Below are 57,671 nucleotides of genomic sequence, written 5' to 3'. Positions count from 1 at the left end.
GCGACCGGAATCCTTGGGCTGCTCCGGCGAGCCGGCCATAACGCTCTTCAGGAGGTCTTTGCGAGCCATCAAGCCATCTCCCTTTCGTCCGTTTCCAACCGACGCGCAGCGCACATTTCGACAGTTGCACGGCTGTCAAAACTGGCGTTCTGCACGGCTGTCAAAACCACATTCATTCTCGCCCCCAAGCCTTGTGGATCAGTTCAGCGATTTCGTCGTTCACATCATTCAAAGACGTAACTGCGCGGTCGTAAGTAGTCCGCACGAACTGAGACCGTTCAACTTCGTAAAGCGTCTGCTTGGTGATCCCAGCGTCGGAGATCGCCGTAGATTTCAGCACAGGAGCCGACAGCATCTGATTTGGGAACATCGCCTGGAGGAACCCAACCATCTGCTTTTGGGGACCGTCCGTTGGTTCAAACCGCGTTACGAGGTAACGGAACCACTTCAGGCGCATGTTCGCTCCAGCGTCACGGATCGTCTTCATGATCCCGCCCAGCATCAGGAGAAACTGGCTCATCGACATGACGTCCAGCATCTGAGGATGGACTGTCACAATTACCGAAGATGAAGCCGTCAGAGCAGTGAGCGTGAGGTAGCCCAGCTGAGGAGGGCAATCGATTACGACCACGTCATAGCGGTCATCAACCTCGCTAAGCGCCTTCGATATACGAGTGAAAAAGGTACGGCCCTCATGGGGATCGCTGCTCGTCAAAGCAACCGGGGTATCGTATTCGTACTCTTGAAGCTCGAGACTTGCCGGAACGATATCTAGGTTGGGGAAGTTCGTTGGCCGGATCACCTCTGAGATCGGCTTGCGCTCGTCATCATACCGAAGTGTCTCGTAGAGCGAAGGCACGTCGTCGAGTTCAGGCTGAATGCCGTGCAAAGCTGTGAGCGAAGCTTGAGGGTCCAAGTCGATCGCAAGAACTCGATGCCCTTTCAACGCCAAGTGCTGCGCGAGGTGGGCGGCGGTAGTGGTCTTTCCAGAACCCCCTTTGAAGTTCACGACAGACACAACGTGCAGTTCTTCGTCAGGTTGGCGATAGGGGACATAACGGCGCTTGCCGGGGCGACCATGCTTGTCGAGATAGGCTCTCAGTTCCAACATTTGCTCAGCAGAGTAGCTACGCCTGCCGGAAGACGATGTTTCAGGTTCAGGACCTTTGCCTTCGAGATGAAGCTTCTTAATGGTCGACTGGGTCACGCCGAGATAGTAGGCAACCTCGGCCAATGAAAACTGACGTAGACCTTTTTGGGCGTCCGGAGGATACTGTTCCTGCCGCAACATATTGAGGCGGTCGGAAATCAGCTCTCCTTGCTGTAGGATGATCTCGTCGAAGGGTTGATCCTTCGTATCAGCCGCAAAAGACCGTTCTCGCATCCGCCTGTCCTCTAAATATCGCTTTTTCAGCGATTTCGCTCATTAAAGTGTCATCTACACGGAAAAACGAGTCTTAACAACGATTTTCGCCCGGCGGCTAGATCTTACCCAATCCACCAGAGTGGCTAGATGTCTCGACAAAGTGTAGCGATTGAGGAATGTAGCCACCCAATATCTAGGGGGAACTGTCATTAGCTCGGATGTGCAGTCAACTTTAACTTCGCGCCCGTTACACCTCAACTATCTGTTATTATTTTATTTTTCCGCACTGCACGGCTGTCAAAATGCAAAGTGCTCGAAGCTTCAGAACGCTAGGGGGACCACGAATCCGTCTCCTCCAAAACGGATTGCGTCATCATCACCTTGCGCCAATTCAGTGATCAGTTGCTTCCACCAAGCGCACCAACCACTGGCTGCAAAATGCGGGGAATGCGTGTCAGCGCGAAGGGAAACAGAAGAAATCGGCTGGGTTGCCCCAGCCGATTCTTTACGTCACGCGGCGTCTTTCGGCCCCCAGGGAATGACCGCCTGCAGGGACAGATCGTCCTGGTTCGCGGCCTTGCCGAGGTTAGCGTTGAAGCCGTGGTCGCGGATGGTCAGCGTGAAATAGTCGGCGCCGGTCTCTTTGTTCTGCTTCTTCCAGATGCCGCCGCACTCGACCAGCTTGCCGCGCGGGGAGCGGCCGAGCACACGGTGCGTGGGGGCCATCGGGTTCGTGCTTGCGACAGGTTCGACCGTGATGTCGAGATCAAAAGTCAGGGTCGAGATGGAGCCGACGCCCTTGGCGGTTTCGATGTCGGCACTGGTGAATTTGATGCAGTTCGTGGTTATTGCTCTTCTCCTTGTTTGCGTTGCAATGATGGTCACCTTGCAGCTGGCTAAGGCCCGGCCACACCGAAGGCGAAGCGAAGCGGAGAGGGGCAGGCGCCGGTCTTTTTGGTGCGCGAGGAATGACCCGCAGGGGCAGGGGAAAAAGAACGGTGACAACCTTTGTGGACGGGACGAAAGCTGCGACCAGCATGTCATGCAACTCAGACATCGGGAGAAGTGCAGTTGCCGCAAAGGAAACTGGGTGAACAGACGATGGAGATGCCGCGAGGGCCCTGGCTCCCTTCGAACTCACCGGAGATAAGACACAGTGCAGATGTCAAAACCGCATCCCCCAGGATCACTACCGCACCGATTGTCTTTGCTGAAGCGCCCACGATGCGGAGGAGTGCTCCAGGCGAACAGAGCGTGGAACGAAAGGCCGGGTCGTCACGAGACACCGCAACCATCTAATAGCCCTAAATGACAGCCCGGCTGATTGGTTCGGTCAGAAAATGCGACAAGATATTTCGTCAAGGGCCGCCGCTACCAACGGACAGAGCATACTGCTGCCTAGCTCTAGCATCAGTTGCCAACTTGCCCTTCCAGTCCGCATACTATACGTCATTGACACATACGCCGCGAAAACCTATATGGAACTGACGATGACGCGATTGCAGACAGTGGTCGAATTGCCCGAATTCCAGAGGCGCGCCAAGGCAATCATGTCGGACCAGGAGCGAGAGGCCGCGATCGACTTCATCGCCGCCAATCCGGAAGCTGGCGTCTCTCTTGGCGGCGGACTTCGGAAGGTCCGCATCCCGAGAGAGGGAGGCGGAAAGAGCGGCGGCTTCAGGACGGTGTATGTCTTTGGCGGGACCCATATGCCGATTTTCCTGATCACGGTCTTCGCGAAGAATGAGAAAGCCAACCTGTCAAAGACCGAACAGGCCGCGGCAGTAGAGATGAGCAAGGCGCTTGTCGCGAAATATGGAGACACAACATGAGTGCATTTGAATCCGTGTCCAAGGGACTGGGAGAGGCGCTGGCCTTCGCAGATGGCGATTTGGCCGGCGCGAAGGTGCATGAGTTTTCCGTTGCTGAGGTCGATGTCGCCCAAGTTCGGCAACGGACTGGCCTGTCCCAGGCAGAGTTCGCCAAGAGCATTGGCGTCGCGAAAGGCACGCTGCTGAACTGGGAACATGGACGTCGGCAACCGACAGGCCCGGCACAGGTTCTACTCGCATTGATCGCAAAGAAGCCTTCTGTCGTGCAGGACCTTTTGCGCGGGGCGTGAACCGGGGCCTAAGCCCCGATCCTCTTGATGCGGATCCCGAGCTTGCGGGCTTTGTCGACGATGTTCTCGGTGATGCCCGAACCGGGGGTGGCAATCAGACCCTGCGGCATGGTCTCGAGCATCTTGTCGTTGCGCTTGAAGGGGGCGGCCTTGCCGTGGCTCTTCCAGTCGGGTTTGAAGACTACCTGGGTGACGCCTCGGGCATCTGCCCAGCGGGCCGCGATCATTTCTGCGCCCTTGGGCGTGCCACCGTGCAAGAGCACCATGTCGGGGTATTTGGCGTGGGTGGCATCGAGGACAGACCAGATCAGATCGTAGGCCTGATAGTCCCCGCCCGAGAAGGCGATCCGCGTGCCTTCGGGGCAATGCACTTCGGTCTCCTTGCGGCGCTTGGCCGAGAGATAAGCCCGGCTGTCCACCACGGCGGAGGTGAGACCGCGATGCGAGACCTTGGATCCGGTGCGGGGCAGCCAGGGTGAACCGGTGGCGGCCGAGAAGTGGTCCACGGCCAGATCGCGCATCCGCTCGAAGGCGTCGCGATGGTCCCAGAGCTTGAAACCGATCGTCTGGAGGCGTTCCAGCTCAACCGAGGCAACTTCGGAGCCGTCCTGGACGGCCAGACTTTCCCGGACCTCGAATTCGTTGTCATCGAGAAGCTTCTGGATATGGGTGAGCCGGCGATGGAAGATCGAGGTCAGGGACCAGAGCATCTCTTCGAGATTGTCTTCCAACTGGCTGCCGGTGAGAAGGCCGATGGTGGTGTCAAAGAGCGTCGCCATAGCGAGCTCGACCTCGTTGGGCTGGGGCAGGGGGCGGTGATCGGTCTCGCCTGGTCCCGGCGTTGCACCATGAAGTGCGAGGTGGTCGAGGATGGCGGCGGTCACGCCGGTCTCCTCGGGGATGTCTGTCTGATGGGGCATTGTCTGGTTCCTCTGATTGATCTGACCCGATTTGGATGGGGCGATACCAGGACCGGCGGCGACCGGGCCGCATCCGCTAGGATCGGAGCGCAGCGGAGAATGCGCCGCGGGCCGGAAAATTGTCTCCGCGAGGAATGAGCCGCAGGCTCAGGGGAATTTTCTGGCTCGGGGCGCATTGCTGCCCGGGCGAGGAGCACTCTGCTCCGACCCGCCGGTCCATCGCTCCCCTTGTCCAAACGGGATCAGATCGAACCGGCGGAACCTTTGCCCCGTCGGGCATCCCCGGGGAGGCTGGCGGTCACCCGTCCTCGATCTCCAAACCTTGTGCTTTCATGGCCCCTAACAGGGACCGGCGCAGCGCATCCTTGCCGAAAGCCCGCAGATCGTCGTTGAAATCGCCCATGTTTGGCACGAGCTCAATACAGGCAATTCCTCGTGATGCCAGTTGGTTACGCAATCTCATTGATGCGTTATGGCCAGCTTCGTCATTGTCCCGCGCGATCCAGATGCGCTTGATCCCCGATGGCGGAATGAAGAGGCCGAGATGGGTGGTGGTGAGACAGGAGGCGAGGTCGAACTCCGGGAGAGCCGTGCCGACCGAGAGGGTGTTCTCGAGCCCTTCGCCGACGATGAGATCGCCACGAGAGGTCCCGGACCAGAAGCGGATGGCATGGCCGTGCAGCTGCCCGAGGATCCGTTTGGGGCTCTCGATCGCAGCCAAACCGCCAGTGGACGGATCGAGATAGAGCCGCGCGCAGCCGGTGATCTGGCCCCGATTGTCGGTGATCTTTGCGAGCAGGGCAGGGGCCCTTTGCGGCGGATCGGGATCGTCCTCACCTTGCCGCAGGAAGACCCGCGGGTGATAGCGGAGGGCAGGTCCAAGCCGTGTGATCCCGCGCCCTTGCAAATAGGTGGCAGCCAAGGTGCCAAGAACCGGCTTGCCTGCGGCGAAGAGTTTGCGTGCCCGCGCAATGCGTTTGCTGGAGGCTGCATCGGGACGCTCTGCGTTTCGGGATTTACGAGGTACGGCAGGGCAGAGGGCAACGCCAAGAAAGGACCGGGCCTCCCTCAACGTTTCCTTGAGCGTGACCGACCCAAGCCGTTCCTGCAGGAGATCGATCAGGTCGCCGTATTCACCCGTCGCGAAATCTTGCCAGGACCCGGCCTTGCGCCTGCCTTCCGCCTGAAGTCGGATGGCTAGGCTCTGACCCTTCGCACCCGAAGTGTTGCCGACCTGCCAATAGTTGCCTTGCTTGCGTCCTTCGGGGAAATACAGGCGGCAGAAACTCTCGGCACGGTCCGCAAGATCGGCCGAGAGGTCTGCGATGCTGCGCCGCGCGCTCATGCGGCGACATCCGCTGCGCTGGCGCCAACCGGATGTTCGGCGAGCACCTGCGCCAGAACCTCGGTGCAGTCCACCGGGATGAATACCCGCGTCTTCCATTGGATGACCTCGGTGAAACAGCCCATCGCTTTCAAACCGGGCAGCGCCGCGCCCGACGCGCCGGTCAACTCGAGTCTCGGCTGTCCCATGACCAGCGACCGGCGCAACTGGTAACCGCCGAGCAGGTTCAGGCTCGTCCTCGCGTCCATGACCGCTGCGAGGACCTCCTGCGGCGTCATCTCGATCTGACAATCTAGCCCGAGCCGCGCATAGACATTGAGAAGCTGCTCCTGGCTGACCAAGCGACCGATGGCGCGCTCGCCTTCCTCGGTCTGCAGACGATAGATGCGCATGTTATCAGCGGGCAGCCGGTCCCAGATCGGCAGGAGCAACCCGCAGATCAGCGTGATCTTCGAGGTGGTGAACTCCGGCACCGCCTCGACTTCAGCCTGCCAGAGTTGTTCGAACATCGCATCATCGATCTCTTCCCAATGCGATTTCGAGAACTCGGAAAGCGCGAGGATCTCTGTCGCCATGGGCCGCAGGAGTTTCACCCGCAGGATCGGCACACCGTCCTCATCCATGAAGGCCGGCGCCTTCACCATCAGGGCCGCGCGTTTGGAGGAGGTGTTCCAGCACAGCATCGCGCCCTTCGTGTCGGCGCAGATCTGTTTGACCCGTGGCAGGGTCAGCGGATCGTTGCGATCGGTCCGCTCGACGGTGAGCGCAGTGGCCGTCGCCCCCGTCGCCTCATGTTGATAGATGACCTTGCGGTCGACGATCTCGAACTTCTGGGCGCGCAGGGTCTCGAGGCCGACGTCCAGCGTGCCCGCCTGACGCGCGTCCTCGATGATGGCCGTAAGAAACCCGCCGAAGGCCTCGAAGATCGCATCCTGCATGTCGATGCGGAGCGCCAGACAGCGGTTCAGGAACTGCTGGATCGGCGGCAGGTTTTCTTTCATGGTGCCATCCGCCTCATCGAGCGTCAGCCCTGTCATCTCCTGGAACTTCGCGTAAGAGCAGGCTTCGATCTTGCCCGCACGCAGCTTATAGAAGAACTGGCGCAGCGCAGCGCGTGCGTAAGGGCTTTCGAGGTTGTCCTCGGCGCGGAACATGTTCTGGCCGCCGGTCTCGCGTTGGCCCTTGGTGATGGCGCCGAGCGTGTCGAGGCGGCGCGCGATGGTGGAGAGAAACCGCTTCTCACCTTTGACATTGGTCGCCACAGGCCGAAAGAGCGGCGGCGTCGCCTGATTGGTGCGATTGGTGCGCCCGAGGCCTTGGATCGCGTTGTCGGCCTTCCAGCCGGGCTCCAGCAGGTAATGCACCCGGAGGCGCTGGTTCCTGGCTCCAAGATCGGCGTGATAGCTGCGACCGGTGCCGCCGGCATCAGAGAAGATCAAGATCCGCTTGGCGTCATCCATGAAGGCCTGCGTCTCACCAAGGTTGGAGGAAGCGGGTCGGTTCTCGACCTTGAGCCGCCCCTCTCGCGTTCTCACGATGCGCCGCTTGCGCCCTGTGACCTCAGCCACGGCATCCCCGCCGAATTGCCAGAGGATCTGGTCGAGCGCGCCCTGCACCGGGGCGAGGGCCCCAAGATGCTCGACAAGATCATCCCGCCGCCGCTCCGCCTCACGGCAGATAATCGGATTGCCATCACCATCGAGGGCAGGGCGCGACCGCAGATCGCCATTCTCGTCGGTGTAGGGCTCGAAAAGCTGCGTCGGGAAGCTGTGCATCAGATAGTCCATGATGTTCTCACGCGGTGTAAAATCGACCTGCAGGTCGTCCCATTCCGAGGGCAGGATCTCTTCGAGTCGTCGTTCCATCACCGCCTCGCTAGTCGAGACCACCTGGATCACGGCCGCATGACCCGCCGCCAGATCCGCCTCGATGGCGCGGATCAACGAGGGGCATTTCATGGCGGTGATGAGATGATTGAAGAAGCGCTGCTTGTTGCTCTCAAACGCCGAGCGCGCGGCGGATTTCGCCTGGGGGTTCAAAGTGCCGACCTCGGAGGAAATACCCGAGGCCTGAAGGGCCGCCTCCAAGTTGGTGTGGATGATCTGATAGGCGTCGGCGTAGCTGTCATAGATGGCGACCTGGGCGGGCGTCAGCTCATGCACCAGCATCTCGTATTCGACCCCGGCATAGGAGAGGGACCGCGCGAGATAGAGCCCGAGCGCCTTCAGGTCGCGCGAGATCATCTCCATGGCCGCAATGCCCCCAGCCTCCATTGCGGCGACAAATTCTGCCCGCGTCACGAAGGGGAAATCTCCGGTGCCCCAGAGACCAAGTCGGGAGGCATAGGCGAGATTGCCGACAACCGTCGCGCCGGTGGCCGAGACATAGAGTACGCGGGCGTCGGGTACGGCGTTTTGCAATGCGAGGCCAGCGAGGCCTTGTTGCGAAGCCTTCTTGTCGCCGCGGTCGGACTTTTCGCCGGCGGCATTCGCCATGGCGTGGCTTTCATCGAAAGCGATAACCCCGTCGAACCCTTCCCCGAGCCAGGACGTAACCTGGTCGAGGCGGGAGGCTTTCCCCTCGCGCTCGGCCGACCGCAGCGTCGCGTAGGTGACGAAGAGGATGCCTTCGGGCAGGCGGATGTCGCTTCCCTGGCGGAATTTCGAGAGCAGTACGATATCGCTTTCGCGCCCCCCGAGCGCCGTCCAGTCGCGGCGCGCATCCTCGATGAGCTTGTCACTTTTTGAGACCCAGACGGCGCGGCGGCGTCCCTGCAGCCAATTGTCGAGAATGATACCCGCGACCTGCCGCCCCTTGCCGCAGCCGGTGCCATCGCCGAGGAACCACCCCTTGCGCAGACGGAAGGTACCTTCGTCACCCTCCGCCGCCGCCATGAGCTGACCTTCGATCTCGCTGCGCTTGAACCAGCCTTTGAGATGCGTCTCGTGCGCATTGCCCGCGTAGATTACGCTTTCGAGTTGCGGTGCCGACAGGTGGCCGTCCGCGACGAGGCTCTTTGGCAGCAGCGGGCGATAGCTTGGCACGGGCGGCGGCACCGAGGCCATGGCCGCGGATTGGACAAGCGCGGTTGGATGTTCCGCCGCGCCGTCGATCTGGATCGCTTGCAGGTCATAGGCCTCGTAGACCGTGTCCTGCAGCGCGCCCTCGGGTTCGCTCCGGGCTTTCGGCAAGTAGTCGAGTGGGGCCGTCTCGATGTCGTCAAAGGGATGTTTCGCGCGTTCTTCGGCGAGGGCGCGGGTTTCCTTTCGGGCGGCATTCCGCAGGGCGTGGAGGATGGTGCGGGTCGGACGGGACGTGACAGACAGGGCCGACGGGGTGGGGCAGGGCGGGGGGCTGCGTCGCTCCGGGCAGTTAGTCAGAACTGACGCGAGGAGATCGGCCGTTGTTGCGCGGATCGGATGATAAGCGGCCTCTATGTCGACCGGCGCGGTCGCTTCATCGCGAGCCCCGCGCTTGTCGATCACCGTGAGCCGCGTGTCGATCGTGGTGCCATGCCGCGCGAAGACCTTGCCGTCGATCGCAGCGGAAAACACCACATCAGCGCTTTGTGCGATCCGCTGAAACGTCAACTGCAAGGACTTCGTGGAAGGGCGGAAGCTCTCGCCCGTTATGACGACGAGACGACCGCCCGGCGCGAGGCGCGCCAGGGCGGAGAGCACATGCTGACTGGTTGCCTGCCGAAACTGACCCTCGACATGGTTGGCCGCAGAAAACGGCGGGTTCATTACGATGACCGAGGGCGTGATCGACCTATCCAGCCGGTCGTCGATCGACGCGGCATCTTGATTTGAAAGGACAGCATTCGGGAACAGCTGCCCCAGAAGGACACGGCGGGTCTCTGCGAGTTCATTCAGCGTCAGGTGCGCGCCAGCGATCCAGGCGAAGATGGCCAGCATGCCGGTGCCGGCAGAGGGCTCGAGCACCAGATCTTCGGCGCGGAACCCCGCCGCCTGGGCCACGATGGCCGCAAGGGGCAGAGGGGTCGAGAATTGTTGCAGACGCACGCTGTCTTCGGAGCGCCGCGTGTGGGACGGGGCCAGCCCGGCGAGGCGCTCGATCATGGTGAGGAAGGCCTGCGGTGAGGCGGCCTGACGCTGCATCAATGCGCCGTAGCGCGAAATCATCAGGATCTGCGAGACTTCTGCCGCTTCGTACGCGTCCTTCCAGACCCAGGCACCGCTGGTGTCACTGGCACCGGAAGCATCCTCCATCGCCGCGCGAAGTCCGGCGGCGTCGATGGGTCGGCCAGCCTCGAACTGCGGGACGAGGGTTCTTGCAGCCTGGATCAGGTTGTGGGCGAAGCACGAGACTTCCGAGCGGGCAGGGGCCTCGGGCTCGGGCGCAAGCGGGGCGGAATGGGGGTGAGCCTTCATCGGCAATCTCCGGGGTTGAGGGTTGGCCCCAAGCCCCGTGCGCACTCTCTCACCCGGGAGGGGTCACCCCTCCCGCCCTGTCTTTTGCTCTTTCATGGGAGTGCTGATCTCCGCCCTTGCAGCGGAAAGTTATCCACAGAATCTGGGGATGGAGCTGTGGGAACTACTACGCAAGCCCTTGTCAGTTTGAAGGAATAGCAGCTCGCCTAAGTATTGGGCGGTTTGCGGTCGGCGCATCCGAAACGGTTCGTCGTCGACCGATCGGCGGCCGTACGTACCCGGACAACCTTCAGGAAGAGCTTTGAAAAAGAAAAAGGCGGCATCCGGGAGGAGGTGGATGCCGCCGTTTAGCTTGGATCGGCTCAGGGAGGAGGAGAGAACCGATCACATTCGAAACATAGTGGTCATGCTGCGACCGCACAATAGCCGGGCCATGATATTTCTGCATTGCAGCAATGCGAGGCGGATTGGGATTCCCGCAAGAAAGGGAGCGTATGCCACCTGTGCCGGTTCCTAAGGGTGAGCCCGCGCTTGAGCGGCAGCGGACTCGCGTGTTTGACTCGGCAACGGTGCTGGCACCGCCTCCCGCGCCTCGAGCAGCCAGTCCAGCTCATAGTCGCCGACAAACCCCCAGCAGGCGTCGATTTCCTCACCGTCCTGCTCAATGACATAGCCATAGACCCGGCCGCCAAGATAGGCGTCGTAGCTGACAATTTCTGCGCGCAGGATGTCGTCAGCCCTTTCACGCAGCGCCTTGGTGACGCGTTTTACACCGAACTCCGTCCGGACCGCCTCAAGCGTCACATAGACATAGCTGACCTGGCCGGAATCCCACGGGCAGTGGAACCCGATGGTGTTCATCGCGAGCCCGGAATGGTCGTAGAGAAACACGGGCTGGATGATTGCCTTGCGCTCCGCACGGTCGCGCAACTGTTCCATCGAGCGATTACTATGATCCGAAACCTCGGCAAGATCGCGCAGGAACGCCTCAGGGCTCTCGAACTCATGGCTGTCACCCAGCCGATAGCGTCGATGCCAGCAGATCAATGTGCCGAGGTTGGACCACTCCCTTGGGCTTTCAGCATCCGGGTCACGGTAGATCTTGATGATGTGGCCTTGATAGGCCTCCTCATAGACAGGGTCTTGCATGTCGATGTCCTTTCTTGAAACGCAATCGACCCGCCGAGCCAGTTGAGGCCGCAGGCGGGTCGATTGGGACGTGGTCAGATGGTTGGCGAGCGACCGGCGGATCAGGCGGCGGCGCGGTTCTGACGATGCTGAACGTGCTCGACAGAGACCTTGAGAAGCCAATCCTCAAACCCGAGAATGGTCTGGTGATTGGCCACCGCCTCGATCCAGGCCGCGCGCGGATCGCTGCCGATCTGCGTCGGGTCGTTGTCGATCCGGCCATTGGCCATCCACGGCTCCGGCTGGATGCGTCCAAGCCAGTCCGCCAGCGACGGGATGCGCCCCTGGCAGTCTTCGCGCACATGCTGCTCGCCGATCCAACGGACCGGGACGACCCTGCCCGCGCTGTTGGTCAGGCTATGGCCGAAGATCCGTTGGGCATCATAGATTCCGGCCGTATGATGGCGGTAGGCACGGTGGACAAAGAGGACCAGGTGCTCTTTCGACGAGTCAAACCACTCATGCACGAACTGATAGTCATCTGGAACGCCGCCGAACTTTCGGGCCGAGCTTTCAGCGTGATGGAGGGGATGTACCATGTTAGAGCCCCTCGTGTTCGGTGGTCTCAGACGCGATATAGCGGTTCGAGTGGCTGACATCGTTCTTGTCCGCCTCGAGCGACCAGGTCAGTTCGCCGTAGCCGCCCTCGTTGTTCTCGAAACCGGGGCTGAGGGCATAGGCGAAGTCCCAGCCAAAATCCTCCACCCGGCGACGCATCTCTTCTGTCAGAGTGATCGTGTCCGGCGTCACCACGACGTCCTCGACATTGCCGGAATCGCCATAGCCTTCGTATTGCACGTCGATGCCGGTCACGCCGAGGGCGCGCAGCTCGGAGAGAAGGGTCGTGCGGGTCTCGACCCGCTGTTCGGCAGCACGTCTGTGGGATTCGAGCATCTGCGCATAGAAATCATTCACTTGTGTCATGTCTTCAGTCCTTTGCAATTGAGGGAAGGGGAGGGCGACCGTTACGCGAGGCCGCCCCGGTGGATTCCTCAAGCGGGCTTCAGGCCGCCGCGGCGCCGTGGTTTTCAGCCGTCCGGTCAACCAGGTTGAAATAGAGGTTCTCGGTCGCGCGCTTGAACCCCGGCGGTTTGCGCGGCGCGAGGCAACGCACCGAGGCGCTGCAGCTCTCGCCGTGCTCCATGGCGAACTGCGTCACCTTGTCGATCAGGTCATCCATGCCCGCGGCCTGGATGCACTTTTCGGGGTAGCTCCCCATCATCTGGAACTGGGTAACAACGAAGGCGCCATCGCGATGCGCGGGATAGAGAGTGATCTTATAGTCGAGTGTCTTGGCCATCTCTGGTCTCCTGCAGCGGGCGGAACGCGATCATCGCGCCCCTTGGAACCCGCCAGCCCGAAAGGACCGCCCTTTGTGCAAGGGCGGTCCAAGGCGGCGATTGGGGGTGGAGGGCGTCAGTATTCCGACGGGAGAAGCAGTGTCAGCACGCGACGCGTCTGTTTCGGGTCGGAAGGCTCAGGTGAGCCGTACTGATAATCGACGTCGTACAAGTCGATCTTGAACCAAACCTTCGTGCCATTGAATTCGATGACCCCCATCTCGTGCCATCCCTGCGGGTCACTGTCGGCATTGAAACCGTCAAACGCGGCAACACGGCGGGTGAGATCCAGTTGGGCGTCGGGCCCAAGCGCCGCGACGCCACGCGTCATCACGAACTGGCCCTGCGGGGCATCAGCGACGGGCGTATTGCCAAATATGGAACGCCGAAAGGTGTCATTCTGGGCGGCAATGAGTGCGGCTTCCTTGACGGGATCGAGTTCGAGTGTGGTAGTCATGGGATATCTCCGGGACGGGCCAGCCGATCCGATATCGGCTGTAGGCAACCCGCCAGCCGGAAAGGGCCGCCCTCGATGTGAGGACGGCCAAGAGTTCATGTGGTAATCAGACCGATGCTTGCTTCGTCAGGCTGCATCCTCGCTGAGGAAGGCGGGCAAGGACGACGGTTCATCACTCTCCGCCTCGGCCAGAGCGTCTGCTGCGGGCACGGCGCCTTCCTCCGCCTCGGGCGTATCGCCAATCATTTTGGCGTCGACCTCCGTCGCACCGGCAAACACTATCCCGTCGGGCAGCCAGCGCGTTGTCTTTGCAACCGTCGCCGCGCCGAAACCTTCCGTCTCGCTGGCTGTTTCCGCAAAAGCCCGCTCCATCGCAGCCGCGATATCGCCCTTGCGCTCGCGGTTTCGATCCTCGGCATAGTCGTCACCGATCAGTTTGCGCGCCGTGGCAACTGCATGACCCTTGTTGACCCGACCCCAGTAATTCTGCGCCGTCGGGCGCCAGCAGGCCGCCACATCGACGTCGAGCCGCGCGCCAATTTCCTCGATGATCGGGGAGGGGCGATTGTCGGAGGAGAGCTGTGGCTTGACCGCCAAACCCGTCGCCCAGGCGAAAAGCGCCTGCTTGTCGGCAATAGGCAGCGCCGACATCGCACGGAAGTCCTCGGGTTTCTCCAGCTTCATCCAGTCGGTGGCGAGGTCCTGTTCCAGCGCCTCGAGCATCTTTTGCGCGACGGTATCGGCGTGCAACACCTCGCGGTTCTGCGCCTGGAAAGGACGGATCGAGATGTCGAGCGCCTCGTTGTTGTAGGACCGCCCCAAAGCCTGCTCGCAGAGCGCGTAGAGCGTCGCATCGAACGCCACCTCGAAATCCGCCGCCAGATGCGCCCGCAGGATGTGCTGACGGGTTGCCCGCAGATCGTCGGCGAGGCTTGCCGAAATCCCATCCGCCTTGCGCAGGGTTGCGGCAGGGTCGGAGGTCGGCACCGGCGTCGAGGAGGTCGGCGGCGTCACCTGTGGCCGGGCGGGGGAGGGGGCTCCTCCCGCATCTGCGGTGCTCTCGTCGGGTTCCGGCGCGGCAGGAATATCCTCAGGTCGCACCAGGCCCTTCTCGATGCGCAGTGCCCCGTCGTGGCTAATGGTCAGAACGACACCGGCGATGGCGCGATCTTCGTCAGCATAGGGCTGCCGTTCACGATGCAGCGCCTCGATCTCGCGCAGGCGCGGCTTGATGGCGTAGTATTCTTCCGTCTCCGCGTCGGTCCAATCCTCACCGTCATTCTGCGCCGCCAGTTCTTCCTCGCGCGTGATGAGACGCTCTTCCTCGGCAAGCAGGTCCGGATTGGGCTCAACATCCTGCGGATAGACCCGCCCGAAACTGCGAAACGCGCCGTAATCCACCGAGAGATGCACCTCGACCCATTTCCACGCCGCCTCGAAAGGTTTGGCCGCAGCTTGCAGTTTTTCGATGGCGAGACGTTCCAGGAGGTCGGGATTTTCCATATGGGCGCTGGCACGATCGTCGAAGAGATCGCGCAGCAAAATACCCCCCGCCCCCTCATAGGCCTCGATGCCGACAAAGCGCCCGAGGGCCGAATTCGCCGAATGGGCGGTCTCGGTCAGATGGCGTTTGATGCTTTGCGGATGGATGTGATAGCCGCCCTTTACCACGTCCCAGACCGCCAGCTGGCGATCATGATCGTCGGTCAGCGTGAAGGCCATCACGCATTCGAGGGTCAGATCGCCCGCGCGGAACTGCTCGATGATCTCGGGCGCGACACGGGCTAGTTTCAGGCGACGGCGCACGAGGTCGACGGAGACGCCGAATTTCAGCGCGATCTCGTCTTCACTGCGGCCTTCGGCGATCATCTTGTCGAAGGCTTCGAACTGATCGGCCGGATGCATCGCCGCGCGTTGGAGGTTTTCTGTCGCGGAAGTGAGGACAGCGTTGCTCTCGTCCTCGACGAGGCAGGGCACCGGGTGATCGCCTGGGATGACACCGTCTTCGGCGAGTTGCTTCAACGCCTTGAGGCGGCGACCGCCCGCATCGACCGCAAAACGTGTCTCAGACAGCGCATGAACCACCAGGTTCTGCTTGATGCCGGTCTCGCGGATACTGGCGAGCAGTTCGGCATCGTCGCTGGCGCTCGCGGCTACCTTTCGGACGTTGAGCGGGCTCGGCTCCAGCTGGTCGAGCGGGATCATCCGGATGTCGGTCCCGCCGTCAGGCGCAGCCGATCCGGTTGCTTCGGTCTTCTTCGCGGTGGCGGGTTTCGGGCGGGTTGCGGTCTTGGCCATGGTCAGGGTCCTTGTCACGCCGGACCCGGATGAGACTCTCTCTATCCTTTCAAGCCCGGCACCCGGGCTTCCCTTTCTCTGGCTTTTAAGGTTCGCGATCGACAAGTTCACAAAGAATAAAGGGCACAAGTATAAGCACAACTCTCTCGTTCTTTCGAAAGGCAACATGGACTTGCACCGGTTCCGTTCCGGTGTGTTGCTCATGTTAGGCGGCGATCTTTTCGAAGGCCACGGGTGATTTTCCATCCAGCGCTGAATGGCGCCTGCGCGAGTTGTAGAAGCCGTTGATGTATTCGAACACTGCGACCTCGACGTCCCGGCGCGTTTGCCAGGTGCTTCGCCAAATCAGCTCGGCCTTGAGGGATTTGAAGAAGCTCTCGACAGCGGAATTGTCATAACAATTTCCCTTGCCGCTCATTGAAGGCAGCAGTTTGTGACGTCGAAGGCGTTTCTGGTACTCGTGAGCACAATATTGGGCGCCGCGATCGGTGTGGTGAATGCAGCCGGGTGGTGGCCGGCGCAGCGCGATGGCCATGTCCAAGGACCGCAATGCCAGGTCCTGCTTCATACGATTGCTAATCGCCCAACCGATCACGCGCCTTGAGTATAAATCAATGATTACAGAGAGGTATGACCAACCTTCACGCGTCCAGATGTAGGTTATGTCCCCGGCCCATTTCTGGTCTGGCGCCGTCGCCGTGAAATCCTGGTTCAGACGGTTCGGGGCTATGTTGAAGCTGTGTGCGCTGTCGGTGGTGCGTTTGAATTTACGGCTGCGCAGAACCTGAATGCCGTTGTCGCGCATGATCCGGGCGACGCGGCGCTGACCGACCTGGATACCAAGCTCTTTCAATTCCTGCGTCATACGCGGTCGGCCGTAGCTGCCCAGGCTGAGCCGATGCTGTTCGCGGATATGAGCTAGAAGGATCATATCGCGGCGCTGACGCAGTGATGGCGGCCTGCGACGCCAAGCACGGAGCCCACGGTCCGAAACCTGCATCAGGCGGCACAGATGGGCGCGTGGAAGATCTCCGCGATACTCCGCAATGAACTGAAATCTCATTGCTTTTGGCTCGCGAAGAAGATTGCGGCCTTTTTTAACACCTCCCTCTCCTCCCGCAGGATACGGTTCTCTTTGCGCAAGCGCTCATTCTCGCGGCGCAGTTCCGCGTCCTCGGCTGCAGCCGGATCGGTCGAATAGTCCCGCATCCACTTGCCCAAGGTCGAAAATCCGACACCGAGGTCTGAGGCCACTTGCCGCCGTGTCAGGCCACTGTGCGTCGCGATCCGGACCGCTTCGCGTTTGAAATCTTCACTATGTTTGGGTGCCATATCCGGTCTCCTCTATGGCGAGCATTGCTCGCAGAAAACCGGAACGGAAGTGAAGCAAGTCCAACAGTACGCCTATAGAAAATAGCACAAGGCCTCGCATCTCCGGTAAGCAAATGATTTACAACAAAAAGATAAGCATTGATTTTCTTGATGAAACGTGAATAGCATATCCTCGCGAACTCAGCATCGAGTTCCCGATACGAGCAAAAAGGCTCCTTAGGCACCAGTGAGACTGGACGCCTAAGGAGCCTTTTTCGTTTCGGCTACGCATAACAACAGGGAAAATACAAATGCACAGACGGGATTTTCTAAAGAAGACAAGTGCGCTCGGCGCCGCTAGCCTAACCGGAGGACTTTCCGCTCCAGCGCTTCTGCTGGGCGCACGCCCGGCATCTGCCCTGGGCGATGATATTCCGGTGGGTCTGCTGTTTTCGCTTACTGGATCGGTCGCGGTGGTCGAGCACACTTTGCACGATGCCGCTCTGCTTGCCATCGAAGAGATCAACGCCCAAGGCGGAATCCATGGGCGGATGCTGAGGCCGATCATCGAAGACCCTGCATCGGACCCGGCCACCTATGCCGACCGCGCCCGGCGACTGATGATCCGCGACGAGTGCGTCAGCGTCTTCGGTTCCTACACCTCGGCAAGCCGCCAGGCGGTGCTGCCGGTGGTGGAGCAGCGCAACAACCTCTACTGGTATCCGACGCTGTACGAGGGGCGCGAGTGTTCGCGCAACATCATGTATGGCGGCGCGGTGCCCAACCAGCAGCAGGACAACGTGATCGGCTGGGCGATCGAGAATTTTGGGCCGCGTTTCTACCTGATCGGCAACAACTACGTCTATCCCAAGGAAGAGAATAACTACTGCAAGAAGCTGCTGGCTGAGCTTGGCGGAGAAGTCGTCCACGAGGAATACGTTCCGCTCGGCCATTCCGATTTCAGCTCGGTCATCAACAGGATCCGCACCGAGAAGCCGGATGTGATCTTTGCCACGGTCGTCGGCGATTCTGACGTTGCCTTCGCGCGCCAGTATCATGCGGCCGGTTTCGATCCCGAACAGATGCCCGTCATCAGCCTGACCCGGTCTGAGGTCGAAGTTCAGGCGATCGGTGGCGAGGCTGCGGCCGGACACTTCTCGTCGGCACCCTATTTCATGGGGCATGCCACCCTGGAAAACGAGCGGTTCGTCGAAGCCTACAAGAGCCGCTTCGGTGGCGACCAGGTGACCCATTTCGTCAGCGAGGCCGCCTATTTCCAAGTCTACCAGTTCAAGGTCGCCTTGGAGAAACTCGATCCGTCCGACGTCACGCCTCAGGCAATCCGCGATGCCGCCGTCGGTGTCGAATTGGCCGCACCTCAGGGCAAGGTATTGATCGACGAGAATCTGCACACGCATCTGTGGCCGAAGGTGGCACAATGGCAGGCCGACGGCCAAGCCCATGTGATCCTGGAGTCGGCCGAGCGCGTCGCCCCCAAACCCTATGCCGCCTACGACGGGCAGACCTGCACTGGCAGCGGTCTGGTCAAAGGCTGATCTAGTGCTCCCGGCAGCAATTCCGGGAGCCCACGGCCACGGCTGGTGCTGTCAAAGGGCAAGGGAAAAACTATGGACGTTATCATCAATCAACTGTTCTCGGGGCTGAGCATGGCCTCGATCCTGCTAATCATCGCATTGGGACTTGCGATCATCTACGGCTCGATGGGCGTGATCAATCTTGCCCATGGCGAGTTTGTGATGCTGGGGGCTTACACGACCTGGGCACTGCAGCATTATCTGGGCTTCGGCATCCTTTTTGCACTGCCGTTTGTATTCCTAGTCGTGGCGGCAATCGGCTGGCTTATCGAGGTGACGATCGTGCAGCGGCTCTATAGCCGGCCGCTCGACACCATCCTCGCCACCTGGGGGATCGGCATCATGCTACAACAGCTGGTGCGGATTGTGATCGGTCCGGAATCCCGTTTCGTCCAGGGGCCCGAAAGCCTGCAGGGCAATCTCGAGATCGGTAGCCTGGTCATGTCGAACTACCGCATCTTCGTCATTTTCTTTTCCATCGCCGTCCTGATCGCAACCTGGGCCCTGCTGACACGTACGGAATTCGGCACGAAGCTGCGCGCCACCATCCAGAACCGCAACATCTCCGAATGCTATGGCATCGAGACCGGGCGCATCTATTCTCTGACCTTCGCCTATGGCGCTGGTCTGGCCGGGATCGCGGGTGCGCTGATCACGCCGCTTTTCAGCACCATTCCGACGATGGGTACCAGCTTGGTGGTCGATGCGTTCCTCGTCGTGATCATCGGTGGGCTCGGCAGCATCCTCGGAGCGGCCGTCGCCGCGGTGATGATGGGCGAAGTCACCGCGATTTTCTCGATGGTGATCAATGACACGCTCGGACGGATCGCTGTGCTGGCCTGCGTCATTCTGCTGATCCGTCTTCGTCCCCGCGGACTGTTTCCCGAGAAAACTCGAGGCTGAAGCTAGACCATGAGCAAGAAACTCAAAACCGACCTCACCACCTTTGCGCTGTTTGCAGCAGTCATCCTGTTGGGCTTTCCGATGATTTTGGGCTTTGATGGCTACGAACTGAACACCTATTCGCGCTACCTGAGCCTTGGCGTCGTTTCGATGGCGCTTGCGTTGTCATGGGGGACGGCGGGTCTGCTGAACCTCGGCCAGGCGGCGACCTTTGGCATCGGCTCGTACATCATGGCGATGCACCTGAAGCTAAAGGCCAGCCAGGGCGAACTGCCTGACTTCATGGGCTGGAATAACGTCGACAGTCTGCCGTGGTTCTGGATCCCGTTCCATTCCCTGACCTTCACCCTTGTTGCGGGGCTTCTGCTGCCGGCGCTGGTCGGCGGGCTGATCGCGGTCTTCATGTTCCGGGCGCGGATCTCCGGTGTGTTCGTCGCAGTCATCACGCTGGCATTTCTGGTTGCCTTCCAGCTGCTGGTCATCGAACAGCAGGGCTATACCGGGGGCCAGAACGGACTGACCGGGCTCGCGCCGCTGACGCTTTTCGGATGGACCGTCGATACCTACAGCGCCCGGTTTTACTATTTGGTCGCCGGCTGTCTGATCACCGCCGTTCTGATCGGACTTTATCTGGTGCACAGCAAGTTTGGGCTGATCCTGCGCGCCATTCGCGAAGACGCCACCCGAACCAGGTTCTTCGGCTATAACGTTGCCTCCTACGAAACGATGGTCTTTTGCATCTCGGCGGCGCTCGCGGGGTGGGCCGGAATGCTCTACGCTCTGGTGCTCGAGTTTGCCTCGCCCACCTACATGAGCGTCTCCTTCAGCCTGGCTATCGTCATCTGGTGTGCTGTCGGCGGGCGTGAATCCGTGGTCGCCGCCGCCTTTGGCGCGATCGTCGTGAACATCCTCGAGGGGGGACTGTCCGACGTGTTCGTCGAAGGCTGGCATCTGATCCTTGGCGCGGCTTTTGTGCTGGTCGTCCTTTTCATGCCGCGTGGGTTGCACGGTTTGGCCGCAGGCGCAGGCCGCTGGATATCCCGTCAGAAGGACCAGAGCGGCTCCGCCGAGCAAAATCCCGGGAAAATGAACCATGGCCAGACGAAAGGAGCCCTTTGATGGCGCTTTTGGACATCTCCGACCTTCATGTGGAGTTTGGCGGCCTGCGTGCCGTGGACGGCTTCGACCTCTCGGTGGACAGGGGCGAGATCCTCTGCCTGCTCGGTCCCAATGGCGCGGGAAAGTCGACCACCCTCGACCTGATCTGCGGCAAGACCCAGCCAACCGGTGGCTCGATCCGGTTCGAGGGCAAAGAGATCTCGAACATGCTCGAATTCCACCGCGCGCGCCACGGCATCGGCCGCAAGTTTCAGGTTCCTTCCGTATTCAAGGAACTGACAGTTGACGAGAACCTGCAAGTTGCCCGTTCCAATCGATACGGCCTAATGCAGACGCTTTCGAGCTTCGTACGCAGCAAGAGCGCCGAGATCGAACGCATCCTCGATCTGGTCGAACTTGGGGCAAAGCGCGATCAGCTTGCCGGAAACCTGTCACATGGCGAAACTCAGTGGCTCGAAATCGCGATGCTGATCGCACAAGACAGCAAGCTGATCCTGATGGACGAACCCACCGCCGGGATGACCATCCAGGAAACCGACAAGACTGCGGAGATCTTCAAGACCCTGCGTCAGGCGCATGCGCTGATCGTCGTCGAACATGACATGTCCTTCGTTCGCCAAGTGGCTGATCGGATCACGGTAATGGCGCAGGGCAAGAAGCTGGCCGAGGGGTCGATTGCCGAGATCGAGACCAACGAGGCCGTCAAATCCGCCTATCTGGGACACTGAATCATGAGCATCCTTCAAGCCGCGAACCTCTATTCCTATTACGGCAAAAGCCCCGTCCTTCAGGATCTTTCCTTCAAGATGGCGCCGGGCGAATTCCTGTCCATCCTCGGTCGCAACGGTGTCGGAAAGACCACGCTTTTGAAGACGATCATGGGGCTGACCGACAAGGCCACGGGCGGGCTGATCTTCGATGGTCACGAAATCCTCGGCTCCAAGCCGTACGAACGCGCTCGGCTCGGCATCGGTTATATTCCGCAGGGCCGCGAGATCATCCCGCGCTTTTCGGTGCGCGAGAACATCGTGATGGGTACCTATGCACGCACGGACGGCGAGCGCACGATCCCCGACTATCTCTTCGATCTGTTCCCGATCTTGCGCGAATTTCTGAACCGGCGTGGGGGTGATCTGTCCGGCGGCCAGCAACAGCAGCTTGCCATCGCGCGGGCTTTGGCGATGGACCCCAAGATCCTGATCCTCGACGAGCCGACCGAGGGCATTCAACCGAATGTCGTGAAGCAGATCGAGGAAGCCATCGTCCACCTCAACCGCGACCGTGGCATCAGCATCGTGCTGGTCGAACAAAACATCCCCTTTGCCCGCGCAGCGTCAGATCGCTTCATCGTGATGGACAAAGGGCGCATCGCAATGACGGGCACCAAGGATGACCTGACGCACGACGTCGTGGAAAGCCACCTGACGTTCTGACCGTCCCCGCTTCTCAATATAACTCGAACCCGCATAAGACAGGAAACTGACATGCGAGATGGTGATATATCCAGAAGCGACGATACAGTCGGCATGGCCGTCGTCAATTACAAGATGTCCCGTCAGCAACCTCGGCCAAGGTGGCTGACGGGGACAATATAGCAAAGCGGAGGTACAGAAGGCGCAGGATGCATTGATTTCGTGCGCACAGCATGATGCACGGCTTCGAAAACGGAGCGGTGACATGAGCGACCTCTTCTGGCTGACCCACGCGCAGATAGCATGCTGAGCCCCTTTCTTCCCCAAGCCTCATGGTAAGGCCTCGGGTCGATGACACGCGGGTTCTGAGCGGGATAATCTTCATCAACCGCAATGGCTTGCGTTGGTGGGACGCTCCTGCTGCCTATGGTCCGCATAAGATGCTATACAGCCGGTGAAAGCGGTGGGGCGAGAGAGGCATCTTCGCCCGGATGATGGCCAGTCTGGTCGCTGAGCACTGCGAAGAGAAGACCGTGATGATCGACGCTAAATATCTCAAGGCCGATTGAAAGGGCGACCAGCATGGCTGGCCAAACGTATGGCCCGCCCCGGTTGCAAGCTGTGATTGGGTGACGACGTAATCAGTCTGCACCAACGTATCCGGCATGTCGGCATGGTTGCCGCCGCCAAGATGGAGATCCGCGCGCCCTGATCCTCATAAAGGGGCCGGCTTCGGAGAGACATTTTTGACCGGAGGTTTTCGGGGCGCCAATCGACTGTCAGGCCATCTTCCTTTCACCACTCGCAGTGCGTCGCGTCCGGAGTTGTCCGGACGCGTGTACGTCAGATCGTCGGCCGTGGCGCAGGGTTGTAGATCTGCACATGGCGCAGGAGCGCCAGACAGTGCATGCCATCTTGGCAGCCAAGGCGACGACGGCGACATTGTGGTGCGAGCGGGCGAGAAGTCCACGCAGCCATGCTCCAACTGCCGGGTCGCTCTTAGCCAGCAACGGCATGGCCGCTCGCGCACCCTGGATCAGCATCTTACGAAGATATCGGCTTCCGCGCTTCGTGATCCTCAGGAGTTTGGGTCTTCCCCAGTGCTAGCCTGGCGCCGCACGAGACCCAACCAAGCGGCGAGGTCGCGTCCCTTGTCGAAAGTCGCCCCATCCCCGACTGCGGCCACCAGCGCGGTAGCGTTCAGCGCACCGATGCCGGGAATGCTTGTCAGCCGGCGCGCCCGCTCGTCGGTTCGGGCCATGGCTGCAAACTCAGCGTCAAAGGCGGCAATCCGACGATCCAGTTCCTCACAACGTGTCCGCATGTCTCCTAGCAGGAACGCCATACGTGGACTCAACGGGCTGGCGCCACAATTCAGCAGATCACTGAGCAGAAGACGCAGCCGGGCATGACCCTGCGCCACGACGTGATCACGCTCCAACAACAGGATCCTGATCTGGTTGGTCAGGGAGGTGCGATCACCGACCAGGCGGTCACGCACCCGATGCAGGGTCTGAACGTCGAGCTTTTCCTCACTCTTGAGTTTTTAAAAGCGCATGGTCGGTCGTGTCGTAGCCTCCGCGATCGCTTCGGCATCGCGGTCATCGTTCTTCTGCCGCTTCACTTATCATCAGGTGGCCATAATGCGGAGGAACGTGCGACAGGCGCATGAATTCCCCGCATTTCTGCCGCTAATCGACGGCTTTGCTCCGCATTATTTTCGGCCGAACCTCTGCGGTTGTTTGACCAGCGGAGGAGCCAGCGACGACAAAAGCCGATCATCACGTAATCACCGAACTCGAAGCCGTACTGATCAGCCAAGAATATAGCCCGGTGGTGGTCAGGAATTACTGCGCCTATGCGCGCGGCTTCCTTGACCATCTTGCACAACGGAATATCCCGGTCGCGGATGTAACCCAAGCCCAAGTGGAGCAATACCTGCGCGAAGCGGTTGCGCTGTTCCAGCGCCGTCACGGCCGCCGTCCCGGTCCGCGCTGGCACCAGATTCCCTGCGCGGGTATTCACGCGCTGCTGCGGCTTGTGCAGGGCCGCTGGCCACCGGTTACAAATGCGGCCTGTGCGGCCGACGCGTTGCGATTTACGATCTGCAACGAGTACGAGGCCTGGCTTCTCGATGAGCGTGGCCTTGCCCGGCCCAGCATCGATGCGCTTCTGTGGGAGGCCCGGCACTTCCTAGCCTGGCAACTCGAACGATGCGGCGCCGAAGGCCTGATGGATCTGAGTGTCGGCGACACCGACCGCTACATGGACCTGCGTGCATTGAAGCTGACGCGCAGCTCGCTGAAATCTGTAGCGGAGCGGCTTCGTTCGCTGCTGCGTCATCTCTATAGGGCGTGCCACATTGCGACCGATCTGTCGCCGCACATCATCGCGCCGTTGCTCTACGCCTATGAAGGTGTGCCCTCGATCCTGGAACGGGCCCAGATGGCCGCGGTACTGGAAAGCGCGAGGGCGGACAGGACACCGGCGGGGCTGCGGGACTACGCAATCTTGCAACTCCTTGTAACCTAGGGGCTGCGGTCTGGAGAAATCCGCAATCTGCGGATCGAGGACATCGACTGGCGGAGCGAAACCATCCGTGTCCGTCACAGCAAGACGGGAGCCCGCTCGTTCCTGCCCCTGATGGTGCCTGCGGGCGAGGCCGTTCTCGCTTATCTGCGCTCCGGACGTCCAGCGACCGATGCCAGGGAAATCTTCATCCGTACGCGCGCGCCCTATCGCAAGCTCGAGAAGCTATACAGTCTGGTTCGACGGCGGCTCTGCGATGCCAGCATCAAGCCGCCAGGCAAAGGCGGGCCGCATATCTTCCGCCATGCGCGTGCGGTCGAGATGCTGCGCACGTCAGTTCCGCAAAAAGTCATCGGCGACCTTTTGGGGCACCGCTCAACCGCGTCGACGGCCCCCTACCTCAAGCTTGCCACCGAGGATCTCAGGGCCATTGCGCTTGATGTGCCGGGCGCGGAGGAGCTGGCATGACCGCTCGCTGGCCCGATCCCGACCGCACGATCATTGACCACTATCTTACCGGCCTTGGTCTGCGCAGCATGAAAAGTCGAACCTGCTACCGGCAGGTCTTGCACGGCTTCCAGGACGTCGCCGAGCATCACAGCGAACTTGGTCAGGATGTGCTGGTCGCGTGGCTGCGGGTATCGGCTGAATGCTGGGCAGCGACTACGCTGCTACACCGCACCCGCATCGTTGACCGGTTCCTCGATCACCTTCTGAATGCCGAGGCGATCGACCGTAATCCCGTCAGCACCCTACGCGAAGCATGCAGTATCAAGCAGTGCATGCCAGTCTGGCGCGCTCTGGCATCGCACGATCCGGAAAAGGCCCTTGCCGAGTTGCGTCGGCCCCGGCCGTTCGGCAGCGTGCTGGGAGAGGTTTTGGCTGAGCACGTCGCGCTGATGCGGAACCGAGGGTACAAATACACTTCGCAGTCTGCCCGGTTGTTGAGATTTGACCAGTTCCTGCAGCTGAACCCGGCGCTCCAGGAACAGCCGATCGGGGTGATGCTCACACACTGGGCGGCGGCGAAATCCACGCGCAATCACGCCGTCGAATGTGAAAATCTCAGGCGGGCCCTGACGAAAATCTTCTGTCACCGGGACCCATCGATCCCATCACGCAGGCCGGGCCCGCGACCGCAGAAGGACGTGGCCAAGCAATGGCGCAAGCCCCACATCTACTCGCCTGCCGATATACGACGGATGCTCGACGTCGCTCGCTCCTTCCCCTCACCACGGTCACCACTTCGCCCGCTGACGATCTACACCATGCTGGTGCTGGCCTATTGTGCAGGCTTGCGGCGGGGCGAACTTGCCCGTCTCGATCTTGGCGACATCGATCTCCAGAGCGGTACCATCACGGTTCGCCAAACGAAGTTCTTCAAAACCAGGATCCTGCCGCTGCCCGACAGCGTGATGGCCGAGCTTCAAGCCTATATCAAAGCCCGGCGCCGTACTGGTGCATCGCAGGATCCAGGTTCCGGTCTGTTCTGGCACGAGCAGGGTCGCACCCGCCGCTACACGCCGGAAATGATCACCTGGCTGCTCACTAACGTCATACGGCCCGCCGGGCTGAAGCCACTGCACGGGCGAACCGGGCCGCGCGTTCACGATCTGCCCCACTCGATGGTCGTGAACCGCATCTTGGAATGGTACAAAGCGGTCATCAATCCGCAGGACCGGCTGCCGTTCCTCGCGACTTACCTCGGGCATCGGGATATCAATTCCACCCTGGTCTACATCACCGTCACGCAGGATCTTCTGCATCACGCCAGCGAACGGTTCAGAGCCGTGGGGGCACCATGTCTCGACTTTGAGCGGGAGGTGAGGTCATGAACAAAGCGAACCCGTTCCCAAACCTGATGCGCGCGTTACCTTGGCCCGTTTCGGTGCCGTCGGGAAGGGGCATCCATGCCATCAACAGAATCCCGGAAAGGACTTGCGTCAAAAATAAATTGACGCGAAAATATCGGGAACAGAAATCCAGCTACAGCGAGCGTTCACGAATATGTCCTCCATGATGCCAATTGGAGCTTCGGTCGCCTTGCCCCCGTCGGTTACTTGGCTGGGCTGGCACGGGTGCGAATGACGATATCCAGTCGAGCCACATACGAAGCCCGACTGCTGATCTGTTCGACCTGTACGGGCATGCGAAACCGGCTGGCCGAAGAGCAGGCCCTGCGCTCTGCACTTCAGCAGGCCGAACTGACCCGACAGGTACGGCTAGAATTTGGCGGCTGCGTGAATGCCTGCCCCGAGCCAGTGGCCATCGGCCTACAAGGCAAAGGACGCGCAAGCTACGTCTTTTCGGGGATTGACCTGGTGCAGGATGCGGATGATATCGCGGCAACTTGCCAGGTATATATAGGTGCAGCCAAAGGATGGATCGTTGACGCTCGCGCTTGCGGTCGCCTGCGCGACTGCCTGCGGGCGCGACTACCCTCTCTCCCGTGACACTTATTGTGTGGCGGAAAGAGACACTGACGCACTGATCGCCTGGCCATTGACACTAAGCGTCCGGTGATCGTTTGAATTAAGCGTCACTTCGACTTCCGCTTCTTCGGGCAGCGAACTGATATGCATCCAGGGTCCGTAAAGGCGAGCAACTTTTTTGCCGTCGACATAAACATGCGCATGCCCTTGATTTGCAACATGTGCGCCTCCGGAATTCTCTGGCGAGAATCGAAAATTTTCGGTGATCACATGCAGGTTCCAACCCGCGACTGGGTCCTTTGTCACTTGGACGACGAGATCGGGTGCGTCAACTGCGTGGACCTCAAGTAGGGCATCGTGATGGTGCACGGGCCCCGTGACGGGAGCGGCATCATGACTATGCGCGCCATGATCGTGGCCATCGAGCGTCACGCCGTTCGCCGCGGCTACAAGGAAGCCAAATCCGCCTCCCAATCCCAGCCCAATGACGAAAATTGTAAACAAGCGGGTCATTTTCAAACTCCATAACATGGGATGACCCCCGGCCAAATCTCGGTCGGAGGCCGCTGTTTTATGTCACGCGGTTGCGCGCAGCCTGGCGCCTTCGGTGTTCCAGAAATATGCGGAGCAAGTTCCCAGAATTGCCCAAGCTGCCATGCCGACCCCCAAAGCTCGGGCGGCAAAGAGCGCTCCGATCTCCGTCGGAACCGGTCCGGTGAATGTAACGGGCTCGGGAGCGCCGATGACATGCGGCGCCAGAAGCAGCGCGGCTGCAACGACGTGGGCCGTGGCGCCGTTGCCGAAAGCGATGAGCCACATCGCGATGCCTGAAGCCAGGACGGTACCCACCCACCAGATCTGGCGCAGACCAACATCGGCCGCGGCAACGCCGGGAACCTCAGGTGCAAGTGTCACCCCGGGCGCGAGTTGGAAGGTGATGAAGCCGGCAAGACCCCAGAGCAGTCCGTTCCTTGCCGTGATCTCGTGGCCGCGTTGCTCGGCGACCGACATCAACGCGACCAAGATCATCGCATAGCCAGTATAAACGAGCGTCGTGAACAGTATACTCATCCCGTCACGCACCGCATCGAAACCCGGCAACTCGGGATGCGCCGAGATGGCTTCGCCACCGAAATGCACCAATTCGCCGGACTCGTAGAGTTCGGCATGCAGAAGAATTGGCTGCACGAACGTGAGTTGCAACAGGGCGGCAATCAGCCCTGCTGCAACGCCAGCGAATAAGGCGCTGGTAAGAATCCGGCCGTACGGCATGTCAGTGACAGGGGAAGCCGGTGGCGTGGCGCATGTCATGCGCTACATCGTGCAGCGTGGCGGCCGGGGCGAGGCCTGCTAAGAAGACGATGCCAAGTCCAAGTGCGAGGAAGAGCGCCGGGGCCAGGAGGCCATTCTGAACGGTCGTGGTCGATTTAAGCGTTTGAGTCGTCATATTTGTTTCTCCTACTCTGGCCTTGCAAGGCCGGGATTGTTGATGTTGGAGGTGCAGCCAACCTTCGCCGGAAACACCAGGTTGTATGCGAGATAGTCGCAAGGCCAGAATTCCCCCGCTCAGAATTCTGGAAGACTCCTCACTTCTGAAGACGGAAGTAACCAGCCCGGTTAGATGGCTTCATATTCGGGAAAGATCCGTCTTGTCTCCTGCACCGATCTTAGGAAACCACCCTAAATGATGGCAAGCGGGCAGGGGTGGATGCCTAGGTATCAATCCGGTGGCTTCACACCGGAGAGATCCCCCCTTCGATCTGCTGCAATCACAATCATGATACTCCGCATTTGTTTCTCCTTCTGCTAGACTAGAATGGTCGATACTCCACTTACTGAATGGGCCGACTCTATTGGTGCCGTGGATTTGAGGTCCTCGGTTCTTCCTTATTTGGCGACGGTAGACGAGCGGATTTGCAGTCCTGCCCGGGCGATCAGAAAGGTATCCGTGCTCATGCTGTTTCCAGCGACACGCTTCCCTTGTCCAAATCCTTCAACTTTTTCTTCCCGTCGTGATATGCGCCTAAATCCTCCTTCTTGAGCGATGGGAAAATAATGTTAGCGTACGCGGTGAGTTCATCGAAGAACTCGCTCCGATAGGAACTGTAATTCTCCCCTCCCTTGGACAGGAATTTCGCGGCCAGAAGGCTCCTGAGTTCGTCATCTACCAGGTCGATCCGCATATACCGGGCGCAATAGATGTGGGCGTCGACGCTTTCCGCGGAATAGCCGTCAACCAGACCTGAGTACTCCGGAACGAAACGGACCCACTGCTGTAGCACGCTGTCCCACCTGGAACGCGGCTCGCCGGGCAGAACTTGAACGCCGGGGTGGCTGAATTTAGCGACGTTGAACATCATGCACTTGCCGCCAGGATTGGCATCAAGGACACGCATTAGATGCTTTGAGCCGTCCTCGACCGCCCAGCGCATGAACGAGTCCGAGACAAAACGATTGGTGACTAGTTGCTTGAAGTGCTGTCGAACCGTCTTGAGACCGGTCGATGTGTAGGCCGTGAGACGCCTCCAGCTATGCTCCGTTGAAACCATGAAGCATCCGCCCGGGAAAGGATTGTTCTCTGTGGCCCCACCCGCAAATTGGTCGAGCTCTTCGATGGCCATTGTTTGCGCGGCGCTGTTTTCGTAATCGCCGTCACCACTGTGGCTCAGCTGCGCAACGCCAACCAGCTTGACCGAACCTCCAAGATCCATCTTATTCAGTTCGCGAGCAACGTCGAACGCGATTCCGCTGCCGGTGCCCCCCGCGAGGCTGAAGGCCACAAACACGGTCGAATCGTGTTTGCACTTCCTGACCTGCTCGGCGAAGCGCTCCAATGTGCCAGCAAGGGGCTTGGCATCGAGATAAAGACCGCAAGCTGCGGCCGCTTTCGCGACGGCACGCGGAACGTGGCCACCTCGCTTCGGCATCTTGAAGTCTTTTGGCAATTTGGAGATCAGGTTGGAACCGCCGCCAGCCTCGAAAGGCGCACGCACCGCGTCCAGCTTCTTGGAAAACTCGGCTTCATCGGGGAGTTCCAGATTAAAAGACTCGTAATGATATCTTTCGGCAGGAATGTTCCGTTCCGCCATTCGCGACTTCAGAGACCGCGCGTAGTCGTTCGGTATCTGGACGTCGTCGTCGCCGATGTCGATAAGAAGCCCGGAGAATGTCGCCCCGTCGGACGTGAGATTATCCTCGACTTCACCCGTTCGGAGAAGCGCTTCGACATAGACGCCCCCGGTTCGTCCAATTCCGATTACATGAACGCAATGATTCTTCGGTGTTTCATTAGTGGTTGACATCTTATCTCTCTCCTGAAGGTTTTTTAATTTCCGATGCGCAGCGCCTGCCAGCTCGACTGCAAGGCAGGTTGGTTGCTTCCGGGGTGCAAGCCCGGAATTTCACACGATCGGCAGGGGTTCTGTTCCGGTCTTCGGTTGAACGGGCTAGACGTCTGGAGATACTTGAAAAGGTTCTCCGCCGCTAAGATGCCCGACCAGTCCGATGGTTCGGGAATGCCCTGGTTATGTAGGTTCTTGATCATGGCGCTAGCATCCGGACCAGCGCACTTCCGGCGAAATCGGTGAACGTCGACGCGCGTTCCGAAATGAGATAGTTTCGACTTCCGAAAATCCGGCGCACGTAGTCGTCGGCGCGGCGGTCAAGTGTTAGGCAAAATGTCCTGACCTGTTTCGCCGCAGCCGTAACGACGGCATTATGCGCATCTTCGATTAGATAATCCTCGTCAACTACATCGATGTCTGAAGGCTCGCCGTCGGTCAGCAACAGTATTATCTTGTTGTCGGAAATCTCTTTCTCGAGCAACGCGCCCGCGTGACGAAGGGCGGCGCCCATCCGCGTCGAAAGCCTGCTTGTCAATCCCTCCAAACGCTTGTGCCGGGCGTCATCGAACGGCTCGTTGAACCCTTTGACACAGTAATAATTAACCTCGTGTCGGCCGTTGGAGGCAAAGCCGTGTACGGCAACGCGGTTGTGTTCGGAATCGAGGGCTTCGGTCACTGCAACGGCAGCCTGCTTTTCAAGGTCGATCACTCGGGTGAAGCTTCCGGGCACGAACCGGTCGGTAGAGACCGACAAATCCATCAGTACGATGATCGAGGTCGATTTGGGCCTGCGTCCATGTCGGCCAAAAATGCGGCCATCGGGTGCAATACCAGCTCGCTGCTCCACAGCATTGTCGATCACTGCGTTCAGATCGAGGTCGTCGCCTTCCGGCAATCGCTTCAAACGTATTGAGCGGTCGGGGATCCTCTCGGATCCCTTGAGGCTTTCGCGGATCCCACGCACGGGTTTTGCCCGAGAGGATTGCGCCTGACGGAGGTCCGGAGCGTCCTCTAGAACAGTCGTCCATTCCTCGCGTAATTCGAGAAGTTGATGATCCCATTCCGGATAGCGATAGCGCCTGCGGGGATCAACACCCGAAAGGTCCTGTTCTACCGGAACCTCTTCGGCCGGCCGATACTCGATCGGCTCAATTTCGGGCTCAATGCTATCGTCTACAGGCAAAGCTTGGTCCTCGCCCCACAGCAAGGAATTGTCATCGCGATAGATCGGCGAAGGCCGATAGTGGCGTGGAAGTTGAAGTCGCATCTTGCCAACGGCAAGTGTCAATTCCCTCGCCAGACGGTCAAACGATGAGACATCGTGCAGGTTTTCGGCGGCGGCCTCCTCGAAAAGTTCCCTGCCCTTTTGAACCCAGGGATTGGGATCGTCGTAGGTCGGGTCGTGCAACGCACGCGATAAGCGCGCCATCAGACCCGCAAGGTCGAATCCCGACTTTTCTTTCGATGCTGTGTGGAACCGGTCCCATACGGCGTGCAGGCCCGGATGTTCCTGCAGCATGAGGCGTTCGACCCGGGCGTCCTCAATCAGGGCGGTCAACGCAACCAGATTTGGGCGCCGGTTCCCGATTGGCCGTTCTAGCGGCGAGAACCGCAAATGTGCGGCCGCATGGGCGAGCATGGCCCGGTACAGGATATCGCGCTCTTCGGGATGCTCGCTCGCAAATCGGCGGGGAAACTGCATCCCCATCGGACTTACTGTCAGCGATGGTTGCGGAACCCCCTTGCTGATCGGTTCGTGCAAGTCAATGGCCATGTCGTCGAAGCCAAACCCCGCAATGTAGTGACACAACGCCTCGCGCCGACGCAGCAAATGTTCGGTGTGGCTTGAGGCGCGATGATCTGCAAAGGCCAGCGGGTCACTCGTTTCAAAGTGGCGAAGCATTTGTGTACTGTCGCTGCGATGCTTCAGCCCATGGATCACCCACCGACGAAAGCCCTGAATATCGGCCACTATCTCGGGCTGGACTTTGACACGTTCGGCCAACCGCCCTGCAGTTTCCGGGGCTTCCCCGGCAACTTCGGCGACAATATCTGCCAAAGTGGTAAACTCGGACTCGTCGGTTAGATATTCGGTCAGCCACGGAAGGGCCTCGATTAACGCGGCGTGCGCTGCACTATCCAGTTTGCGCAAACGATCCAGTCGCTGCACAAAAAGTGGCATCTGGTTTGTGGCGACGTGCGTGTTCATCACCGAGGCCCAAATTGCGCTTCTATGAAGCCAGTAAGCGCCGTATGAAGATTGCTGTCGTCTGTCAGCGGAGTCGTCATTGCGAGCGCGCAGGCGTCATGTGTCGGGATACCTTCAACAATTAACGCACCGGCATGGATCAGCATGCGCGTACTGATGCCCTCATCAAGCCCCCTGCCCCGCAATTTGCGCGACTGAGTCGCAACCGCCACCAACCGTTGAGCTATTTCCTCCGAAACGCCGCTTTCGTGGGAGACAATCTCGACCTCTGTATCGGGCGGCGGGAAATTGAACTCAATGGCACCGAAACGCTGACGTGTGGAAGGCTTCATATCCTTCGCGACGCTCTGGTAGCCCGGGTTGTAAGACACCACCAGTCGAAAATCCGGGTGAGCCTGGACGACCTCACCGCGTTTATCCAACGGCAGGATTCGACGATCGTCCGTCAGCGGATGGATGACGACAGTAGTGTCTTGCCGCGCTTCCACGAATTCATCTAGATAGCAGATTCCGCCGTGTCGCACAGCCTTTGTGAGCGGGCCATCATGCCACACGGTACCTTGCGCATCGAGCAGCCAACGCCCGACCAAATCCGAGGCCGTCATGTCCTCGTTGCAGGCCATGGTTATCAACGGAACCTTCATCCGCCACGCCATGTGCTCAATAAAGCGGGTCTTTCCGCAGCCAGTGGGACCCTTGAGGATCATTGGAAGGCTACGGGCCATGGCGGCGTCGAACAGTGCGATTTCGTTACCCACGCTGTGATAGTAAGGCTCGTCCGCTATCAACAATGGATCGAGACGTTCGTTCATCGAACAAAACCCTTCTTCTGTTGGCCGGAGCCGCGCGCGAGGCACAACTCCGGTTCTTTCAGGTCAGTTTGGTGAACTTAGGCGTGCGCTTTTGCGGCCTGCTTGGGTTGACCGCCGGGTGTGGTGACCACTGTGCCAGTCATCGCCGCAATGGAGTCTTCGAGGATGATCTTGCGGTTTTCCGGCGGCAACTTGTCGCCACGAATTTGGTCGTACGGAACGACCACCCAGCACGCACAGCCCCAGATGCACTCGCCCGCCATGCCTTCGAAACGGATCGCCGGCTCCGACAGCATCGGACCGATGTCGACCAGCCAGGCATGCTCATGCAGTTTGGTCTCCCAGTCGAGCTTGTCGTAGCTCTTCTGGCTCTCCCAGAACGCATGCAGATCCGTCTTGGCGACGCCAGGCATGATGACGTTCGCATAGGACGTCAAAGCGTCGAAGAACTCGTGGTTGTACGATTGGTAAGTCGAGTCACCTTCGAGCAGGTATGTCTTCGTAACCAGCTCCTTAACGGCTTTTTCGATGTTCTCGAAACCCATGTCGCGCGAGGCGTGGACGTGCACTTCGGCATAGTCTGTCTTGAAGCCGTCCCGCAGTCCGCTGTGCTCAGGGATGAAGTCAACCCACTGCGCGAGGACAGATTGCCATTTCGACTGGGATTCACCCGGCAAGACCTGAACGCCAGGGTGTGTGAGCTTTGCGACGTCGAAGAGAGTCCAGTTCCGCGACTTCGAGGAAAGCGTCTCGTGCGGAGCGCCAGTGAAGCCGGCCGGACGTAGCGCTCGGAACAGAACACGACCATAATCCAGCACCGCAAAGCGCATGAAGGAGTCGGCGACGAAACGGTTGGTGACCATTTGGCGGAAGCTCTGCCGGACTTCCTTTTCACCCGTAGTGGTGTAGGATGTCAGACGCTGCCAGCTGTGCTCGGGGTTCACGACAAAGAAGCCGCCCGTAAACGGGCTCTTGTACAGTTCGCCCCAGACGGTGGTGACACCGTTGTTCTTGTCGTCGTCAAGCATGCAGTCGAGTTCGTTCAGAGCGCAATACTGACCAGCGCAGTTGTGCACCGAGTCATCATCACCACTGTGCGACAACTGGCCGACGCCGATCACGGGGATACGGCGGCCAAGCTTCACATTCGAGAGGTGACGCGCCAGGTCGACGACCATGCCGCTGCCCGTACCACCAGCGATGCTGAAGGGAACCAGAACCATCGACGGCAGGGTAGCCTTTTCGATCGTGTCGACAAACCTGTTCAGGGCCTGCTCCATCGGCCGCTCGCCAGCATAGTACGCATTAGCATAGATGCCCTTCGCGACGAGACGTGGGAAGTGGCTGCCCGCGGGTGGCATCTTGTACTTGTGCGAGACGTAGGACTCGAAGTTCGGGTTCCAGTAGTAGCGCGGATACTCAAGTTTCAGGAATTCGCGGGTCCGATTGAGACCCTCGAAGAATTCGTCGCGTTCCGGCACCGGCAGGGCAATGGCCTGGAAGTTGAAACGGTCGGACTCGACCCCTCGCGATTCAAGACGCTTCTTGAAAGAATTGGCATAATCAATTGCCACTTCCATGTCCTGCTGGCCAATATCGACGATCATGATGGCGCAAGTAGCGCGAGGATCTTCGGCCAGAAGATCTTCGATTTCACCTGTGCGCAACAGAGCTTCAATATACGCTGCCCCGGTGCGACCGACCCCGAGTGCATGAATGCAGTGCGGAGACTGCATGCCTGTGGCGCTGTTATAGAGAGATGATGATGCCATTGATAGTTTCTCCTCTAGGTTGGACTTAGTAAAGTTCTTCTTCATTGCGGTAGGAGAAATCATTTGTCTTGATCTCCCCTCAGCGCGCCTTAGTTAGGACACTGGTGACCTCGATCAGCAGCGAATGTTGAAGGTTTCGGTTTCATCGAGGAAACCAAGGTCACGAAGAATGTGCGCGACGGAACTTGCGCGTTCGTGCGCGACGTACAGCATGTAGTCTTCGACGAAGAGCCCCGGATCCCGAGAGATAACGCCAGATTCGATCAGTTCGACGCCTCTTTCGAGGTTCTTGCGCTGAAGGCTCGCCTTCCATATCGTCCCTTTTTCGATATGGATCGCTTCGTCGTCGACGTGAGTGATGGTTACAGTTTTCCCACCCCGAATGGTTGGCACTTCAAAACCGTTTCCGTATTTCGCGACGACTGTTTTCCAATCTAGTGGCATGTCGCACTCCCTCACTTCGCTTCACGGCGAAGCGTGTTGAGCGGGACCGCGATCCACTGCTTCCCTTCGCCAAAGTTTGCGCCGGCCATACCCTCAAGCTCTGTCGACGGCTCGCACAGGATCAACCCTTGATCGAGCAGCAATGCGTGATGGGTGCGCCGGCGTTCCGGAGGCTCTGCATCGTATGCCTCCTGCGCTTGATAGGCTGCCGACAGGTCGGCAACGGCCATTCGTGGAAGCAGGTACTGCATCGTGCTATCGGACGCTCCCGTAACACAGCTAGCCGGAACCTCCGGCGCGAACGCGCCATCCAGTGCCTTGGTCCAAGCCTCGACCACCCGTTTTTCAGGCTCTTCCGGCGTCCTCAATTCGAGGAACTCGGGTTGATAATCGTCCAACAAGCCCAGTTCGTCGCGCAGCTTCGCAGGGTCAGGGACGACGGTGTCCGATCCGAAACCGAACATGTGGATCCAACGTGCACCCCAGGGAGTCCGCGCGGCAGAATGCTGCGTCGAGGGCGCGGCCACCCAGTTCAAAAGGCGCAGGGCCTCCCACAGGTTCGCGCCATGACGCTCCGTGAACAGCATCGCTAGGCGCCGGTTGACCTCCTCGTGCGATTGCCGGGCATTTTGGCTCGCGATCTGCGGCACCATGACGAAACCGGCCGTAAACGGGTTCTTGTAGAGATCCCCACAAGAAATTTCGACGAACTTGTTTTTTGTGTCGTCGCACAGCACATCAAGCTCGGAAAACACGGTGTGCAGCTGCGCGGCACGGGCCGGCGCCATCTCCTCAGGATGCGGCGCAATGCCGATGCCGGTCACTAACATGCGGCGGCCGAACATGCGCGACGATACATGGCGCGCGAGGTCCACGGCGATACCACTGCCGGTACTGTCGCCAAGGCCGAAGATCACGCAGACTATCGAGTCGCCCCCCGTCGCTTCGACACCTCTGGCGAATCGCTTCAGTGCCGCGAGCATCGGTCGGTCGCCGTCGTAATAAGAGCGTCCGTAGACTGCCTTGGCGACGGCCCGCGGCACCGTTCCATCTTCGTAACGCAGGGGCGTTCCCGCCGACAACCAAGCCGCCGAATCCGGATTCTCATGGTATAGGGGATATTCGAGCTTAAGGAACTCGGGGTACCGCGAGAGGGATGCCTGGAGTTCGCTCATCTCGGGCATGTCCAGCGACACGGTTTCGACCTGTGACTTGTCGTCGGGCAAACCCTCGGCGGCCGAGCGGACTCGCCCGAGGTCTTCATCGCCGATATCGACGACGAGGGCGGTGAACCGGGAACCCGGCGCGTCAAGCAAGTCTTTGGGAGCGGCGCGAAGGAAGGCCTCAATGACATGGGCTCCTTCACGTCCGACACCAACCAAGTGAATCCCGAAAGGAAGGTCGGTCGCGTCCTTGATCCGGTGTATCCCGCGGCTCAGCGCGTCAAGCTTGCGTTGCTGCAATTTGGCTTCGGTTGTCCCAATGGCCGGGAGCGGTCTTCCCCGATTCAGATCCAACCCTGCTTTCGATGCCATTTTGTGTCGCCTCATTTCACTTGTGTTGGTTATGCAGAAATATGTTCGTTCAACGAGCCCGTTCAGGAACGAAGTGCTTGGCTGGCGAGTCGATCTCGGTTTCCGTGAATTTGGGTCGGAAGTGGTTATGCAATCTTTTCTCCAATACCAATTGCGCGGAGTTTCGTTTCGACAACGCAAAAAGCCTCACTGCAATTCACCCGTGAGGGCTAATGCGTGAGGCGTCGGTGCCGGATTTTCCTGATAAGCTTCAGTGCTTAGATTGAGCCTGACATAACTTAGGCTGCACGTCAATCTTTAAAAATCCATATTTTTGCGCAGCTTACGCGATATCGGCCCCCACGGCTGGATAAATCTAGAATCAGTTTCGACAGAGCGTTTCGCCCCGGCCGCGACAAACCCGATGTCCATGCTTAAAGGTCTTGAACCAAACCGGCCCCCTGGGAAAACGACCCTAGCCGGTTACACGGAAACCCGGATGGGGCAGCCGAGTTCTCCCCTTCTTCGACTTGTGATGCCACTGAAGGGCCACACGAAGACAGGTAATTTTCGGTATCGACGATCGCCGCATAGGCGAACCCGAGCGCCGACATCATCGCAGCATGGACGGACGGGGTCGGGACCGTCACTCCGGCATATTCCAAATCGCGCGTTGCACAGGCGTCCTGTACCACAGTGGTCTTGCAGTCCAGATCACTGGCTGCGCGGACGGCTGCATCGATGCATGTATGACTCATCGCGCCGATCACGATGACCTCCTCGATCCCAGCCTCATCGAGCTTTTGCTTTAGGTCGGTTTCTAGGAAAGCATTGAAGTGTTTCTTGACGACGGCATCTTCGTCGTCAAGAGGAGCCGCGATCGAATTGGTCTTCACGCCTTCCGTGCGGCTTCGAACACCCGGGCGGCATTTGCCGCTGCTCTTGTCATGCCATTGAGTTCATACTTCCCGCCGGGGAAGTAGCCGTTCTGGATATCGACGACGATAATTGCACCCTCGCGCATTATTGTAGTCTCTTGCTGGTGCTGATAGTTGGATGTTGCTGAAAAGTAGTTTCTGTAACAAGTCTTTCCATTGGCAGCATCAACAAAATGCAGTCCGATTATGACATTACCCGGGTGTCCCAGACCGACGTTGCGGTAGGAAAGCACGTTCGCACTGGGTGAAAGGAATCGCCCGATCGTCACACCATTCGCTACTGCCCAGATCGCTCCGATGACGGCGGTTCGTGACAGTCATCTGGCTGCAGCAAAGAACTGCGCACGCGCGCGAAGTCCATTGCCTCCATACCACACGGAAGGGTGATCGAGACGGGCGCGTGCATGTGACCGACGCCTGCGTCACGTCGGCATTATCCTCTTGGCAATGCGCGGTGCCGCGAAATCGATAAAGGCGCGAAGTTTCTTCGGAACTAGGCCGCGTGGCTCGTAAATCAGGTGCACTGGCAAAGGCGGTGCTTCCCAATCCCGCAGGACCAGTTCAAGTCGGCCTGCCTGCACCGCGGCAGCGGCTTGATAGGAAAGCACACCCGTGAAACCGAGTCCGGCTTCGGCGGCATCGAGGGCCGCCTCAGCCGTACTCACTGACAGGCGTCTGTGGATTGGAACCAGCAAGGTGTGATTCTCCGCGTCGAACTTCCAGATCGAGGATGATGGCAATCGCCGAGAATCGATCCAACTCGCACCGCGCAGATCGTCGGGCGTCGATGGGTGACCGTGCGCATCCAGAAATGTTGGGCTGGCACAGATCACCTGTCGCACTTCGCCGATCTTGCGTCTGATCAGTGTGCTGTTGGAAAGTGGCCCGATACGCACCGCAAGATCCAGATGCTCGTCGCTGAGGCTTGTCCGCCGGTCCGTCAGTTCCAGTCGCACATCAACCTCCGGGTAGTGCGCTAGGAAATCCAGAACGACAGGCAGAACGTGTAAGCGGCCGAGGACAATTGGCGCCGTTATATTCAGCGTACCCCGGGGCGTTGTGAACTCACCCGAAGCCGAACGCTCGGCCTCGGCAACATCATCCAGAATTCTGCGGCACGCCAGTACATATTCGGCCCCGCTGTCGGTCAGCACAAGGCCGCGCGGCGAGCGTATGATCAACTGGGTACCGAGGTCCGCCTCTAGCTCGGATATCCGGCGGCTGACGGTGGCGATGGGCATATTCATCGCCTTTGCTCCTGCGGTGATGCTACCATTGTCCACAACTTTGAGCAAAATCGCCATCGTCTTAAGCCGATCCGGCATCAGAATCTCCGAGTAACTGGAATCCCCACGCAAACTTATCGACACTTTTTGCGAAATTTGGAAGTTTGATCGGTCAAACGCTAACTTGCCCGATGAGGATGACACAACGTTTGAAGTATCGCGGTGAGCGCGGCAACGCTGCCGGATCGGAAGCGGAAAATCCACCTAAAGCGTTTTGCATTTAATCTGAGGCAGATCTGGCAGCTTTGAGGAAGTTCCAGTATTCGTCTGGATGGAACATGTCACAGATGTCGCCAATGGCTTCGTACAAGGCATCAGAGGTTCTGGCACCGATGCGCCGCAGGTGGGCTTTGAGTTTGGAGAAAGCCATCTCGATTGGATTGAGATCGGGGCTGTAGGCGGGCAAAAACAGGAACCAGCAGCCTCGCTTGCGCATGGCTTCGGCGGCGCGCGGGCTTTTGTGAGTAGACAGGTTGTCGAGGATCACGACGGTTCCGGGGTCGAGGGCCGGGGCAAGCTGCGTCTCGATGTACGTGTCGAAGGCCGTCCTGTTCATTGCGCCTTTGATCACCCAAGGTGCGATCAGGGCGTCTTGCGTCAGCCCGGCGATGAAGGTCTGGGGCCCCCACTTGCCGAAAGGTGCCGTGCCATAGAGCCGTTCCCCGACTGGGGCGCGCCCGCGCAGCCGCGTGAGGATGATCTTGACCGCCGTTTCGTCGATGAAGACCAACCTGTGCGGCTCCTGTCGCATGCGGGGCTGACGACGCGTGATCCAGTCTCGGCGGGCCTGGCGCAGCGCGGGCCGATCACGTTCCGCCGCGATCAGTCCTTTTTTTATATGATAGCCCCGCCCGTTCGAGAGCGCGGTGCAGCGAAGAGAGTTGAACATCTACGCCATATGCTTCCGACAGGGCGGCGGCGAGTTCCTTGGGCGTGATGTCCGGTTCGGCCCGCACGATCTCCAGCAGAAAACCCGATGCGGTGCCAGCTTGCCGAACTGACCAGCCGGGCGACCTTGTGGTTTGGGGCGTGCAGCACCGTGGTCTCGATGCTCCGCCGCGAACCGAACCGCCGTCGCGGCGCTCACCCCGAAAAGCCGCCCTGCTGAACGGGCCGAGTTTCCCATAGCAACGTAAGCGCAGATCCGTTCCCGAAGGTCCAAAGAATAGGGGTTGCCCATGATCCACCTCCCAGAAGAAATAAGTCAGAAAATCGGCACCATGTGAATCTCCGTCCGATTCAGATCAAACGCAAACCGCTTTAACTCACCCGTTCAAATTTCCCGAGCCACCTCTCCCGACACGCCCTAGGTATCGGACGGTGTGCGCAACCTCCGAAATCATACCATCACCAAACTGGATTTGAGAATCGGACTGCCTGACAAGGATGGGCATCAACATGAGTGATCGAGGAGATAGCCAAGTTGGGCCGCCAAGATCTGCGCCGCTTCGCAGGTTCCGCTGCTTGGCCAGATGACGTGGCCTTTTGAGTGTAACCCAGGCGGCATCGCCGGCCACGCGCTGCGCTACGCGCGTGGCCTCTCTGCAAACTCGAGAAGATTGAACTAAGCCGCTGACGCGGCACCTGTTGCGAGGTTTGGGCCATGGCGCCCTGTCTGCGAGGATAGTGGTTGTTGAAGCCCAATCCCCTCAGACAGGAGCACCCCGATGACCAAAGCCATCAGTCCTTTGCGCCGACGCATGATCGAGGACATGACAATCCGCAACTTGTCGCCGGCCACGCAGCGATCTTACCTGCATGCGGTGTCGAAGTTCAGCCGTTATTTCGGCTGTTCTCCCGACCGCCTTGGCGCTGAGGATGTCCGCGCCTTCCAGGTCCATCTGGTGGCGAACGGAATTTCCTGGTCGTCGCTGAACCAGACCGTCTGTGCGCTGCGGTTTTTCTATGGCGTGACGCTCGGTCACGCGGAGACCCCGGAACGCATTGCCTATGCGCGCACGCCACGGAAGTTGCCGGACGTGCTGTCCGCCGACGAAGTCGTACGTTTTCTCGAGGCGGTGCCGAGCCTGAAGACCCGCACGGCGTTGACGGCTTCCTATGCCGCGGGTCTGCGGGTGTCCGAGGCTGTCAGCCTCAAGGTTTGCGACATCGACAGCGCGCGTGGCGTTATCCGGGTCCGCCACGGCAAGGGCGGCAAGGACCGCTACGTGATGCTGTCCGCCCAACTTCTGCACATCCTGCGGACCTATTGGCGTCTGGCCCGGCCCCCGGATTGGCTGTTTCCCCGTCGCGACGGCACCGGCCCGATCAGCGCGACGGTTCTCCATGCCGCCTGCCGCTCGGCGCGGGCGGCTGCCGGCATCGACAAGCGCGTGACAGTGCAAACCTTGCGGCACTCCTTCGCCACGCATCTGCTGGAGAGCGGAGTCGACATCCGTATCATCCAGGTGCTGCTCGGCCACAATCACCTGTCGAGTACGGCCCGTTACACCAAGGTTTCCAACGGCCTCATTCGGCAGACGCAAAGCCCGCTCGACCGGCTCGACATCGAGGTGGTGCCGCCGAACTGAGGTCGCACCGCATGTCGGCGCGACTGGAGGTGGCGGATATCTTCCGCCGATATGGCGCAGCCTATCGGCAGGTCCATCACGGTCATCTCGGCCGCGTCGAGCGGCGTGTGATGAGCGCGATCGAACTGTGCCGGACCGCGGCGCTCGGCGGCCATATCGAGGGCTGCCGGACCTGCGGCACGGTGCGCGTGGCCTACAATTCCTGCCGCAACCGACACTGCCCGAAGTGCCAGGGCGCGGTGGCGCGCGACTGGCTGGCCGCGCGCGCAGGTGACCTGCTGCCGGTGCCCTATTTCCACGTGGTCTTCACGCTGCCGGCGGAGATCGCGGCGATCGCCCTTCAGAACAAGGCGACCGTCTATGGCATCCTGTTCCGGACGGCCGCCGAGACGCTGCGCATCATCGCTGCCGATCCCCGGCACCTCGGCGCCGCAATCGGCCTCGTCGCGGTCTTTCACAGCTGGGGCCAGACCCTGAGCTACCACCCCCACCTCCACTGCATCGTGCCGGGCGGCGGCCCGTCGCCTGACGGCACCCGCTGGATTGCCTGCCGTCCGGGGTTCTTCCTGCCGGTCCGGGTGTTGTCGCGCCTGTTTCGGCGGCTGTTTCTGGAAGCGTTGCGCTCTGCCGCCGAGGCCAATCGGCTGCACTTCTCCGGCGACATTGCCGACCTGGCAGACCCTGCTGCCTTTGCCCGGCTTTTGACCTCGGCCCGCCGCCGCGACTGGGTCGTCTATGCCAAGCCGCCCTTCGGCGGACCGGAACAGGTGCTGGCCTATCTGAGCCGCTACACCCATCGCGTCGCCATCGCCAATTCCCGACTGGTCAGCTTGGAGGGTGGCAGGGTGACGTTCCGCTGGCGCGACTATCGCCATGGCCGCAGGCCTCGGCAGATGACGCTCGACGCCGGAGAGTTCATCCGGCGCTTCCTTCTGCATACCCTGCCGGACGGCGTTCACCGCATCCGCCATTACGGCTTCCTCGCCAATGGCCAGCGCGCTGTCCGCCTTGCCGCCTGTCGCGCGTTATTGGCCGTTCAGACACCGGAGGCAACAATCCGCGCCAGACCCGCGACAGCGACGGCCGCACACCTCTGCCCCTGCTGCGGCCGCCCGATGATCACGCTCGCCGTCTGGTATCATGGCCAGACACCGCCCGGGCGCCCATACTGGAACGACAGCTCATGAGCCTCCGAAACAGACCACCGTCACGCGAAAGGCAGCCGACCTCCACGGGGTCCGGTCCGACAACCTATGAGCCACGGCCTCGCTTGGGTTGGCTCCGGCAGTTCCGGCAGGCGAGCAGCCACCAAACTAGATCGAAGCACCGATCGCCAGAGGCCATTGCCGGCCGTGACCACCCTTTTTCCAACACAGATCACGCCAGCCTCCGCGCGAGATCCCGCCGTTCCAGACCAGCCCAGCCAACACAATCCCCATAGCACCAAAATGGCCCGCGGCTTCGTTCAATCCGGCTTCAATGAGGTCCGCTCGACACGGCGCGCCCGCATCCAAGGTCCGCCCACGGACCTCACAGAACCCTCCAGATTATCGTGGCTCGGGTGTCGCATACTGTTATCGGCCGGGCGAGCCCCCGGCGTTCAGCAGGCATTGCCATGGAAGAGATACGAGTCTTCGTTGGTCTCGATGTGCACAAGGAGACAATTTGCGCGGCGGTCGCGGATGCTGGACGACATGGTGAGGTGAGGGTCGTCGCCACGATCGAGAATACTCCTGTCGCGATCGCGAAGCTGGCGCGGAAGTTGGAGCGTCATCACGGATCAGTCGAGTTCGTCTATGAAGCCGGATCGTGCGGCTACACGGTACAGCGTCAGCTTGCCGCGCTGGGGCTTGCCTGTCGCGTCTGTGCTCCCTCATTGACCCCTCGAAAGCCGGGAGAGCGCATAAAGAATGATCGACGCGACGCCATCGCGTTGGCGCGACTGCTTCGCGCGGGCGAGCTGACATACGTCTGGGTACCGGATGCCCTGAACGAAGCCCTGCGTGACTTGGTCCGCGCTCGCCATGCGGCCGGAAAGGACGTGCGAAGGGACCGCATCCGGATCCAAGCTTTCCTGCTGCGCTGCGATTTGCGGTTCGACGGGAAATCCTGGAGCACCCGGCATCGCCGATGGTTGCGCGGTCGGCAGTTTGCGCATCCAGCCCTGCAGATCGCGGTCCAAACCTATCTGAATACGCTCGAACAGGACGAGGTGCGCAGGACAGAGATTGAAGCCCGATTCAGGAAATGCTGGCAGACTCGCCTTGGGCGGCACAAATGCGGGCCTTGCAGGCGCTCAAGGGTGTCGGTCCGATCGTCGCGGCAACGATCCTTGCCGAGGTCAGCGATTTTTCACGCTTCGCCCATCCGCGCCAGCTCGTCGCCTATTTTGGCCTCGCTCCCGGAGAGCATAGCAACGGCAGCACCATCAACCCGCGTGGAACTACCAAGGCGGGCAGCTCCATCGCGAGGGCGGTGCTGTGCGAGGCGGCATGGAACTACCGGACGACGCCCAAAGTCGAGCAGTGGATGAAGCAGCACTATCCGCCGGTCCCGCAGGAGATCGTGGCACTCGCTTGGAAAGCACAGCTCCGCCTGCACAAGACCCATCGCAGGCTCAGCACACGCGGGAAGCGGTCGGTCGTTGTCACCGCAGCCTTCGCTCGCGAACTTATCGGCTTCGTTTGGGACATCGGGCACCGGGTGCCGCTCCACGCCTGAGCTACGCATTTCTCGTGATCCGTATCCGCGAGGACGTCGGGCGCGGTAGAGGGAATCCTCGACTTGATACTGGACAGGTCAACTGACCCATGTCTGCGGCCAGAGCGAGAGAGCCCTCCGACGCACCGTCATCATGGGGTAGCCAATCCCCGAATAGGAGCCTGAGCGACCGTCGATAGAACCCAGCGTCCTCACCTATGCGGATCGCGTTCATCCGAATAGTGGCGTTCCACGATGGAGCGATTGATCGCGCACGCCTGAAATGGTTGACAAAGGCCATAGGAGATGAACTTCCCGGCCTCCAGCCGCTCGGTGTAGAGCGACATGCCGACGCCGTCGCGCCAAAGCAAATTGACGAGGTCGCCCTTGCGGCCGCGAAAACAGAAGATCTCTCCGGCATACGGATCGCGCCCGAGCCCCTGCTGGACCGTCAACGCAAGCGTGTTCATGCCGCGCCGCATGTCGGTCACCCCGCCTGCGATCCACACTCGCATCCCCGCCCGGAAGGATATCATTTGCCCTCAAGGATCAGCAGCAACCATACCAATGCGTTCGGGTACACCGACGAGGGCCCGAGCAGGTGTCGTCCGTTCCTCAGAATGATCTCGAGCTGGACGTCGGGGGCCGGCTGCCGCGGCGATTGGGCGTCAAAATTCGGCACCATCTTCACCGGCACGAAAGCAAGGCCGTTTGCGATTGCAAGTTCGCCGTTCCGAACTGTCGCCGCCAGACGGTCAGCAGCGAACGCGAGAAACCATGCCGCCGCGCCGTCGCGGTGACTTGGCGAGACCCCCGATGACTTTCTCCACCTCCCGGTTCTTGTCAGCATCACTCCAGTGCCCCGTCAGACGCCCCCCGCCGGAGGGTTAACGCTAACTCGTGAATACGCTCGAAACCAGCCCCCGCCCCGTCGCGGCTCCACCTGTCTTTCGAAGTGGGCCTCAGACGTTGACCCCTTTCACGATCGCGGCAATGCAGCCGGCAATGTCCTCAATGGAACCCATCGCATCGACCGAATCGAGCACACCCAGTTTGGCATAGTGAGCAATCAGCGGTGCCGTCTGAGCGTGATAGACTTTCAGCCTTTCCCGCACTGTCTCGGCGTTATCGTCGACTCGGCGCTTAAAGTCCGAACTCCCGCATTTGTCGCAAATGTCCGCAGTGGCGGGCTGCTTGAACTCGTCATGGTACCCCTCGCCGCAGGCGGCGCAGGTGTAACGGCCAGCCACCCGACCGACCATTGCTTCGTCATCAACCTCGAGGCTGATCGCCGCACTGACGCCCCGGCCGTCATCGGCCAGAAGGTTGTCGAGCGCCGCCGCCTGCTCCGACGTGCGCGGGAAGCCGTCAAGAATGACGCCCCGCGATACATCCGGCTCGGCCATGCGATCTTTCAGCACGGCCAGCACGATTTCGTCGCTGACAAGTGCGCCGGCCTCCATCACGGCCTTCGCCGCTAGGCCGGCGGAGGTGCCGGCGGCAACGGCATCGCGCAGGAGATCGCCAGTCGAAAGCTGGACCAGACCGAAGCGGTCTTCCAGCATCCGTGCCTGCGTCCCTTTGCCCGCGCCGGGCGGGCCGAGGAGGATCAGAACGGCGGGTGTGGTCGTCGTTTCCGCCATCGTTCAGGCCCGGTTCATGCGGTTGTCGATCAGGTCGTCGACGACCGAGGGATCCGCCAATGTCGACGTGTCGCCAAGTGCGCCGTAATCGTTCTCGGCGATCTTGCGCAGGATGCGGCGCATGATCTTACCCGAACGGGTCTTCGGCAGCCCCGGCGCCCACTGGATCAGGTCGGGCGAGGCGATCGGTCCGATCTCGGTCCGCACCCACTTTACCAGTTTCTTGCGCAGCTCGTCGGTCGGCTCCACCCCGTTCATCAGAGTGACATAGGCGTAGATGCCCTGCCCCTTGACCTCGTGCGCGTAGCCGACCACGGCGGCTTCCGCCACGACCTGGTGTGCGACCAGCGCACTTTCGACCTCGGCGGTACCCATCCGGTGACCCGAGACGTTGATGACGTCGTCGACCCTGCCGGTGATCCAGAAATAGCCGTCCTCATCCCTGCGGCAGCCGTCTCCGGTGAAGTAGTAGCCCTTGTACTGCTGGAAATAGGTTTCCATGAAGCGCTGGTGATCGCCCCAGACGGTACGCATCTGACCCGGCCAGCTGTCACCAATGCAAAGCACACCCTCTACGCCGTTGCCCTCGACCGCCTTGCCGCTTTCCGCCTCCAGCACCACCGGCTTCACGCCGAAGAACGGCAGCGTCGCCGATCCCGGCTTGCCCTCGATCGCTCCGGGCAGAGAGGTGATCATATGGCCGCCGGTTTCGGTTTGCCACCAGGTGTCAACGATGGGGCATTTGCCCTTACCGACGACATCATTGTACCAGTTCCAGGCTTCGGGGTTGATAGGTTCGCCAACCGTGCCTAGCACCCGCAGCGACGACAGGTCGTGCTTTTCGACCCATTCCGGCCCCTGCCCCATCAGCGCACGGATTGCCGTCGGCGCGGTGTAAAACTGGTTGACCTTGTGCTTCGCGCAGACCTCCCAAAAGCGGCCCGCGTCGGGGAAAGTAGGGACCCCCTCGAACATCAGGGTCGTCGCGCCATTGGCCAGCGGACCGTAGACGATATAGCTGTGGCCGGTGACCCAACCAACGTCCGCGGTACACCAGTAGACGTCGCCGTCCTTGTAATCGAACACATATTCATGCGTCATAGCGGCATAGACGAGGTAGCCGCCCGAGGTGTGCACCACGCCCTTCGGCTTGCCGGTCGATCCCGAGGTGTAAAGGATGAACAGCGGATCCTCGGCACTCATCGGACGCGGCGGACAGTCCGGCGCGGACGTTTCCATCAGCGCGAGCAGATCGACATCGCGACCCTCCACCCAGGTCGTCTGGTCGCCGGTGTGCTTGACGACGAGGCAGCGCACCTTGTCCTTGCAGTGCAGTAGCGCCGCGTCGGTGTTCGCTTTCAGCGGCGTACGCCGGCCACCGCGGGGCGCGGTATCGGCGGTGATGACCAGCTTGGCGTCGCAGTCATTGATGCGATTGGCCAGCGCGTCGGGCGAGAAGCCGGCAAAAACGATGGAGTGAATTGCGCCGATGCGCGCACAGGCCAGCATCGCATAGGCGGCCTCAGGGATCATCGGCAGATAGATCACCACCCGGTCGCCTCGCATCACGCCCTGACTGAGCAGGACGTTGGCCATGCGGTTCACCTTCTCATGTAGTTCGCGATAGGTGATGAACTGCGCCGGTGTTTTCGGATTGTCAGGCTCAAAGATGATCGCGGTCTGATCGCCGCGCGTGGCAAGATGGCGGTCGATGCAGTTGGCCGCAACGTTCAGATAGCCGTCCTCGTACCACTTGATCGAGACTTTGCCGAACTCGAACGTGGCATTCTTGACCTTGGTGTAGTCGGTAATCCAGTCAAGTCGCTTGCCCTGATCGCCCCAGAACGTATCGGGATCGGCGATGGAGGCCGCGTACATTGTCTCGTATTTCAAGGCATCCACATGCGTCCCGGCGGCAAGCCCTTTGGGGTGGGATGGACTGGCTGTATCGGACATTTCTAGAATACTCCTCCTCTATTTTCGCGGAAAGTGCAAAGAGCCATTCCGCGATGTGCTAGCTATCACCCATTTTACTCAGGATACTTTCAGCATTGATGATCGACTGCGCGATCTCTGTGGTCGTCGTTCTCTTGGCCATGGCCTGTTTTCGGATCAGGTCATAGGCCTCGCGCTCGGTAATGCCGCGATGACGCATCAGAATGAATTTGGCGTCGTTCACTTTCTGCACGTTGTCCAGTTTCTCGCGCAGCTTGGTCATGTCTTTCTGGAAGCGGCGCTGTTCCTGCTGGAACCGGCGCGCCATCAGCATGCTGCTCAGAACCCCGGCGGCGCGCACGGGTTTCATGAGCACGGAATGCGCGCCGATCTCGAAGATCATCTCCAGAACAGACGGGTTTTCGTAACCGATGATGGCAACGATCGACGGGGATTTCGGCGTGCTGTTGATAAGGGATTTCAGGCGTTGCGCGCTCTGGTCCGTTACGTCCACGAATAACAGATCGTATTTTTCCGGCAGCGTCTTAGGCAGCGGCCACTTGAGATCGAAGTTGCAGCCGATTCTGTTGACCTGTTGCAGAAGTTCATCCGCGCTTCTGTCCCGGGGATGAACGATCAGCGCATGAAGGTCACGGAGATCCTGAATCGGATCACTCATGCTGCCGTCCGCCTGCAACCACTTTCAGAGTTCGGAAGCTCCAGTCATGAATAGCCGGGAATACCAGATAGGGGTCAGGCTTGATCGCGCGCCGGACCTTGGCTTCGACGTTGAACTCGGCGTTCTCATTTACCTTGGCAATTCTCGACTGAAGGTAGGTATGGTTGTTGTCCGGGTCGATCTTGATCTGGCCCTGGGGGGCATCGAAATTCGCACCAAGCAAGGCTTCGCGCAGGCATTCGGTGTCGATTTCGCCGGTTTCCTCCAATGCGCGCGAGAACATGAGAACCTGACTGTAGGCCGCTTCGCAACAACTGGTCACGTCCACTGTAGACCCGAACTTGGCCTCATAGGCCTTGAGGAAACGACGGTTGGCCGGAGAGTTGATGGACCGGAAATAGGGGGCGGCGGTGATGTGGCCCGCCGATGCTTCGGGACCTATGGCGGCGATCTCCCCTTCGTTTGTGGTCAGGCTCGCGATCGGGCATTCCCGCCCGTCGCCGCCGGCGGCGTGATAGGCCTTATAAAACTCGATACAGGCCTGTCCGACAACTGTCGAAAATATCGCATCCGGTTTGACACGCATGATTTCGGCGATGACATCGGAAAAATCCGCGGCTTTGGCATCGAGATCGAAATAGACTTCACCGGTGACTTCACCGCCCCCCTGGCGCAGTACGCTTCGCATGACGCGGTTCGATTCTCTGGGGTAAATGTAGTCAGAGCCGACAAAGAAGACACGCTTGCCGTAGGTATTCATCAGGTAATTAGCCAGCGGAACGCTGTTCTGGTTGGGACAAGCCCCTCCGTAGATGACGTTCGGCGAATATTCGAAACCCTCGTACAGCGTCGGGTAAAAGAACAATGCGTTCCGGCGTTCGACAACCGGCAGAACTTCCTTGCGCGAGGACGACATGTAGCAGCCGAAGATCACGCCAATCTTGTCATCGACGATAAGTTTCTCGGCCAGTTCGCCGTATCTGTGGACAATCGACGAAGGATCATAGCGGACTGGTTCTATCGGGCGGCCAAGAACACCGCCTTGCGCATTGATCTGATCAATGGCGAGCAGGGCACCATTCAGCTGCGACCGTTCGATGATGGATGTCACCCCGGTTTCCGAGAAAAGCAGCCCTATTTTCCAACTTTCCAAAGGTCAAATCCCTTTCACGACTGTTCGAATGAAACGGTTTCGTTCGCGTATTGGGCACGGATTCTGATAATCGCACTTCCGTCGGGAGGTATAAAGTCTCCGTGGTCGCCCAGAAGGTAGCCCGCCAGCGGAAATTCGAGATAGCGCCGCATCGCGCGGCGCAGGCCACGGGCCCCGAAACGTTTGTCATACCCTTTCACGGCAATGAACTCTCTGACTTCTTCCGAGATTTCAAGCCTAAGGGAGTGTTTTTTCAACCTTCTGTTGAGTCTTTCCAGTTCGACATTTACCAGTTCAGGCATCTTGTTGCTGCTGATCCAGTTGAACGTGTCTACGTGGTCAATGCGGTTTACCAGTTCCGGCGGGAACCGGTCCAACAGGCATTTCATGACAATGTCGTGCGCACGCTCGTTGCGGGGCTTCCGGGCGGCGGACAGGCGTGTCCACAGTTCGCGCAGCCGGTAACCGCCTTCGTCAAGCGACATCAGTTCGCGGGCGCCTAGGTTCGAAGACATGAAAATCAGACTGTTTCTGAAGGAATAGGTCCGTTCCCCGGACGCCACGGTCAGAATGCCGTTGTCAAAGACGTTCATCAGGGCAAGGACCACTTCATTACTGGCCTTTTCAAGCTCATCGAACAGAACCAGCCCGGGCAGGTTTCGGCTGCCTTCGATCTTTTCCTGGTCTAGGATCGTGGTGCCTTCCTTGGAGCCCACATAGCCGGGGGGGGCGCCGGTCAGCGCGGCGGCGTAATGTTCTTGCGACAGGGTGTTCATGTCGATCCTGCAAAACGCGTCGGCATCGCCATACATGGCCCGGGCGATCGTGCGCACGGTTTCGGTTTTCCCCACCCCGGTGGGGCCGCAGAACAGAACCGTGGCAAGCGGTTTGCGCGGATCGCCGATATCGGCCCGCACGACCTTGAGAATTTCCAGAACCTGCTCGATCGGTTCTTCCTGCCCGATGATGAATGCGCGAAGCTCGTCTTCGATGGCCTGAAGATCGAATGAAAAACGCGATGCGAGCGCCCTGGCGGTATCGGTGGGGCCGGATACGCGATTTGCGGCGCGGGCATTTTCGTCTTCGAGCGCGGCGGCAAGTTTTTGCTGTCTTTGCGTGTCATGCAGCCGGTCAGTCAGGAAGGGCATGGCTTCTCCTACCATTCAAGCAACAGCGGAGCGGCCAGCTGGCCGCTCCGGTTTTCCGGGCCGGGTCAATCGGCCTCTTTTTCCTTGGCGCCGGTCGGCAGGCCACCAACCGGGCAGCAGGCCACCCCGATTGTCGAACGCGTGAAGGATTCCACATGCTCGCGGGTCTTTTCGGCGTCGTTGACCCAGTTGCGGTAAAACTCGAACGGGCATTCGGCCACGCCCTTGTCGCCATCGCCCGATGCGTGGATGCCGGTGTAGCCGCGGTGCAGCAGCTTGAAGAGGTGGTTCTGCGACTGGTCGTTTGCCCGCGCATCGCGGATTTCGGGGATCGACAGCTGGGCATACTGGATACCCATTTCCTCTTCGCCGCACTCGCCAAGAGTGCGCCCGTCAAAGCCGATGATCGCCGAATGGCCGAAATAGCTGTAGACACCGTCGAACCCGGCGGCGTTGGCCACGGCCACGTAGCTGTTATTGGCCCAGGCCATCGCCTTTGCCATGATGACCTGCTGATCCTTGGCAGGGTACATATACCCCTGGCAGCGCACGATCAGTTCCGCCCCCTTCATCGCGCAGTCGCGCCAGATTTCGGGATAGTTGCCATCGTCACAGATGATCAGGCTGATCTTGAGCCCTTTGGGCCCTTCGACCACATAGGTCTGATCGCCGGGATACCAGCCCTCGATCGGGTTCCAGGGCAGGATCTTACGGTATTTCTGTACGATTTCACCCTGGTTGTTCATCAGGATGAGCGTGTTGTAGGGAGTCTTTTTCGGGTGCTCCTCGTGGCGTTCGCCGGTGAGCGAAAACACACCCCAGGTATTCGCTTTGCGGCAGGCCTGGGCGAAAATCTCGGTTTCGTCGCCGGGGACTCTGGCTGCGGTTTCCATCATCTCGTCGGGGTCATACATGATGCCCTGGGTGCTGTATTCGGGGAACACCACCAAATCCATACCCGGCAGGCCCTGCTTCATACCGATGATCATGTCAGCGATCTTCTCGGCATTTTCCAGCACCTCGGCCTTGGTATGCAGTCGCGGCATCTTGTAGTTCACGACCGCCACACCAACGGTGTTGTCGCTGCTTGAAATGTCACCATGTCTCATTTTAGGTCCTTTCCTGTTGATCCTTAATGATGGATTGCCCTGACCCTTCAGAACGTCATGTGTTTATTGACGACGTCGTCGGTAAGGTCGTCTGATTTCCCGCTCAGAACGACGCGCCCCTTGTCGAGCACAAAAAGTGGTCCGTGGCTGAGCAGGCGAATAGTGCGTTCTTCTCGACAAGAATGATGCCCAGCCCGTGATCTCGATTGACCCGGACAATCGCACCCTCAATCTGTTTCACAATGTTGAGTTGGATGCCTTCGGCGGGTTCGTCGAGGATTGAGTATCTCGGGCCACATCGCGAACGCCCGGGCGATGGCAAGCTTCTGTTGCTGACTGCCAGTCAGGTCGCCCCCCGCGGCGCGCGAAGATTCCCATCACGGCTTTTTCCCGAACGGTAAATTGCGGAATGATTTCATGGCCCTGTGGAATTTAGCCCTCCAAGAAAATTGCGTCGTATCATGCAGTGTTCTCCCGTTGGTTTCTTGAACGACTTTATCCAGAAAACAAAAAAGCTCCCCGAAGCGGCCTAAACGCCACTGCCGGAGAGCCTTTTTGCTCAATTTAACATGCGGGCTCTTAACTTGAGCCTACCGTTGCAACAGTTGATTGGTAAACCGACTGTAGTTCGCATCGCTGCGCGACTTGGCGGCGATCATCCCCTCCAAAGGCTGAAGCGCGAGGCACATGAGCGCCCAACCACAAACAGCCCTGACGTCTCCGCTTTCCTAGCGGAAAACCTTAGGGCCACACTGCTGTAACGGATTTTGTACGGCCTCGTCGCCGCTAATTATTTGTAACCCGGAAAAGTGACAGGCGTCAAACCTTTTTTGGAGCGACTTCTGCGCACCGAGGGGCTTACAAGGTCCAACCCGCGACGCGGGCAACCTCACCTGTCTGCGCTATCCGGAAGCCCCAATCACCGGAAGACCGTATGTCCTTCTGCGGTTAACCCGTGCCGAACAAACGCCGTGTAGCTTTCGTACCGTGTTAACTACAAGTCTGGCGCGGTTCGGCTTCAATGGCGGGGCACGAAGGTGTCCGATTTCAGCGACTTGGGTTAAGCCTAGTTGATAAGCTCGTACGTATCGATGATGGCCTGAGCGACTTGGCCAATAGCCACCCTCCGCTCCATCGACTGATGCCGCAGATAGCCATAGGCTTCGTCTTCCGTCACGTTCCTTGTACGAATTAGAATAGCTTTCGCCCGTTCAACGACACGCATGGATCGCAGGCTTTCATCCAACTTGCTGATTCGGCCCCGCAACCGCTTCTCGTAGTGGAAATGATCGAGCGCCACGGCTAGACCCATCTGCATGGAACGGGAAGCCACAGGGTATTGTAGCACGCCATGGGCGCCACAGTTTTGAATAAGCTTTAAGTCAACCTCACCCGTTCCGGAGTCAATGATGACGAATGCTGATTCCGGCTCTCCTGGCAACCAGGGGATACGTTGAGGCAAGTCCGCGACTTGCGAGCATATCACTAGATCGTATTGCACCGGGATCTGCGGCGGAATCGGCCAGATATGGTGTACAGCGCAGCGAAGCCGTTGCAATTCGCGTAAGAGGTTTCCAACATTGTCGTTAAGTTCGGCAAAGACGCCTACCTCGAGCCCCCAGAAAACCTCCAGTTGGGAGTGTTTGACTTGGGGTGAAGACGGTCCACCGCCTCTCTGGGCGGTGCGCCGCTTGCCTTGCCGTGAGTGTTGTCCGGTCATGTTAAGCCTCTCCGGTTGCGATGATCGTTGGACGTGTTAACGGAGCTCGAGACTCCGACCGTAGCCCACGAGGTAAGGATCCGAGTCCACGCAGTCCGGTGATTGATAAATGATATCAAATTGACCTTGGTGGTTGACGCGGCCAATCCTCGTCCAGAGGTCCGTATGTCCCCATTCCCGGTTGATCGAAACGCTTCCCTGCGGTGCGTCGAAGGCTATTCCCATCGCACAATTGCGCAGTACGGTTGTATTCATGGAATTGGTTTGTGCTAGCGTCTCGGCGAAGGCCTTGACTTGGAAATATGCCGCCTCGACGCACATGTTGGTCGGCTCATCCGCGCCATAACGTCTATGGTATCGCTGAACGAAGGAGGCGTTTTTCTCGTTTTCGACGGCCTGGAAATAGGATGCCGCCGTTAAATGCCCTTCGGCTACATCATAGCCCATGGCGCGCACCTCGGTTTCGGACGTTGTCAGACTGGCGATCGGCATCACCTTTGGGTTCAGCCCGGCGTCGGCGTAGGCCTGATAGAAAGGGATTGTCGCATCCCCGACCACAGTCGAAAAGATCACGTCGGGTTTCACTTTTGCTATATCGCGAATCGTCGGCTGAAAATCGCTACGGTCTGCATTCAGCGGAAGATAATGCTCGCCCACGATACTTCCGCCCGAATTGACGACAAGCTCGCGCATGATCCGGTTCGAACACCGTGGATATACATAGTCGGAGCCGACGAAGTAGAACCTGCTGCCGAAATGCTCCATCAACATGCGGCAGAGCTCTAGGCTGTTTTGATTCGGTGTCGCTCCCGTGTAAATCACGTTCGGGGAGCATTCGAATCCCTCATATAGAGTCGGATACCACAGCAGCCCGTCCAGCCGTTCGACCACCGGGAGAACAGCCTTTCGGCTTGAAGATGTGTAGCAGCCAAAGATAGTGGTGACACCGTCTTCTACCATCAGCTTCTTTGCGTAAAGGCCGCAAAACTTGGGGTCTGAGCATGGATCATAGATTACAGGCTGAATGGGACGGCCATTCACACCACCTGCATCGTTGATCTCTTCAACGGCCATCAGAGTGCCGCGAAGCTGGGTTTCCTCGATCACGGCCATAGTCCCCGTATATGAGAAAAGAACTCCAATGCGCCATGGTTCGCTGGTGCCACTTGATTGCATTGATCTCACTCCCGTTTTTCTTCAGGTGCACATGTCGCAATGTATCCACCTCGACGAATTGCGATGCGGCGGTTGGCGTGCTCCGTTGAGCCGATGCTCTGAACGCGGCGCAACCACTGAGCCGAACTTCGATGCCAGTTTCTGGCGATGCACGGCACTTCGTTTCCTTCGAGACTTCAAAACGGCTGTTTACACCACCCCTGGCAGTCCAATGTATTCCATATCGTCGGAACAGTACTTCTAGCCAAGCGATCTATGGACGGGCGCCTACGAACTACGTCGCTTTGGTCAGGTTGTGCCCAGCCACATCCCTCCCCTCGCAACGATTGACAACGGTTCCCCGCGACGCACTCAGCTAATAGTAGACTGTCTCTTCACATCCTTGGGATGCGACCAGAGACTCTGAAGTCAGCGGTTCCTTGCTGACAATTCCCCATTGGCGGCGTTGCCAAGGGAAATTTCCTAACGATAGCTCGTAGCTCCACGCAACGATATTGTCAATGCCGCCAGCAAAATGCAAGAAACGAACAGCGTGCGGCGTTTCCACAGAAAAGTGGAGATTTTCAGATGTCAAGCACTTCCTCGCCCACGCGACAATCCATGGCATGAGGGCGGATATTTTCAGCTAAAAAAAGGACAGGTCACCCAAGATATAGTCGCTTTAGACCCCATGATCGCGCTGCAAGGTGACTAGGTCTGCGGCCTCTCCCGCGGCATTCTGCGTGCGAGGGCTGCAACATATGACGGATTCGTGACAAGTTTTCCCGCCTCAGCGCGGATGTTAAAGTCGGTTTATACGAAACACCGACCCCAACCCGCATCTGCCCCCCCTTTCCGGTTGAAACGATTCCATCCTAGGAAGGCCCTCCATACCTCCTACGATCCATCGCACCAAATCGTGGCGATCTTCGCGCCCTTCGACGCCTATATCCACCGACACAACGCATGTCGTGCCCCGCACCTTTGCCAAAGAGATTCTGGCAACCTCGTCGCCAGCGCCTCTGCATCTAATCTAAACTGGGCCAGTGCATGCGCTTGACAGGCCCGAACCGGCGTGATCTGCTGGTGGCCAGCAATAAAGCTGCATCGAAATCGGCACCGACGCCTCAACGCGCTCACGAGGGTGAGAGTAACGCGTGAGGTGTTTTTTATTTTGAGGGGATCTTTTGGAACTCGCACCGCAAGTAAAAGATGACTGTTGTCTCTCGGCCGCCATCGCCGCCGCCCATTTTCGCCCGACACTAGCTGACGGTCGTAAGCACACCTCGTCCTCGATCCTCTCCGCGCGGCGTCAGAACCTTGGTCAGCTTTTCAGTCAATCCACTTCAGAAAAAGAAAGGAAACGGCATGTCAGTCGCTCAAAGTGACAGAGAACGTATTCCCGCCACTGTTATCACGGGCTTCCTCGGGTCGGGAAAGACGACTTTGGTCAACCACATCCTGCATAAGGAGCATGGAAAGAAGATCGCCGTCATCGTAAACGAATTTGGCGAGATTAGCATCGACGGTCAACTTGTTGTTCAGGAAGACCAAGCCGAACTCGTTGAGTTCAACAACGGCTGCCTGTGCTGCACTGTGCGAGGAGATCTCATTGAAACGCTAGACAGTTTACGTAAACGTACCGGCCATCTTGACGGCATTCTGATCGAGACGACCGGTCTGGCCGATCCCGCGCCGGTTGCCTCCACATTCTTCGTCGCTGATGAAATCAAGAACGCGATCCGCCTAGACGCTTTCGTCACCGTCGTCGATGCCGTGAACCTCGAGGCAAACTTGGAACAGAGCCACGAAGCAGTTGAACAGGTCGCATTCAGCGACGTCTTGCTAATCAACAAGGTGGATCTGGTCGAGCCAAAAAAGCTGGAAGTGATCGAAGCCAAGGTCCGCGCGCTCAACCCTCTGGCACGAATTCACTACACCACGAACGCTGAGATTGGCATCGACCAAGTGATCAATATTGGCGCATTCGACTTGGTTCAAAAGCTCGAGGTGGACCCGAGCTTCCTTGAGGATCTCGAGCATGAACACGACGATGAGGTCGGATCCTTCATTCTCGAAGACAGCCGACCGATCGACCTGAACCGGTTCAATGTTTGGCTCAACGATGTCGCTCAGAACATGGGTAATGACCTGTATCGCACCAAGGGAATCTTCAACGCACGCGGTTTCCGGGAGCGCATCGTCTTCCAGAGTGTGCGGATGCTGACCACGATGCGTCCTGAGCGACAATGGCTCGACGACGAACCGCGTATGTCCCAGTTCGTCGTGATCGGCAGAAACCTGAACCGCGAGGAATTTGCCAAAGGCTTCGCCCAATGTCTGGTCGAATAGAGCGCATCGATGCTTAGCGAATCCACAAAGGACAGTCGCACGGAGGCGTCTTTGGAGACGAACGAGCTGTTGTACAAGGTGCACGTCTTCTGTTGTGTCAACGAACGGCCCGCAACACATCGTCGCAGCTCGTGTGGCGCCAAGTCCAGCCGGCAACTTTGTGACTTCATGTGCCGTCTGGCCATGGCCTTAGGGATACAACGGATCCGCATAAACCATGCGGGCTGCATGAATGTATGCGAATACGGTCCAGCCATGGTGATTTATCCCGAAGGAGTCTGGTACAGATTCGAAACCGAGGAAGATGTTAACGAAATCCTGCGGTCCCATATCATCGGCGGGCAAAAAGTCGACCGACTTGCGCTGTCGATCGACCCCTCCACTTTGCACGGATAGATCGACGGCATCAGCAATGGAAGTTCGCGGAAGGCTTGGAGCGAATGGATATCACGTGATTCGCCCCGTGAAATCCCGTTCATCTTGATCATGTCAAAAA

Annotated in this window: 50 protein-coding genes and 4 pseudogenes (1 of these 54 running past the window's edge); 17 read left to right on the top strand and 37 right to left on the bottom strand. The window is 59.4% G+C overall.

All coding sequences use genetic code 11. The annotated features are described in order from the left end of the window. The 3 genes from repB to G9Q80_RS28540 all read right to left on the bottom strand — a co-directional run. Positions 1-69, bottom strand: the beginning of a protein-coding gene (gene repB, locus G9Q80_RS03855; protein ID WP_168246404.1) for a plasmid partitioning protein RepB. The gene continues 927 nt to the left of window position 1, outside the view; only the first 69 of its 996 coding nucleotides appear in the window; its start codon is at positions 67-69; its stop codon lies beyond the left edge, outside the window. A 103-nt stretch (positions 70-172) separates the two neighbouring features. Continuing rightward, on the bottom strand, positions 173-1,384 hold the full coding sequence (gene repA / locus G9Q80_RS03850; RefSeq protein WP_168246403.1) for a plasmid partitioning protein RepA: 1,212 nt from the start codon (positions 1,382-1,384) through the stop codon (positions 173-175). Positions 1,385-1,876: 492 nt separating this feature from the next. Then, a complete protein-coding gene (locus tag G9Q80_RS28540) occupies positions 1,877-2,215 on the bottom strand; it encodes a DUF736 family protein (RefSeq protein WP_168246418.1) in 339 nt (112 codons plus the stop codon). Between the two features lie 629 nt (positions 2,216-2,844). Here G9Q80_RS28540 and G9Q80_RS03840 point away from each other — a divergent pair. Next, on the top strand, positions 2,845-3,198 hold the full coding sequence (locus tag G9Q80_RS03840; RefSeq protein ID WP_210426150.1) for a type II toxin-antitoxin system RelE/ParE family toxin: 354 nt from the start codon (positions 2,845-2,847) through the stop codon (positions 3,196-3,198). Then, the gene (locus G9Q80_RS03835; protein ID WP_168246402.1) at positions 3,195-3,488 is read left to right on the top strand and encodes a helix-turn-helix domain-containing protein; all 294 of its coding nucleotides are present in this window, start codon (positions 3,195-3,197) and stop codon (positions 3,486-3,488) included. The genes G9Q80_RS03840 and G9Q80_RS03835 overlap by 4 nt, the downstream gene beginning before the upstream one ends. Before the next feature lie 8 nt (positions 3,489-3,496). Here the strand turns inward: G9Q80_RS03835 and G9Q80_RS03830 are convergent, their stop codons facing one another. The 10 genes from G9Q80_RS03830 to G9Q80_RS03785 form a co-directional block, all read right to left on the bottom strand. After that, positions 3,497-4,408, bottom strand: a complete 912-nt coding sequence (locus G9Q80_RS03830; RefSeq protein ID WP_168246401.1) for a DUF2493 domain-containing protein — start codon at positions 4,406-4,408, stop codon at positions 3,497-3,499. A gap of 298 nt (positions 4,409-4,706) precedes the next feature. Then, positions 4,707-5,753, bottom strand: a complete 1,047-nt coding sequence (locus tag G9Q80_RS03825; protein WP_168246400.1) for a DUF7146 domain-containing protein — start codon at positions 5,751-5,753, stop codon at positions 4,707-4,709. After that, positions 5,750-10,147, bottom strand: coding sequence for a strawberry notch-like NTP hydrolase domain-containing protein (locus G9Q80_RS03820; protein ID WP_168246399.1), 4,398 nt, complete (start codon positions 10,145-10,147; stop codon positions 5,750-5,752). The genes G9Q80_RS03825 and G9Q80_RS03820 overlap by 4 nt, the downstream gene beginning before the upstream one ends. Before the next feature lie 513 nt (positions 10,148-10,660). Next, positions 10,661-11,296 carry a hypothetical protein gene (locus tag G9Q80_RS03815; protein WP_168246398.1) on the bottom strand — a complete coding sequence of 212 codons (636 nt, stop codon included), beginning with the start codon at positions 11,294-11,296 and terminating at the stop codon, positions 10,661-10,663. 101 nt (positions 11,297-11,397) lie between these two features. Further along, a complete protein-coding gene (locus tag G9Q80_RS03810; RefSeq protein WP_168246397.1) occupies positions 11,398-11,874 on the bottom strand; it encodes a DUF6915 family protein in 477 nt (158 codons plus the stop codon). Between the two features lies 1 nt (position 11,875). Beyond that, positions 11,876-12,259 carry a DUF6878 family protein gene (locus G9Q80_RS03805; RefSeq protein ID WP_168246396.1) on the bottom strand — a complete coding sequence of 128 codons (384 nt, stop codon included), beginning with the start codon at positions 12,257-12,259 and terminating at the stop codon, positions 11,876-11,878. Between the two features lie 79 nt (positions 12,260-12,338). Further along, on the bottom strand, positions 12,339-12,635 hold the full coding sequence (locus tag G9Q80_RS03800) for a hypothetical protein (RefSeq protein ID WP_168246395.1): 297 nt from the start codon (positions 12,633-12,635) through the stop codon (positions 12,339-12,341). 116 nt (positions 12,636-12,751) lie between these two features. Beyond that, entirely contained in the window at positions 12,752-13,132 is a 381-nt protein-coding gene (locus tag G9Q80_RS03795) for a DUF3768 domain-containing protein (RefSeq protein WP_168246394.1), read from the bottom strand. Between the two features lie 126 nt (positions 13,133-13,258). Beyond that, on the bottom strand, positions 13,259-15,430 hold the full coding sequence (locus G9Q80_RS03790) for a ParB/RepB/Spo0J family partition protein (protein WP_168246393.1): 2,172 nt from the start codon (positions 15,428-15,430) through the stop codon (positions 13,259-13,261). Positions 15,431-15,635: 205 nt separating this feature from the next. Continuing rightward, positions 15,636-16,762, bottom strand: a protein-coding gene (locus G9Q80_RS03785; protein ID WP_143570354.1) for an IS3 family transposase whose coding sequence is annotated in 2 segments (ribosomal slippage) — positions 15,636-16,531 and positions 16,531-16,762 — 1,128 coding nt in all. Because the reading frame shifts where the segments join, the coding sequence is not laid out codon by codon here. Positions 16,763-17,052: 290 nt separating this feature from the next. Here G9Q80_RS03785 and G9Q80_RS03780 point away from each other — a divergent pair. The 6 genes and pseudogenes from G9Q80_RS03780 to G9Q80_RS03755 form a co-directional block, all read left to right on the top strand. Further along, on the top strand, positions 17,053-18,297 hold the full coding sequence (locus tag G9Q80_RS03780) for a transporter substrate-binding protein (RefSeq protein WP_168246392.1): 1,245 nt from the start codon (positions 17,053-17,055) through the stop codon (positions 18,295-18,297). Positions 18,298-18,369: 72 nt separating this feature from the next. Beyond that, positions 18,370-19,239 (top strand): urea ABC transporter permease subunit UrtB, encoded by an 870-nt coding sequence (gene urtB / locus G9Q80_RS03775; protein ID WP_168246391.1) that lies wholly within the window; start codon positions 18,370-18,372, stop codon positions 19,237-19,239. A 9-nt stretch (positions 19,240-19,248) separates the two neighbouring features. Then, the gene (gene urtC / locus G9Q80_RS03770; RefSeq protein ID WP_168246390.1) at positions 19,249-20,358 is read left to right on the top strand and encodes an urea ABC transporter permease subunit UrtC; all 1,110 of its coding nucleotides are present in this window, start codon (positions 19,249-19,251) and stop codon (positions 20,356-20,358) included. Beyond that, complete coding sequence (urtD, locus tag G9Q80_RS03765; protein ID WP_168246389.1) at positions 20,358-21,086, top strand: urea ABC transporter ATP-binding protein UrtD; 729 nt, start codon at positions 20,358-20,360, stop codon at positions 21,084-21,086. Before urtC ends, urtD begins: the two co-directional genes overlap by 1 nt. Positions 21,087-21,089: 3 nt before the next feature. Then, complete coding sequence (gene urtE / locus G9Q80_RS03760) at positions 21,090-21,791, top strand: urea ABC transporter ATP-binding subunit UrtE (RefSeq protein ID WP_168246388.1); 702 nt, start codon at positions 21,090-21,092, stop codon at positions 21,789-21,791. A gap of 244 nt (positions 21,792-22,035) precedes the next feature. Next, positions 22,036-22,333, top strand: a pseudogene (locus G9Q80_RS03755) (transposase); the annotation flags it as partial. Between the two features lie 216 nt (positions 22,334-22,549). Here G9Q80_RS03755 and G9Q80_RS03750 read toward each other — a convergent pair. Continuing rightward, positions 22,550-23,394 (bottom strand): annotated as a pseudogene (locus tag G9Q80_RS03750) (IS110 family RNA-guided transposase); the annotation flags it as partial. A gap of 209 nt (positions 23,395-23,603) precedes the next feature. Here G9Q80_RS03750 and G9Q80_RS28045 point away from each other — a divergent pair. The 4 genes from G9Q80_RS28045 to G9Q80_RS03735 all read left to right on the top strand — a co-directional run bounded on the left by G9Q80_RS28045 (position 23,604) and on the right by G9Q80_RS03735 (position 26,752). Then, positions 23,604-24,302, top strand: coding sequence for a site-specific integrase (locus G9Q80_RS28045; RefSeq protein ID WP_246870470.1), 699 nt, complete (start codon positions 23,604-23,606; stop codon positions 24,300-24,302). Between the two features lie 3 nt (positions 24,303-24,305). Next, the gene (locus G9Q80_RS28040; protein ID WP_282593836.1) at positions 24,306-24,767 is read left to right on the top strand and encodes a tyrosine-type recombinase/integrase; all 462 of its coding nucleotides are present in this window, start codon (positions 24,306-24,308) and stop codon (positions 24,765-24,767) included. Next, positions 24,764-26,134, top strand: a complete 1,371-nt coding sequence (locus G9Q80_RS03740; RefSeq protein ID WP_168246387.1) for a tyrosine-type recombinase/integrase — start codon at positions 24,764-24,766, stop codon at positions 26,132-26,134. Before G9Q80_RS28040 ends, G9Q80_RS03740 begins: the two co-directional genes overlap by 4 nt. 249 nt (positions 26,135-26,383) lie before the next feature. Next, complete coding sequence (locus G9Q80_RS03735) at positions 26,384-26,752, top strand: DUF1636 family protein (protein ID WP_168246416.1); 369 nt, start codon at positions 26,384-26,386, stop codon at positions 26,750-26,752. A 3-nt stretch (positions 26,753-26,755) separates the two neighbouring features. Here G9Q80_RS03735 and G9Q80_RS03730 read toward each other — a convergent pair whose 3' ends face one another. The 13 genes and pseudogenes from G9Q80_RS03730 to G9Q80_RS03675 all read right to left on the bottom strand — a co-directional run bounded on the left by G9Q80_RS03730 (position 26,756) and on the right by G9Q80_RS03675 (position 40,230). Next, entirely contained in the window at positions 26,756-27,244 is a 489-nt protein-coding gene (locus G9Q80_RS03730; RefSeq protein WP_168246386.1) for a hypothetical protein, read from the bottom strand. A gap of 63 nt (positions 27,245-27,307) precedes the next feature. Beyond that, positions 27,308-28,003, bottom strand: a complete 696-nt coding sequence (locus tag G9Q80_RS03725) for a CbtA family protein (protein ID WP_168246385.1) — start codon at positions 28,001-28,003, stop codon at positions 27,308-27,310. A gap of 1 nt (position 28,004) precedes the next feature. Next, entirely contained in the window at positions 28,005-28,178 is a 174-nt protein-coding gene (locus tag G9Q80_RS03720; protein WP_168246384.1) for a CbtB domain-containing protein, read from the bottom strand. A 505-nt stretch (positions 28,179-28,683) separates the two neighbouring features. Further along, positions 28,684-30,033: a tubulin-like doman-containing protein gene (locus tag G9Q80_RS03715; protein ID WP_168246383.1), complete on the bottom strand. Its 1,350-nt coding sequence runs from the start codon at positions 30,031-30,033 to the stop codon at positions 28,684-28,686. A gap of 238 nt (positions 30,034-30,271) precedes the next feature. After that, positions 30,272-32,284 carry a nitric oxide reductase activation protein NorD gene (locus tag G9Q80_RS03710; protein WP_168246382.1) on the bottom strand — a complete coding sequence of 671 codons (2,013 nt, stop codon included), beginning with the start codon at positions 32,282-32,284 and terminating at the stop codon, positions 30,272-30,274. Then, positions 32,284-33,096: a CbbQ/NirQ/NorQ/GpvN family protein gene (locus tag G9Q80_RS03705; protein WP_168246381.1), complete on the bottom strand. Its 813-nt coding sequence runs from the start codon at positions 33,094-33,096 to the stop codon at positions 32,284-32,286. The genes G9Q80_RS03710 and G9Q80_RS03705 overlap by 1 nt, the downstream gene beginning before the upstream one ends. A 77-nt stretch (positions 33,097-33,173) precedes the next feature. Beyond that, positions 33,174-34,913: an FtsZ/tubulin family protein gene (locus G9Q80_RS03700; RefSeq protein ID WP_210426149.1), complete on the bottom strand. Its 1,740-nt coding sequence runs from the start codon at positions 34,911-34,913 to the stop codon at positions 33,174-33,176. Positions 34,914-34,982: 69 nt separating this feature from the next. Continuing rightward, positions 34,983-35,312 carry a hypothetical protein gene (locus G9Q80_RS03695; RefSeq protein ID WP_168246380.1) on the bottom strand — a complete coding sequence of 110 codons (330 nt, stop codon included), beginning with the start codon at positions 35,310-35,312 and terminating at the stop codon, positions 34,983-34,985. An 11-nt stretch (positions 35,313-35,323) separates the two neighbouring features. After that, the gene (locus G9Q80_RS03690; protein ID WP_168246379.1) at positions 35,324-36,847 is read right to left on the bottom strand and encodes an FtsZ/tubulin family protein; all 1,524 of its coding nucleotides are present in this window, start codon (positions 36,845-36,847) and stop codon (positions 35,324-35,326) included. Between the two features lie 413 nt (positions 36,848-37,260). Then, positions 37,261-37,722, bottom strand: a complete 462-nt coding sequence (locus G9Q80_RS03685) for an isochorismatase family protein (RefSeq protein WP_349237764.1) — start codon at positions 37,720-37,722, stop codon at positions 37,261-37,263. Next, positions 37,719-37,997, bottom strand: coding sequence for a cysteine hydrolase family protein (locus G9Q80_RS28035; RefSeq protein ID WP_246870469.1), 279 nt, complete (start codon positions 37,995-37,997; stop codon positions 37,719-37,721). The genes G9Q80_RS03685 and G9Q80_RS28035 overlap by 4 nt, the downstream gene beginning before the upstream one ends. 189 nt (positions 37,998-38,186) lie before the next feature. Then, positions 38,187-39,089, bottom strand: a complete 903-nt coding sequence (locus G9Q80_RS03680; protein WP_168246378.1) for a LysR family transcriptional regulator — start codon at positions 39,087-39,089, stop codon at positions 38,187-38,189. A gap of 181 nt (positions 39,090-39,270) precedes the next feature. After that, positions 39,271-40,230: pseudogene (locus G9Q80_RS03675) on the bottom strand (IS630 family transposase). 487 nt (positions 40,231-40,717) lie between these two features. Between G9Q80_RS03675 and G9Q80_RS03670 the strand changes: the two are divergent. The 4 genes and pseudogenes from G9Q80_RS03670 to G9Q80_RS28685 all read left to right on the top strand — a co-directional run bounded on the left by G9Q80_RS03670 (position 40,718) and on the right by G9Q80_RS28685 (position 44,302). Then, the gene (locus tag G9Q80_RS03670; RefSeq protein WP_168246377.1) at positions 40,718-41,581 is read left to right on the top strand and encodes a tyrosine-type recombinase/integrase; all 864 of its coding nucleotides are present in this window, start codon (positions 40,718-40,720) and stop codon (positions 41,579-41,581) included. An 11-nt stretch (positions 41,582-41,592) separates the two neighbouring features. Continuing rightward, positions 41,593-42,768 (top strand): IS91 family transposase, encoded by a 1,176-nt coding sequence (locus G9Q80_RS03665; RefSeq protein ID WP_168246376.1) that lies wholly within the window; start codon positions 41,593-41,595, stop codon positions 42,766-42,768. A 428-nt stretch (positions 42,769-43,196) separates the two neighbouring features. After that, positions 43,197-43,601: pseudogene (locus G9Q80_RS28690) on the top strand (IS110 family transposase); the annotation flags it as partial. A gap of 266 nt (positions 43,602-43,867) precedes the next feature. Continuing rightward, positions 43,868-44,302, top strand: coding sequence for a transposase (locus tag G9Q80_RS28685; protein WP_447257666.1), 435 nt, complete (start codon positions 43,868-43,870; stop codon positions 44,300-44,302). A 191-nt stretch (positions 44,303-44,493) separates the two neighbouring features. Here G9Q80_RS28685 and tnpB read toward each other — a convergent pair whose 3' ends face one another. The 10 genes from tnpB to G9Q80_RS03610 form a co-directional block, all read right to left on the bottom strand. Beyond that, positions 44,494-44,790, bottom strand: coding sequence for an IS66 family insertion sequence element accessory protein TnpB (gene tnpB, locus G9Q80_RS03655; RefSeq protein WP_210426148.1), 297 nt, complete (start codon positions 44,788-44,790; stop codon positions 44,494-44,496). Between the two features lie 23 nt (positions 44,791-44,813). Further along, positions 44,814-45,131: a hypothetical protein gene (locus G9Q80_RS28030; RefSeq protein WP_246870468.1), complete on the bottom strand. Its 318-nt coding sequence runs from the start codon at positions 45,129-45,131 to the stop codon at positions 44,814-44,816. 112 nt (positions 45,132-45,243) lie between these two features. Then, positions 45,244-45,924, bottom strand: coding sequence for an adenylate kinase (locus tag G9Q80_RS03645; protein WP_168246374.1), 681 nt, complete (start codon positions 45,922-45,924; stop codon positions 45,244-45,246). Positions 45,925-45,927: 3 nt separating this feature from the next. Beyond that, positions 45,928-47,802: an acetate--CoA ligase gene (acs, locus tag G9Q80_RS03640; protein WP_246870474.1), complete on the bottom strand. Its 1,875-nt coding sequence runs from the start codon at positions 47,800-47,802 to the stop codon at positions 45,928-45,930. 136 nt (positions 47,803-47,938) lie between these two features. Next, a complete protein-coding gene (locus tag G9Q80_RS03635) occupies positions 47,939-48,538 on the bottom strand; it encodes an ANTAR domain-containing response regulator (RefSeq protein WP_168246372.1) in 600 nt (199 codons plus the stop codon). Then, the gene (locus G9Q80_RS03630) at positions 48,531-49,691 is read right to left on the bottom strand and encodes a transporter substrate-binding domain-containing protein (RefSeq protein WP_168246371.1); all 1,161 of its coding nucleotides are present in this window, start codon (positions 49,689-49,691) and stop codon (positions 48,531-48,533) included. Before G9Q80_RS03630 ends, G9Q80_RS03635 begins: the two co-directional genes overlap by 8 nt. Before the next feature lie 14 nt (positions 49,692-49,705). Continuing rightward, positions 49,706-50,839, bottom strand: a complete 1,134-nt coding sequence (locus G9Q80_RS03625; protein ID WP_168246370.1) for an AAA family ATPase — start codon at positions 50,837-50,839, stop codon at positions 49,706-49,708. Positions 50,840-50,904: 65 nt separating this feature from the next. Beyond that, positions 50,905-51,948 carry an aliphatic amidase gene (locus tag G9Q80_RS03620; protein WP_168246369.1) on the bottom strand — a complete coding sequence of 348 codons (1,044 nt, stop codon included), beginning with the start codon at positions 51,946-51,948 and terminating at the stop codon, positions 50,905-50,907. Positions 51,949-53,014: 1,066 nt separating this feature from the next. Further along, on the bottom strand, positions 53,015-53,668 hold the full coding sequence (locus G9Q80_RS03615) for an ANTAR domain-containing response regulator (RefSeq protein ID WP_168246368.1): 654 nt from the start codon (positions 53,666-53,668) through the stop codon (positions 53,015-53,017). Between the two features lie 36 nt (positions 53,669-53,704). Next, positions 53,705-54,844, bottom strand: coding sequence for a transporter substrate-binding domain-containing protein (locus G9Q80_RS03610; protein WP_168246367.1), 1,140 nt, complete (start codon positions 54,842-54,844; stop codon positions 53,705-53,707). Between the two features lie 1,347 nt (positions 54,845-56,191). On the opposite strand from G9Q80_RS03610, the gene G9Q80_RS03605 reads away from it, so the two are divergent. Next, positions 56,192-57,175, top strand: a complete 984-nt coding sequence (locus G9Q80_RS03605; protein WP_168246366.1) for a CobW family GTP-binding protein — start codon at positions 56,192-56,194, stop codon at positions 57,173-57,175. Positions 57,176-57,671 lie beyond the last annotated feature (496 nt).

It is taken from the genome of Mameliella sp. LZ-28 (assembly GCF_012274245.1).
GTDB lineage: Bacteria > Pseudomonadota > Alphaproteobacteria > Rhodobacterales > Rhodobacteraceae > Antarctobacter > Antarctobacter albus.
The sequence above is the reverse complement of the archived record's forward strand: the minus strand, read 5'-3'. Positions and strand labels throughout refer to the sequence as shown.

Excerpts from the sequence above, each read along its gene's own strand:
- repA (WP_168246403.1), bottom strand. The coding sequence starts at position 1,384 with ATGCGAGAACGGTCTTTTGCGGCTGATACGAAGGATCAACCCTTCGAC.
- G9Q80_RS03840 (WP_210426150.1), top strand. The coding sequence starts at position 2,845 with ATGGAACTGACGATGACGCGATTGCAGACAGTGGTCGAATTGCCCGAA.
- G9Q80_RS03835 (WP_168246402.1), top strand. The coding sequence starts at position 3,195 with ATGAGTGCATTTGAATCCGTGTCCAAGGGACTGGGAGAGGCGCTGGCC.
- G9Q80_RS03830 (WP_168246401.1), bottom strand. The coding sequence starts at position 4,408 with ATGCCCCATCAGACAGACATCCCCGAGGAGACCGGCGTGACCGCCGCC.
- G9Q80_RS03825 (WP_168246400.1), bottom strand. The coding sequence starts at position 5,753 with ATGAGCGCGCGGCGCAGCATCGCAGACCTCTCGGCCGATCTTGCGGAC.
- G9Q80_RS03820 (WP_168246399.1), bottom strand. The coding sequence starts at position 10,147 with ATGAAGGCTCACCCCCATTCCGCCCCGCTTGCGCCCGAGCCCGAGGCC.
- G9Q80_RS03815 (WP_168246398.1), bottom strand. The coding sequence starts at position 11,296 with ATGCAAGACCCTGTCTATGAGGAGGCCTATCAAGGCCACATCATCAAG.
- G9Q80_RS03810 (WP_168246397.1), bottom strand. The coding sequence starts at position 11,874 with ATGGTACATCCCCTCCATCACGCTGAAAGCTCGGCCCGAAAGTTCGGC.
- G9Q80_RS03805 (WP_168246396.1), bottom strand. The coding sequence starts at position 12,259 with ATGACACAAGTGAATGATTTCTATGCGCAGATGCTCGAATCCCACAGA.
- G9Q80_RS03800 (WP_168246395.1), bottom strand. The coding sequence starts at position 12,635 with ATGGCCAAGACACTCGACTATAAGATCACTCTCTATCCCGCGCATCGC.
- G9Q80_RS03795 (WP_168246394.1), bottom strand. The coding sequence starts at position 13,132 with ATGACTACCACACTCGAACTCGATCCCGTCAAGGAAGCCGCACTCATT.
- G9Q80_RS03790 (WP_168246393.1), bottom strand. The coding sequence starts at position 15,430 with ATGGCCAAGACCGCAACCCGCCCGAAACCCGCCACCGCGAAGAAGACC.
- G9Q80_RS03780 (WP_168246392.1), top strand. The coding sequence starts at position 17,053 with ATGCACAGACGGGATTTTCTAAAGAAGACAAGTGCGCTCGGCGCCGCT.
- urtB (WP_168246391.1), top strand. The coding sequence starts at position 18,370 with ATGGACGTTATCATCAATCAACTGTTCTCGGGGCTGAGCATGGCCTCG.
- urtC (WP_168246390.1), top strand. The coding sequence starts at position 19,249 with ATGAGCAAGAAACTCAAAACCGACCTCACCACCTTTGCGCTGTTTGCA.
- urtD (WP_168246389.1), top strand. The coding sequence starts at position 20,358 with ATGGCGCTTTTGGACATCTCCGACCTTCATGTGGAGTTTGGCGGCCTG.
- urtE (WP_168246388.1), top strand. The coding sequence starts at position 21,090 with ATGAGCATCCTTCAAGCCGCGAACCTCTATTCCTATTACGGCAAAAGC.
- G9Q80_RS03740 (WP_168246387.1), top strand. The coding sequence starts at position 24,764 with ATGACCGCTCGCTGGCCCGATCCCGACCGCACGATCATTGACCACTAT.
- G9Q80_RS03735 (WP_168246416.1), top strand. The coding sequence starts at position 26,384 with ATGACGATATCCAGTCGAGCCACATACGAAGCCCGACTGCTGATCTGT.
- G9Q80_RS03730 (WP_168246386.1), bottom strand. The coding sequence starts at position 27,244 with ATGACCCGCTTGTTTACAATTTTCGTCATTGGGCTGGGATTGGGAGGC.
- G9Q80_RS03725 (WP_168246385.1), bottom strand. The coding sequence starts at position 28,003 with ATGCCGTACGGCCGGATTCTTACCAGCGCCTTATTCGCTGGCGTTGCA.
- G9Q80_RS03720 (WP_168246384.1), bottom strand. The coding sequence starts at position 28,178 with ATGACGACTCAAACGCTTAAATCGACCACGACCGTTCAGAATGGCCTC.
- G9Q80_RS03715 (WP_168246383.1), bottom strand. The coding sequence starts at position 30,033 with ATGTCAACCACTAATGAAACACCGAAGAATCATTGCGTTCATGTAATC.
- G9Q80_RS03710 (WP_168246382.1), bottom strand. The coding sequence starts at position 32,284 with ATGAACACGCACGTCGCCACAAACCAGATGCCACTTTTTGTGCAGCGA.
- G9Q80_RS03705 (WP_168246381.1), bottom strand. The coding sequence starts at position 33,096 with ATGAACGAACGTCTCGATCCATTGTTGATAGCGGACGAGCCTTACTAT.
- G9Q80_RS03700 (WP_210426149.1), bottom strand. The coding sequence starts at position 34,913 with ATGAAGAAGAACTTTACTAAGTCCAACCTAGAGGAGAAACTATCAATG.
- G9Q80_RS03695 (WP_168246380.1), bottom strand. The coding sequence starts at position 35,312 with ATGCCACTAGATTGGAAAACAGTCGTCGCGAAATACGGAAACGGTTTT.
- G9Q80_RS03690 (WP_168246379.1), bottom strand. The coding sequence starts at position 36,847 with ATGGCATCGAAAGCAGGGTTGGATCTGAATCGGGGAAGACCGCTCCCG.
- G9Q80_RS03680 (WP_168246378.1), bottom strand. The coding sequence starts at position 39,089 with ATGCCGGATCGGCTTAAGACGATGGCGATTTTGCTCAAAGTTGTGGAC.
- G9Q80_RS03670 (WP_168246377.1), top strand. The coding sequence starts at position 40,718 with ATGACCAAAGCCATCAGTCCTTTGCGCCGACGCATGATCGAGGACATG.
- G9Q80_RS03665 (WP_168246376.1), top strand. The coding sequence starts at position 41,593 with ATGTCGGCGCGACTGGAGGTGGCGGATATCTTCCGCCGATATGGCGCA.
- G9Q80_RS28030 (WP_246870468.1), bottom strand. The coding sequence starts at position 45,131 with ATGCTGACAAGAACCGGGAGGTGGAGAAAGTCATCGGGGGTCTCGCCA.
- G9Q80_RS03645 (WP_168246374.1), bottom strand. The coding sequence starts at position 45,924 with ATGGCGGAAACGACGACCACACCCGCCGTTCTGATCCTCCTCGGCCCG.
- acs (WP_246870474.1), bottom strand. The coding sequence starts at position 47,802 with ATGTACGCGGCCTCCATCGCCGATCCCGATACGTTCTGGGGCGATCAG.
- G9Q80_RS03635 (WP_168246372.1), bottom strand. The coding sequence starts at position 48,538 with ATGAGTGATCCGATTCAGGATCTCCGTGACCTTCATGCGCTGATCGTT.
- G9Q80_RS03625 (WP_168246370.1), bottom strand. The coding sequence starts at position 50,839 with ATGCCCTTCCTGACTGACCGGCTGCATGACACGCAAAGACAGCAAAAA.
- G9Q80_RS03620 (WP_168246369.1), bottom strand. The coding sequence starts at position 51,948 with ATGAGACATGGTGACATTTCAAGCAGCGACAACACCGTTGGTGTGGCG.
- G9Q80_RS03615 (WP_168246368.1), bottom strand. The coding sequence starts at position 53,668 with ATGACCGGACAACACTCACGGCAAGGCAAGCGGCGCACCGCCCAGAGA.
- G9Q80_RS03610 (WP_168246367.1), bottom strand. The coding sequence starts at position 54,844 with ATGCAATCAAGTGGCACCAGCGAACCATGGCGCATTGGAGTTCTTTTC.
- G9Q80_RS03605 (WP_168246366.1), top strand. The coding sequence starts at position 56,192 with ATGTCAGTCGCTCAAAGTGACAGAGAACGTATTCCCGCCACTGTTATC.